The 56,511-nt window shown below is 48.2% G+C and carries 56 protein-coding genes and 1 rRNA gene; 26 read left to right on the top strand and 31 right to left on the bottom strand.

Annotation, left to right across the window (positions count from 1 at the left end; genetic code table 11):
* From rrf to ACYVFD_RS34635, 5 genes are all read left to right on the top strand, one after another.
* Positions 1–104: ribosomal RNA gene (gene rrf / locus ACYVFD_RS34615) — 5S ribosomal RNA — on the top strand; the annotation flags it as partial.
* A 123-nt stretch (positions 105–227) separates the two neighbouring features.
* Complete coding sequence (locus ACYVFD_RS34620) at positions 228–719, top strand: (2Fe-2S)-binding protein (protein ID WP_461095199.1); 492 nt, start codon at positions 228–230, stop codon at positions 717–719.
* 2 nt (positions 720–721) lie between these two features.
* A complete protein-coding gene (locus tag ACYVFD_RS34625) occupies positions 722–2,878 on the top strand; it encodes a xanthine dehydrogenase family protein molybdopterin-binding subunit (RefSeq protein ID WP_461095200.1) in 2,157 nt (718 codons plus the stop codon).
* A gap of 97 nt (positions 2,879–2,975) precedes the next feature.
* A complete protein-coding gene (locus ACYVFD_RS34630; protein WP_461095201.1) occupies positions 2,976–3,281 on the top strand; it encodes a hypothetical protein in 306 nt (101 codons plus the stop codon).
* 53 nt (positions 3,282–3,334) lie between these two features.
* Entirely contained in the window at positions 3,335–3,631 is a 297-nt protein-coding gene (locus tag ACYVFD_RS34635; RefSeq protein ID WP_461095202.1) for an antibiotic biosynthesis monooxygenase family protein, read from the top strand.
* 79 nt (positions 3,632–3,710) lie between these two features.
* Here the strand turns inward: ACYVFD_RS34635 and ACYVFD_RS34640 are convergent, their stop codons facing one another.
* The gene (locus ACYVFD_RS34640) at positions 3,711–4,085 is read right to left on the bottom strand and encodes a hypothetical protein (RefSeq protein ID WP_461095203.1); all 375 of its coding nucleotides are present in this window, start codon (positions 4,083–4,085) and stop codon (positions 3,711–3,713) included.
* Positions 4,086–4,395: 310 nt separating this feature from the next.
* Here ACYVFD_RS34640 and ACYVFD_RS34645 point away from each other — a divergent pair, with 310 nt between their 5' ends.
* Together ACYVFD_RS34645 and ACYVFD_RS34650 are read left to right on the top strand one after the other, a co-directional pair.
* Complete coding sequence (locus ACYVFD_RS34645; RefSeq protein WP_461095204.1) at positions 4,396–5,478, top strand: Gfo/Idh/MocA family protein; 1,083 nt, start codon at positions 4,396–4,398, stop codon at positions 5,476–5,478.
* Positions 5,479–5,587: 109 nt separating this feature from the next.
* Positions 5,588–6,442, top strand: a complete 855-nt coding sequence (locus ACYVFD_RS34650; RefSeq protein WP_461095205.1) for a M23 family metallopeptidase — start codon at positions 5,588–5,590, stop codon at positions 6,440–6,442.
* Positions 6,443–6,522: 80 nt separating this feature from the next.
* Here the strand turns inward: ACYVFD_RS34650 and ACYVFD_RS34655 are convergent, their stop codons facing one another.
* From ACYVFD_RS34655 to ACYVFD_RS34705, 11 genes are all read right to left on the bottom strand, one after another.
* The gene (locus ACYVFD_RS34655; RefSeq protein WP_461095206.1) at positions 6,523–8,172 is read right to left on the bottom strand and encodes a D-alanine--D-alanine ligase family protein; all 1,650 of its coding nucleotides are present in this window, start codon (positions 8,170–8,172) and stop codon (positions 6,523–6,525) included.
* Positions 8,173–8,234: 62 nt separating this feature from the next.
* Positions 8,235–8,567 (bottom strand): DUF5615 family PIN-like protein, encoded by a 333-nt coding sequence (locus ACYVFD_RS34660; RefSeq protein WP_461095207.1) that lies wholly within the window; start codon positions 8,565–8,567, stop codon positions 8,235–8,237.
* Positions 8,551–8,787, bottom strand: coding sequence for a DUF433 domain-containing protein (locus ACYVFD_RS34665; RefSeq protein WP_461095208.1), 237 nt, complete (start codon positions 8,785–8,787; stop codon positions 8,551–8,553). Before ACYVFD_RS34665 ends, ACYVFD_RS34660 begins: the two co-directional genes overlap by 17 nt.
* Before the next feature lie 12 nt (positions 8,788–8,799).
* On the bottom strand, positions 8,800–9,066 hold the full coding sequence (locus ACYVFD_RS34670) for a NifU family protein (RefSeq protein ID WP_080056888.1): 267 nt from the start codon (positions 9,064–9,066) through the stop codon (positions 8,800–8,802).
* A gap of 41 nt (positions 9,067–9,107) precedes the next feature.
* Entirely contained in the window at positions 9,108–10,211 is a 1,104-nt protein-coding gene (locus ACYVFD_RS34675; RefSeq protein WP_461095209.1) for an Mrp/NBP35 family ATP-binding protein, read from the bottom strand.
* 68 nt (positions 10,212–10,279) lie between these two features.
* Positions 10,280–11,281, bottom strand: coding sequence for a GSCFA domain-containing protein (locus ACYVFD_RS34680; protein ID WP_461095210.1), 1,002 nt, complete (start codon positions 11,279–11,281; stop codon positions 10,280–10,282).
* 73 nt (positions 11,282–11,354) lie between these two features.
* The gene (locus ACYVFD_RS34685) at positions 11,355–12,020 is read right to left on the bottom strand and encodes a Uma2 family endonuclease (protein ID WP_461095211.1); all 666 of its coding nucleotides are present in this window, start codon (positions 12,018–12,020) and stop codon (positions 11,355–11,357) included.
* Positions 12,021–12,108: 88 nt separating this feature from the next.
* Positions 12,109–12,552 carry a 50S ribosomal protein L9 gene (rplI, locus tag ACYVFD_RS34690; RefSeq protein ID WP_461095212.1) on the bottom strand — a complete coding sequence of 148 codons (444 nt, stop codon included), beginning with the start codon at positions 12,550–12,552 and terminating at the stop codon, positions 12,109–12,111.
* Between the two features lie 96 nt (positions 12,553–12,648).
* Positions 12,649–12,900: a 30S ribosomal protein S18 gene (gene rpsR, locus ACYVFD_RS34695; protein ID WP_012925715.1), complete on the bottom strand. Its 252-nt coding sequence runs from the start codon at positions 12,898–12,900 to the stop codon at positions 12,649–12,651.
* A 12-nt stretch (positions 12,901–12,912) separates the two neighbouring features.
* A complete protein-coding gene (gene rpsF, locus ACYVFD_RS34700) occupies positions 12,913–13,275 on the bottom strand; it encodes a 30S ribosomal protein S6 (protein WP_461095213.1) in 363 nt (120 codons plus the stop codon).
* Between the two features lie 119 nt (positions 13,276–13,394).
* Positions 13,395–14,336, bottom strand: coding sequence for a hypothetical protein (locus ACYVFD_RS34705; RefSeq protein ID WP_461095214.1), 942 nt, complete (start codon positions 14,334–14,336; stop codon positions 13,395–13,397).
* A 126-nt stretch (positions 14,337–14,462) separates the two neighbouring features.
* Here ACYVFD_RS34705 and ACYVFD_RS34710 point away from each other — a divergent pair, with 126 nt between their 5' ends.
* The 10 genes from ACYVFD_RS34710 to ACYVFD_RS34755 all read left to right on the top strand — a co-directional run bounded on the left by ACYVFD_RS34710 (position 14,463) and on the right by ACYVFD_RS34755 (position 21,437).
* Complete coding sequence (locus ACYVFD_RS34710; protein ID WP_461095215.1) at positions 14,463–15,122, top strand: YggS family pyridoxal phosphate-dependent enzyme; 660 nt, start codon at positions 14,463–14,465, stop codon at positions 15,120–15,122.
* A 139-nt stretch (positions 15,123–15,261) separates the two neighbouring features.
* Positions 15,262–15,639 carry a DUF423 domain-containing protein gene (locus ACYVFD_RS34715; RefSeq protein WP_461095216.1) on the top strand — a complete coding sequence of 126 codons (378 nt, stop codon included), beginning with the start codon at positions 15,262–15,264 and terminating at the stop codon, positions 15,637–15,639.
* Positions 15,640–15,747: 108 nt separating this feature from the next.
* Positions 15,748–17,343 (top strand): peptide chain release factor 3, encoded by a 1,596-nt coding sequence (locus ACYVFD_RS34720; protein WP_461095217.1) that lies wholly within the window; start codon positions 15,748–15,750, stop codon positions 17,341–17,343.
* Between the two features lie 96 nt (positions 17,344–17,439).
* A complete protein-coding gene (locus ACYVFD_RS34725; RefSeq protein WP_461095218.1) occupies positions 17,440–17,760 on the top strand; it encodes a hypothetical protein in 321 nt (106 codons plus the stop codon).
* 104 nt (positions 17,761–17,864) lie between these two features.
* Positions 17,865–18,089 (top strand): hypothetical protein, encoded by a 225-nt coding sequence (locus ACYVFD_RS34730; protein ID WP_461095219.1) that lies wholly within the window; start codon positions 17,865–17,867, stop codon positions 18,087–18,089.
* A 187-nt stretch (positions 18,090–18,276) separates the two neighbouring features.
* Complete coding sequence (locus ACYVFD_RS34735; RefSeq protein WP_461095220.1) at positions 18,277–18,513, top strand: hypothetical protein; 237 nt, start codon at positions 18,277–18,279, stop codon at positions 18,511–18,513.
* Positions 18,514–18,665: 152 nt separating this feature from the next.
* Positions 18,666–19,523, top strand: coding sequence for an ABC transporter ATP-binding protein (locus ACYVFD_RS34740; RefSeq protein ID WP_461095221.1), 858 nt, complete (start codon positions 18,666–18,668; stop codon positions 19,521–19,523).
* Positions 19,520–20,356 (top strand): hypothetical protein, encoded by an 837-nt coding sequence (locus ACYVFD_RS34745; protein WP_461095222.1) that lies wholly within the window; start codon positions 19,520–19,522, stop codon positions 20,354–20,356. The genes ACYVFD_RS34740 and ACYVFD_RS34745 overlap by 4 nt, the downstream gene beginning before the upstream one ends.
* 2 nt (positions 20,357–20,358) lie before the next feature.
* On the top strand, positions 20,359–20,736 hold the full coding sequence (locus tag ACYVFD_RS34750; RefSeq protein ID WP_461095223.1) for a GntR family transcriptional regulator: 378 nt from the start codon (positions 20,359–20,361) through the stop codon (positions 20,734–20,736).
* Positions 20,737–20,747: 11 nt separating this feature from the next.
* On the top strand, positions 20,748–21,437 hold the full coding sequence (locus ACYVFD_RS34755; RefSeq protein ID WP_461095224.1) for a hypothetical protein: 690 nt from the start codon (positions 20,748–20,750) through the stop codon (positions 21,435–21,437).
* Positions 21,438–21,476: 39 nt separating this feature from the next.
* On the opposite strand, the gene ACYVFD_RS34760 is transcribed toward ACYVFD_RS34755, so the two are convergent.
* From ACYVFD_RS34760 to ACYVFD_RS34770, 3 genes are all read right to left on the bottom strand, one after another.
* Entirely contained in the window at positions 21,477–22,892 is a 1,416-nt protein-coding gene (locus ACYVFD_RS34760) for a sensor histidine kinase (RefSeq protein ID WP_461095225.1), read from the bottom strand.
* A 101-nt stretch (positions 22,893–22,993) separates the two neighbouring features.
* Entirely contained in the window at positions 22,994–23,671 is a 678-nt protein-coding gene (locus tag ACYVFD_RS34765; RefSeq protein WP_461095252.1) for a response regulator, read from the bottom strand.
* 504 nt (positions 23,672–24,175) lie between these two features.
* On the bottom strand, positions 24,176–27,274 hold the full coding sequence (locus tag ACYVFD_RS34770; RefSeq protein ID WP_461095226.1) for an efflux RND transporter permease subunit: 3,099 nt from the start codon (positions 27,272–27,274) through the stop codon (positions 24,176–24,178).
* Between the two features lie 265 nt (positions 27,275–27,539).
* On the opposite strand from ACYVFD_RS34770, the gene ACYVFD_RS34775 reads away from it, so the two are divergent.
* Both ACYVFD_RS34775 and ACYVFD_RS34780 read left to right on the top strand, forming a co-directional pair.
* Complete coding sequence (locus ACYVFD_RS34775) at positions 27,540–27,749, top strand: heavy-metal-associated domain-containing protein (RefSeq protein WP_461095227.1); 210 nt, start codon at positions 27,540–27,542, stop codon at positions 27,747–27,749.
* A 4-nt stretch (positions 27,750–27,753) separates the two neighbouring features.
* Complete coding sequence (locus ACYVFD_RS34780) at positions 27,754–30,042, top strand: heavy metal translocating P-type ATPase (protein WP_461095228.1); 2,289 nt, start codon at positions 27,754–27,756, stop codon at positions 30,040–30,042.
* A 95-nt stretch (positions 30,043–30,137) separates the two neighbouring features.
* Here the strand turns inward: ACYVFD_RS34780 and ACYVFD_RS34785 are convergent, their stop codons facing one another.
* Together ACYVFD_RS34785 and ACYVFD_RS34790 are read right to left on the bottom strand one after the other, a co-directional pair.
* Entirely contained in the window at positions 30,138–30,701 is a 564-nt protein-coding gene (locus tag ACYVFD_RS34785) for a 50S ribosomal protein L25/general stress protein Ctc (RefSeq protein WP_461095229.1), read from the bottom strand.
* Between the two features lie 91 nt (positions 30,702–30,792).
* The gene (locus ACYVFD_RS34790) at positions 30,793–31,734 is read right to left on the bottom strand and encodes a ribose-phosphate pyrophosphokinase (RefSeq protein ID WP_461095230.1); all 942 of its coding nucleotides are present in this window, start codon (positions 31,732–31,734) and stop codon (positions 30,793–30,795) included.
* A 198-nt stretch (positions 31,735–31,932) separates the two neighbouring features.
* Between ACYVFD_RS34790 and ACYVFD_RS34795 the strand changes: the two genes are divergently transcribed.
* Positions 31,933–33,426: a glycine--tRNA ligase gene (locus ACYVFD_RS34795; protein ID WP_461095231.1), complete on the top strand. Its 1,494-nt coding sequence runs from the start codon at positions 31,933–31,935 to the stop codon at positions 33,424–33,426.
* A 138-nt stretch (positions 33,427–33,564) separates the two neighbouring features.
* Here the strand turns inward: ACYVFD_RS34795 and ACYVFD_RS34800 are convergent, their stop codons facing one another.
* From ACYVFD_RS34800 to ACYVFD_RS34845, 10 genes are all read right to left on the bottom strand, one after another.
* Positions 33,565–34,830, bottom strand: coding sequence for a sulfate adenylyltransferase subunit 1 (locus tag ACYVFD_RS34800; RefSeq protein WP_461095232.1), 1,266 nt, complete (start codon positions 34,828–34,830; stop codon positions 33,565–33,567).
* A 78-nt stretch (positions 34,831–34,908) separates the two neighbouring features.
* Entirely contained in the window at positions 34,909–35,811 is a 903-nt protein-coding gene (cysD, locus tag ACYVFD_RS34805; RefSeq protein WP_461095233.1) for a sulfate adenylyltransferase subunit CysD, read from the bottom strand.
* A 93-nt stretch (positions 35,812–35,904) separates the two neighbouring features.
* Entirely contained in the window at positions 35,905–36,639 is a 735-nt protein-coding gene (locus ACYVFD_RS34810) for a phosphoadenylyl-sulfate reductase (RefSeq protein ID WP_461095234.1), read from the bottom strand.
* 6 nt (positions 36,640–36,645) lie between these two features.
* Entirely contained in the window at positions 36,646–37,755 is a 1,110-nt protein-coding gene (locus tag ACYVFD_RS34815) for a Gfo/Idh/MocA family protein (RefSeq protein ID WP_461095235.1), read from the bottom strand.
* Between the two features lie 12 nt (positions 37,756–37,767).
* Positions 37,768–38,220, bottom strand: a complete 453-nt coding sequence (locus ACYVFD_RS34820) for a type II toxin-antitoxin system VapC family toxin (protein WP_461095236.1) — start codon at positions 38,218–38,220, stop codon at positions 37,768–37,770.
* Entirely contained in the window at positions 38,217–38,510 is a 294-nt protein-coding gene (locus tag ACYVFD_RS34825) for a hypothetical protein (protein ID WP_461095237.1), read from the bottom strand. Before ACYVFD_RS34825 ends, ACYVFD_RS34820 begins: the two co-directional genes overlap by 4 nt.
* Before the next feature lie 113 nt (positions 38,511–38,623).
* Positions 38,624–39,817 carry a trans-sulfuration enzyme family protein gene (locus ACYVFD_RS34830; RefSeq protein ID WP_461095238.1) on the bottom strand — a complete coding sequence of 398 codons (1,194 nt, stop codon included), beginning with the start codon at positions 39,815–39,817 and terminating at the stop codon, positions 38,624–38,626.
* Positions 39,818–39,892: 75 nt separating this feature from the next.
* Positions 39,893–40,960, bottom strand: coding sequence for a sulfite exporter TauE/SafE family protein (locus ACYVFD_RS34835; RefSeq protein WP_461095239.1), 1,068 nt, complete (start codon positions 40,958–40,960; stop codon positions 39,893–39,895).
* A 248-nt stretch (positions 40,961–41,208) separates the two neighbouring features.
* Positions 41,209–42,408 carry a S8 family serine peptidase gene (locus ACYVFD_RS34840; protein ID WP_461095240.1) on the bottom strand — a complete coding sequence of 400 codons (1,200 nt, stop codon included), beginning with the start codon at positions 42,406–42,408 and terminating at the stop codon, positions 41,209–41,211.
* A gap of 179 nt (positions 42,409–42,587) precedes the next feature.
* Positions 42,588–44,438 (bottom strand): hypothetical protein, encoded by a 1,851-nt coding sequence (locus ACYVFD_RS34845; protein WP_461095241.1) that lies wholly within the window; start codon positions 44,436–44,438, stop codon positions 42,588–42,590.
* 141 nt (positions 44,439–44,579) lie between these two features.
* On the opposite strand from ACYVFD_RS34845, the gene ACYVFD_RS34850 reads away from it, so the two are divergent.
* Entirely contained in the window at positions 44,580–47,591 is a 3,012-nt protein-coding gene (locus tag ACYVFD_RS34850; protein ID WP_461095242.1) for a leucine--tRNA ligase, read from the top strand.
* 51 nt (positions 47,592–47,642) lie between these two features.
* Here ACYVFD_RS34850 and ACYVFD_RS34855 read toward each other — a convergent pair whose 3' ends face one another.
* Both ACYVFD_RS34855 and ACYVFD_RS34860 read right to left on the bottom strand, forming a co-directional pair.
* The gene (locus ACYVFD_RS34855) at positions 47,643–48,185 is read right to left on the bottom strand and encodes a Uma2 family endonuclease (RefSeq protein WP_461095243.1); all 543 of its coding nucleotides are present in this window, start codon (positions 48,183–48,185) and stop codon (positions 47,643–47,645) included.
* Positions 48,186–48,216: 31 nt separating this feature from the next.
* Positions 48,217–49,236, bottom strand: coding sequence for an LLM class flavin-dependent oxidoreductase (locus tag ACYVFD_RS34860; RefSeq protein WP_461095244.1), 1,020 nt, complete (start codon positions 49,234–49,236; stop codon positions 48,217–48,219).
* Positions 49,237–49,398: 162 nt separating this feature from the next.
* Between ACYVFD_RS34860 and ACYVFD_RS34865 the strand changes: the two genes are divergently transcribed.
* From ACYVFD_RS34865 to ACYVFD_RS34875, 3 genes are all read left to right on the top strand, one after another.
* Positions 49,399–50,286: a glycerophosphodiester phosphodiesterase family protein gene (locus ACYVFD_RS34865; protein WP_461095245.1), complete on the top strand. Its 888-nt coding sequence runs from the start codon at positions 49,399–49,401 to the stop codon at positions 50,284–50,286.
* A gap of 53 nt (positions 50,287–50,339) precedes the next feature.
* Positions 50,340–51,683, top strand: coding sequence for an MFS transporter (locus ACYVFD_RS34870; RefSeq protein ID WP_461095246.1), 1,344 nt, complete (start codon positions 50,340–50,342; stop codon positions 51,681–51,683).
* 76 nt (positions 51,684–51,759) lie between these two features.
* Positions 51,760–52,794 carry a zinc-dependent alcohol dehydrogenase gene (locus tag ACYVFD_RS34875; RefSeq protein ID WP_461095247.1) on the top strand — a complete coding sequence of 345 codons (1,035 nt, stop codon included), beginning with the start codon at positions 51,760–51,762 and terminating at the stop codon, positions 52,792–52,794.
* A gap of 53 nt (positions 52,795–52,847) precedes the next feature.
* Here the strand turns inward: ACYVFD_RS34875 and ACYVFD_RS34880 are convergent, their stop codons facing one another.
* Entirely contained in the window at positions 52,848–53,492 is a 645-nt protein-coding gene (locus tag ACYVFD_RS34880) for an NAD(P)-dependent oxidoreductase (RefSeq protein ID WP_461095248.1), read from the bottom strand.
* Between the two features lie 66 nt (positions 53,493–53,558).
* Positions 53,559–53,966, bottom strand: a complete 408-nt coding sequence (locus ACYVFD_RS34885) for an Rrf2 family transcriptional regulator (RefSeq protein WP_461095249.1) — start codon at positions 53,964–53,966, stop codon at positions 53,559–53,561.
* 219 nt (positions 53,967–54,185) lie between these two features.
* Between ACYVFD_RS34885 and ACYVFD_RS34890 the strand changes: the two genes are divergently transcribed.
* Both ACYVFD_RS34890 and ACYVFD_RS34895 read left to right on the top strand, forming a co-directional pair.
* Positions 54,186–55,325, top strand: a complete 1,140-nt coding sequence (locus ACYVFD_RS34890) for a DUF819 family protein (RefSeq protein ID WP_461095250.1) — start codon at positions 54,186–54,188, stop codon at positions 55,323–55,325.
* Positions 55,326–55,439: 114 nt separating this feature from the next.
* Positions 55,440–56,258, top strand: coding sequence for a peptidoglycan-binding domain-containing protein (locus ACYVFD_RS34895; protein WP_461095251.1), 819 nt, complete (start codon positions 55,440–55,442; stop codon positions 56,256–56,258).
* Positions 56,259–56,511: the final 253 nt, after the last annotated feature.

The following is a 56,511-nucleotide window of genomic DNA, read 5'->3' on the forward strand; positions in this document are numbered from 1 at the left end:
TGTTAAGGCGGGTGAACACCTCTTTCCATCCCGAACAGAGCCGTTAAGCCCCGTACTGCCGATGGTACTGCTGTCACAAGCGGGAGAGTAGGTAGGTGCCACCTTTGAAATCAGGAGGCCTGTCCAGTCGGACAGGCCTTTTCTGTTTTAAAATCTTCTGAATAAGTAGAGATAGAAAATCAGTTCCTTTTCTTACATTCGATCTCTATTGTCAATTCAGCAAATTCATGGCTCTCTTCAAACTACTCGTAAACGGTCGCAACTATCAGGCTGATGTAGATCCTGATACACCACTTTTATGGGTGCTTCGCGATCATTTTGGATTAGTCGGTACTAAATATGGATGTGGAATTGCCCAATGCGGTGCCTGTACAGTACACCTAAACGGCGAGGCTATCCGCTCCTGTGTGTTACCAGTCTCAGCAATCGGTAAGTCAAAAGTTACGACGATTGAGGGATTATCGTCAGATGGAACCCATCCCGTTCAATTAGCCTGGGATAAAGTCGATGTACCCCAATGTGGCTATTGTCAGGCCGGCCAGATTATGACGGCCGCTGCACTTCTGAAACGCAATCCGAAACCAACCCAGTCCGAAATCGATGAAACCATGACCGGAAATCTCTGTCGGTGTGGTACATACCATCGAATTCGGGAGGCTGTCAAGGTAGCTGCTGAACACCCTGTATCTAGTGGTACTAAACCCTCCAAAACGAAATAGTCATGCAAACGATAGCGAATACCAATCGGAGAAACTTTCTGAAAATTGCATCGCTTGCAGGTGGCGGTTTAATTTTAGGCTTTAACTGGACGGGTGCCGATGCTGCTGTTCCCTTAGCTGAGACTGGAGCCGTTGCGGTACCGGGCGCTGATTTAAATAGTTATCTGTCCATCAACCCGCAGGGTATTATCACCATTTTATCGCCCAATCCAGAAGTGGGTCAGGGGATAAAAACCGCTTTCCCGATTATAGTAGCCGAAGAACTCGATGCCGATTGGACGAAAGTGATTGTTGAGCAAGCGCCACTCGATACCAAGAAATTTGAGCGACAGGTAGCCGGAGGGAGTGGTTCGATTCCACATTCCTGGAAACGCCTACGGGTGGCTGGGGCAACGGCTCGTCAAATGCTGATGGAAGCTGCTGCTAAACGCTGGAACGTACCTGTATCGGAGTGTTCTACGGCTAAAGGCCTAGTAATGCATAAAGCCAGTAGTCGACAGTTGAGCTATGGCGAATTGGCAACGGAAGCTGCTCAACTTACGGTGCCCGCTGATGTGAAACTAAAGGAAATTAAGGATTTTAAATTAATCGGTAGTACAGTCAAAAACGTTGATAACCCAAAGATCATCACGGGTAAACCGCTTTTTGGATTGGATTTCTACCGGGAAGGCATGGTCTTCGCCATGTTGCAGCGCCCAGCCTTTGGCTATAAATTGAAGTCGCTGGATGCCAGTGCGGCAAAAGCTATGTCCGGCATTATCGATGTAGTAACGTTCGATAATAACGTGGCGGTTGTAGGAAAATCGACCTGGCAGGTTAAAAAGGCTAAAGATGCGCTGAAAATTGAGTGGGAAAAAGCCGATGCCCTGGAAAGTACGGCCGACCATAACCGGCTATTCAAAGAAATGCTGGATAGTGGTGAAGCTACGGTTCGACGGAAGGATGGCGATGTGGAAACGGCGTTTAAGAATGCCGCAAAGGTGATTAAGTCGGAATACCAGTGTCCGTTCCTGCCACACAACCCGCTGGAACCAATGAACTTTTTCGCCCACGTTCGCCCAGATGGGGTAGAACTGGTAGGACCAACGCAAACACCCGAGCTAGCCCGTAACGAAACCGCTAAATTATTAGGTATATCACCCGATAAGGTGACAGTACAACTTACCCGAATGGGGGGCGGTTTTGGCCGACGTCTGAAAGCCGATTATGTACTCGAAGCGGTACAGGTATCGAAGTTGGTTAAAGCACCGGTTAAACTCATCTGGACGCGGGAAGATGACATGACGGGCGGCAGCTACCGGCCAGCCGTTCGCTATCGGTTCGAAGCGGCTTTGGATGCCCAGGGCAATATGACTGGCTATAAATTGCGGGGAGTGAGCATCAATGCCGGTAACGCTACGCGGGAAGACAACTTTCCATCGGGGGCGGTCGATAACCTCCTGATCGATAGTGTCGACCATAAATCACCAATCACCACAGGGCCATGGCGGGCGCCGATCACTAACTTCCTGGCTTTTGCCGAGCAGTCATTTTTAGATGAAGTTGCTCAGGCAGCCGGAAAAGACCCGGTTCAATTTCGACTTGAATTGTTAGACAAAGCCAAGCAAAAACCAGTTGGTGCGATCAAGTACGATATTGATCGGATGAAAGGGGTTATTGAGCTAGCAGCTGAAAAATCGGGATGGGGTAAAAAGAAAGGACCCGATGGGAAACCACTTGCCCAAGGCTTCAGTGTCTATTTTTCGCACCGGTCGTATGTAGCTCAGGTGGGCGAAGTGGTGATGCAGAAAGGTAAACCGGTTTTACAAAAAGTATATTCGGCAGCCGATTGTGGTGTGGTCATCAATCAAAGTGGTTCTCAACAGCAGGTACGTGGATGCGTAGTCGATGGTATTGGTCATGCCATGTATGGAAACATTTCCTTTAAAGATGGCATCCCACAGCAGAAAAATTTTAACGAGTATCGACTGATTCGGCTGGCTGAGATCCCTGAGGTTGAAGTACATTTTGTACAAAACGAAATTGAACCTACCGGCCTTGGTGAGCCCTCGTTGCCTCCTGCCGGAGCCGCCGTTGCCAATGCAATCTTCAAAGCCACTGGTAAACGGCTACGTAGTCAGCCCTTTATAGAACAGGACGAATTCAAAGGCGTCTCGTAACAGAGAATGGATAATGTAGAATGATTAATGAATAACGCTAATAAACCCATTATTCATTAATCATTCTACATTATCCATTCGTTAACAAGCCGAAGCCATGTACGTCGAACGGAATGTATTCTATTTGAAGTTTGGCAGTGCGAGACCTGCTGTCGATATGTGGAAAGCGTATTTACAGCGCGTCCATGAGCGAAATAATAAAATCTTTGCCCGCCTGTTAACCGATGTTTCGGGAAGTGGCTATACGATCATACTTGAATTATCCTACGAAACGTTTGCCGAAGCCGAACCCTCGCAGTGTCGGCTAACCCATGAAGCAGATTGGAAAGACTTCTATCAGCAATTTATTCCACTTTGTGAAAAGTCGGAGCGGACTTACTATAAGTTACAGCTTGCATTTTAAGCATTTTCATAATTACTCAATAAATAAATCACTCACGTTTAACTGATTAACGAATGTACGCACGCGTTATCCAATTCCCTTTTAAACCCGAAAGTATTACTGAGGCCGTTACGTATTTTGAGGAGACGGTTGCCCCAGCTTTACAAAAGCATGAAGGTTTTAAAAGTAGCCGGATGCTTAGTAATCCAGAGACGAATAAGGGCTTGATGGTCACCCTCTGGGATACCGAAGCCAATCGACAGGCGGCCGAAACAAATGGCTTTTTGCAGGGTGTTATCAAGCAAATGAGTAATTACTTCGCTGGTCCGCCAATGATCGATTATTACGAAGTAAACGTTCAGGTTTCCTAGTTAGATTAAACCTGAATCCGTTAGAAATAACAAAGCCCAGATGCAAATCTGGGCTTTGTTATAACACACTAGTTTATACTTACTGCATGGCGACAATACGTGTTATCTTTTGAACAGGTGCTGGCCCTAAGGTAATTTGTTTAACGATACTGCCTTCATCGGATTTGAATTCTAATTCATACGTACCATCGACCAGATTATCGACATTCAATTTTACGGCGTAGACGGATTCATTTTTGCTAATACTCCGACGGAACAATACTTCATTGCTTTTGTTTCGCAGCATAATCAAAACTGGTTTTTCGCTATTCTTATTTACCGCCACCCGGATTTGATTATTGGCGGTCACAAAGGCACTGGCATCAAATGAAAGCCCTTTAGGCGTAGTTGGGTTGGTTAAGGTAGAGGCACTTACCAAAATGGAAGCGACAACTTTGCTCATTAGTGTTAACATGGCTGTATTGTGTTTAGTATTTTAGAAAATGATTGTTTACTAGTCAATCACTTTGGTCCAAAGGACATGCCAATTAGTTAATATATTGATAGTCAATGGTTTGAGTTTATTGCTATAGCTTCTTGTTGTCCGTATGTGGACAAACGTCGTTCACTTACGGACGAAAGTAGAGCAGGTATTACGCGTGTGGAGATCAAACGTACGGATTGAAACGTAGCTGATGATATGCTAGCCATAAAGCGGGATAAAGTGAAAATGGTAAGCTATTTTTGTTGCTTCTGACTTGATTCAAAATTGATTTTCCTTCAGTATGTCAAATAGTACTAATCCCCTACGGGTGCTCGTTGTCGGATGTGGCAACATGGGCGCATCGCATGCCATCGCTTATAAAACCATCGGTGGATTTGAGATTTGTGGTATCGTATCTACCGGTAACAGTAAGATTGTTCTGAACGAACGTCTGGGTGGTGGATATACCCTCTTTGATGATTATAAAACCGCACTGGAGGCCACAAAACCCGATGCCGTTTGCATTTCGACCTATCCTGACACGCATGAACAATTTGCGCTGATGGCGTTCGGGCAGGGATGCCATGTATTTATGGAAAAACCTATTGCCGATACGGTTGACGGGGCAAAACGCGTGATGGAAGCCGCACAGAATGCCGATAAAAAATTAGTGGTTGGCTACATTTTACGCCATCATCCTTCCTGGGAAAAGTTTGTTGAAATTGCTCAGCAGCTAGGAAAGCCACTGGTGATGCGGATGAACCTCAATCAACAGAGCCATGGAACGATGTGGACGGTACACCGGAATTTGATGAAAAGCTTAAGTCCGATTGTCGATTGCGGGGTGCATTATATTGATGTGATGTGCCAGATGACACGGTCAAAACCGTTGCAGGTCAACGCGATAGGCGCCAGGCTTACCAACGATATTCCGACCAATAATTACAACTACGGTCAGTTACAGATTCGGTTTGAAGATGGTTCGGTTGGTTGGTACGAAGCCGGTTGGGGGCCTATGATGAGTGAAACTGCCTTTTTTGTGAAAGACGTAATCGGGCCGGACGGTTGCGTATCGATTGTGGCCAAAAATGCTGGAGCAACTGGCAAGTCGGATAATGTAGATTCCCATACGAAAACAGAATCACTACGCGTACATCGGGCTAAACTCAATTCGGAGGATCAATTTGTAGAAGCCGATACCTGGATCGACATGCAGGATGAGCCCGATCACCAGGAGTTATGCAATCGGGAGCAGCGTTATTTTCTGAGAGCTATTCAGGAAAACCTAGACCTGACCGACCATATGCAGGACGCGGTCAATAGCCTGCAAATTGCCTTCGCCTGCGATGAATCCGTACGAACCGGTCAGCCAGTTATGTTATAAAGGGCAAATATATGCAACTGAGGGAAAGCTTACAGACCGTGTTTAGCTAGTTAGTCAGCGATTTGTAAAAAAGAATGTACATTTAGCAAAATATAAATGTACATTCACTATGGAAAAGACTATTTATCAGATTGCTCTAGTAGGGTGTTTAGGTCTGTTGTCTGCATTTTCAACGGTTCCCATGGCAGTTGAGCCACAACGTGCTTCGGTGAAAGTTGAACAAGGGGGCATGGTGCGTTGGGCATCAACTTGTACGCGATGTTCCATGGGCTCAAAAAGCTGGAAAGCGCTAAATGGCAGTTGTTATTTCCCGATTGATATGGCGAAATCCATCGGTAATTACCGGGTTTATAGTTGGAATAAGCAAGGACGGCGGCAGTCGGGCACAGTTGAAGTTGTGAAACGGGAGTTTATTCACGAGGATTTTAAAGATTTTCCGAAGCTTGAATATGTCGATGTATCGCCTAAAAACATTGCCCGCGTGCGACGTGAACAAAATCAGGTGATGCCTTTATTTCGCCGAGCCGATGCAAAAGCAACCTTCGATTTGCCACTTGGCGCACCGGCCAACCCACTTCCGAAAGCGGAAAATAATTTCGGTGCTTTTCGGACATTCAATGGCAAGCCACGCAATCGCCATACGGGTGTCGATTATCCAATAGCGGCAGGGGAGCCTACGCTGAGTTTAGCGGATGGCCGGGTTGTGTTGGTTGGAGAACATTTCTTTGGTGGGAAATCTGTGTATGTTGATCACGGTAACGGCCTGATTGCCATGTATCTTCACCTCCAATCGTTCGCCGTTCATAAAGGCGAGCAGGTGAAAAAAGGTCAGAAGCTAGGCGAAGTTGGTGCGACTGGACGTGCAACGGGCCCGCACCTGCATCTGGGCGTTCGCTGGCATAATATACGTATTGATCCGTCTGTTCTCTTGACCGACCCTGCTAAACTACCTCAGATTCAATAGGAGAGAGCTTGTTGCTAAATCAGACTAGAAAACAAGGGTCCCGAAAGTTCGAGACCCTTGTTTTCTAGTCTAATTACCTACTAAATATACCGTTCTGTGATATGCCGCGTCCGTTCAGTGGTTTCAATTAACAACGGATGGCGTGGTTGACTGAGGGCAGTCTCCAGCTCGGCAATGGTTTCTTTAAAGAGTAAATTAACCGGTATTTCGTGTGCTTCCAGTTTGCTTTTGATGTACATCAACGATGGACGAACCGTACCCGAAGCGGCTAGTTCATTATACTGCTGTTTGGCTGCCACAAACTGCTCATCACTAGTGCCAAACGAAATCACCCGTTCGGGCAGTGGGTTTGCCTTTCGGCTGGCTAGCTGAGCATCCAGACTGGCCAGTAAACCCTTTAGATGGAAGGTATCTTTGCCAGTGCGAATGCGTTCGCGTAGGGATTGGCGGATGAGGTAGGTCAGCGAATCGGCCAGGTTAAGGCCAATCTCAGCCATCTGCTTAAATATCAGCGACGAAGGCGACATGCCCGGAATAGTATTGGGATCATGTAGCAGTACATCACCGGCAGGAGTCAGAAAGCCGTCAATCCGTGCATAAACATTGATACCTAGCCGGGTAAATACCTGTTCAACGTTCAGTTGTATCTTGCGGTTATTTTCTAAACTTGTCTCAACCGGAATCCGCTTTTTGGTGGTATTGAGTTTGTATTTCGACTCAAAGTCAAAACTCGTGACATTATAGATTTCGGTCGGTGGTAAGGCTATGGCAACCTGGTCATCGTCCTGTATTACGCCACAGGAAAATTCCTGCCCGGTAATAAATTCCTCAAAAAGCACTTCATCTTCAGCATTCAGCGATGCCAGACTAATCGAAGGGCCATTTTGAAGACTATCAAATTTTTGGATGAAGTCTTTGGGATGTTTAATCACGTCGCCGGTTTGTTCAACGACCACCGGGAAACTAATGCCCGAGTCCAGACTCACCATTTTCTGGGCCTGCTCCTGTTTTTCATCCGCCGATAAATTGCCCCATTCGCTTAGCTTGCTCCAACCGTCGGGCTGGATGGTCATGGTGAAAAAGCATTGCTCCACAGCTCGGCAAAACTGCTCCAGATCGGCTTCCCGTACAATGGCTACCCCGATAGAAGAGCCTTGGTGCGGAGCTTTGACTACGATGGGTAGTCCTAAATGTTCGGTGAGCGATTGAAAAAACTGCGCTTTGTCGGTCTGTTCATACGCATCGCGGCTAATGGTTGCCGTTTTCTTTTGTTGACCATTGGCGAGTGCGATCAATTCATTTTGCAGGATTTTATTGATACCCACAGCCGATCCCACTAGGCCAGGACCTGTATAGGGCATTTTGTACCATTCCAGCAACCCTTGTATAGCACCATCTTCACAGTTTGGGCCATGCATAGCCAGAAAGGCCATATCGAAATGCTCACGGAACTGTTCAGGACGGATTTCAGGTAAGGTAGCATCTAGCGCATCTGGGCTTAGTGATTCATCATACACCGAAAAGCCAGAATCATCCTGAGGCAGCGCATCCCGTAATGAAGGGGCTTGTAAAAATTCAGGCGAAACCGGCCGAAACCGTCCTTGCCCATCGACAAAAATAAGAACCGGCTCGAACAAGCCTTTATCTAAATTCGCTAACGCTGTGCGGCCACCCGCAAACGATATCTCCCGCTCCCGCGCCGGACCACCGAAAAAAATGCCTACTTTCACTGAATTGATGAGATTTTACGGTTGCAAAGAAACAAAAAAAACGCCTGTTTGGGCGTCTAAACTTAATTACGAGAAGGTTTAAGGACTGTTGCGCCTGGGGCTAACGGCTGTTGTAACAAATCAAGCAATAGTGGAACGGTCAATTTTAAAATAGGATAAGCATTCGTATAGGTATCCAATACAATTATTGGAGTTGGGTACTTAACAAGATTTTGCTGAAACCTAAGATTTTTGTCACACGTAACTAAGGCATCGAAATTGAAGTCAATTAATAGTTGAAGTACATCTTCATCTTCATTCCCGTCTCGCCTTAATTCTCGAATTGTATATACATCGTGGTCAGCTAAATCTTGCCTGAGTTTCTTGGGTACGTTCTCGTCAAGCAATAGCCTCATATATACTATTGAGGTTGTGTGCCGTTAGTAAGCGTTCCGCTATTTTCAATGTAGCAATGACCTGCTCTTTTGATACAGTTGGGAAGTCATCTAAAAAATCATCTACTGATATTCCTAGTTCTAAATGGTCGAACAAGGATTGGACAGGCACCCGTGTTCCTTTAAACACGGGTATTCCTCCCATAACTTTTGGATTTATTGAGATAACATCCGGTAACATAGCCAGACTCGTTTAAAACGCAGGGGTAATGTTGACAGCTTCGACTTTGGTGATTTCGGGTACTGCTCGTAGGATAGCTTCTTCTAAGCCGCCCTTAAAGGTCATAGCCGACATAGGACATGAGCCACATGAGCCTATCAATTCGAGCCGGACGGTTTTGTCGTCGGTAACTTCCAGTACTTTCACATTACCGCCATCAGCAGCCAGATACGGGCGCATGCTGTCGAGGGCGCGTTCTATTTTCGTAATCAGTTCGTCGTTGGTAACTACCGTTTCCATTAAAAAGTTGATTTACGGTAAATTTATACGTTCTATGCGATTTATGCAACCTGTACCCGTTCGGTACGGTCGAGGGATGCATTGCGGATGGCTACCTGTTGGGCTACCGCTTCGGCCGTTGCCCGGAAGGCTTCACTGGCAATTGGCTCGCCAACGCTGATGGCAGGACGACCTTCATCGCCAGCTTCCCGGATACTCTGCACCAGCGGAATCTGACCAAGCAGTGGAACGCTGAACTGGTTGGCCAGGTATTCGCCACCCCCTTTTCCAAAGATATAGTATTGGTGGTCAGGTAATTCGGCAGGGGTAAAGTAAGACATGTTCTCAATCACGCCCAACACCGGCACATTGATCTGTGGTTGACGGAACATGGCAAGGCCTTTGGTCGCATCGGCCAGCGCTACCTTCTGCGGGGTCGTTACGATGATGGCTCCGGTTACTGGCACCGTTTGAACCAGCGTCAGGTGAATGTCCCCCGTTCCTGGAGGCATATCGATCAGAAGATAATCTAATTCGCCCCAGTCGGCATCAGAAAAGAATTGTTGTAAAGCTCGTCCGGCCATCGTTCCGCGCCAGATAATGGCCTGGTTGGGATCAACCAGAAAGCCCATCGACAACATTTTGATGCCAAATTGCTGCACGGGCTCCATTTTCGTCTGCCCGTCTACCTGAAAAATACGCGGCTGAATGTTCTCAGCCCCAAACATCGTAGGCATCGAGGGACCGTAAATATCGGCGTCGATAATCCCAACTTTTGCCCCGGATTTATGCAGCGCAATCGCCAGGTTGGCCGTGACCGTTGATTTACCTACACCCCCCTTGCCCGATGAAACGGCGATGATGTTTTTTACACCCGGCAGGGTAGGAGCATTATTTCGGGTTGAGGTCACGTTGGACGTCATATCGACTGTTACCTGTATATCGGCTCCAATATGTGTATGAATGGCGTCTTCGCAACGTTTTCGGATCACTTCCTTCAGTGGGCAGGCAGGTGTGGTCAATACGACAGTAAAACGAACGGAGCCAATGCCAAGCGTTACATCGCGGACCATGTTAAGCGAAACAATATCGCGCTTTAAATCAGGTTCTTCAACGGTACTGAGCGCCCGCAGAACGGCTTCTTGTGATAATCGGTAATCGGACATTCCGGAAAATGTATAATGAATAATGTACAATGCATAATTCAAGAAATCAGTGGCATAAGGGCCATTGATCATTGAACATTATCCATTATACATTTTTCTAAACGCCCACGTACCTCAGCCAGTTCCGCCGAGACGTCTATTCGGTTCGATAATGTTTCTAATTGCGACAGTAATTTTGTCAGAAACTGCTGATGTGCCAGACTCGCTTCGCCGTACAGTGGGCGATGGGCCATTGATTTGCTCACCTGCGCCCATTCGGCAACAAAGCTCCGAAGCTCAGGATCAAATGTACTTTCGGCAAACTTTTCAAAAATATAATCCTGTGCCTGCGAGTTTGGGTGGATCAAATCGGCTTCATAAAACCGATAGTCCCGAAGATCGTCCATCATCAGTTCGTAGGCTGGAAAATAAAACACCCAGTTGTTCCAAATCGTAAGCTCATGCGCAATGACGCGTAGCGTAGCTTTGCTAACGCTATTAAGCGGCAGTGTATCGCGCGTATGCCGAACCGGACTTACCGTCAGAACGATTTTCAGGGACGGACTGGCTCTATGGAGCAGTTTCAGCAATCTTGCCAGATCGTCGCGGAGGTGATCAATCTGGTACAGGTATTTTTCGAAAAACTGCCCCGGCATTTTATGGCAATTGGCAACCACCTTTCCAGTCTCAATATGTCGGTACACGATTGCTGATCCAAGCGTAAGTAGCAAGAAGTTCGCCTTCCGAATGGCTTCGGCTGTGTTGGTCAGCGTGTTTATCAGCTTTGTTCGGAGTTCATCCCGACTGGTCGCCCAGAGAGATGAATGAAAATCATAATGGAACCAGATACCATCCCGTTCAACATACAAATCCGCATCAGGCTCTTTGCCATGTAAGGCCAGCGTTAGGAGTTTGGTTATTGAAACAGGGTTAAAAATAGTCCCAAACGGATTGGTCAAAACCGCCAGTTTATGATTGGCTAATCGGCTTCCTATAGCCTCTGCAAAACAGGAGCCCAGGGTTACAATTCGGCTCGACAAATTAAGCTGGCAGGGGAGGATTTCGGGCGAAAAATCAGTATGAAGTTTCATACTTTTTAAACAAATAAACGGGCCATTTAGGTCCGTTTATTATTGGAATTTTTGCTTTGCTATGCACTGATAATCAGATAGTAAGAATGGCTAGAAGCGCTTCGTTACTAGCCGATTCATCAAACACCGCACGTACAGGAATCCGGAAGTCTGGTAACACAATGCTTTCAATTTTATAGTCAATTCTGTGGGTATTGTCAAGGGCAAAAGCCTGTAAATCCGTGTCGAGACTATTCTGTTCAATGAGTTGCTTGCGCGGATCTACGATCCAGTATTCTCGAACCCCATGCGCAGCGTAATCCTCGAACTTGATGCCGCGGTCAATCTTCTCAGTACTCTTAGAAAGAACCTCAACGACCAAATCCGGCGCAGGGAACTGCATCATTTCACTATCAAAATCCTGCGAACGAGCGGCTGTCCAGAAACAGATGTCGGGTTCATAATCGTTGCGTGTCAGGGAAACCAGCGCTTTTTCTGAAGCGACACGGCCTAGCCTATGTTTAATAACATACGTACTAAGTAGTCTATATAAATTCCCAACGGCGGCCCAATGGCGCTCTTTAGCAGGCGACTGCATGATGATGGCTCCGTTAATAAACTCGGCCTTATGGTCTTCGTGAATCCAGTTGTAAAAAGCCTGCCGTTGCTGCTCCTCTTCACGTAGGGCAACTTCAGCCTGTTGCATAAGCAGCTTGAGATTAGGTGCTTCTAGTAGGTGATCTAAATCGAGCGTGGCCATTAGAACGGTGTTTTACTCAAATATAACAAAAAACCGACCCGCTTTGTCGGCTGACAGGCGGGTCGGTTAGGCTTGAAGTCGTGAGCGCTTATTCGGCCGAAACGACTTCGAATTTCACTTTGTGCTTCACATCTTTATGCAGGTCCAGTGACGCTTCATAGCTACCCAAGGTTTTTACATCGTCAACGGTAATTTTCTTCCGGTCGATGTCGAAGCCTTTTTCACGAAGGGCTTCAGCTACCTGCGTGTTGGTTACCCGACCGAAGATTTTGCCGCTTTCACCCGCTTTTGCAGGAATCGTGAGGGTGGTTTCGCCAATAGCTTCTGCTAACGCCAGTGCATCGTTCTTGATTTTCTCGGCTTTGTGAGCAGCCTGACGGATGTTTTCAGCAACAATCTTTTTGTTCGATTCAGTTGCCATCACTGCATACCCCTGAGGAATCAGGTAGTTGCGGCCGTAACCGGGCTTCACCGTAACGGTATCGTTTTTGTAGCCCAGGCCGGCAATATCAGTTTTTAAAATGATGTCCATTTTTAGAAAAAGTTGTCAAGTTGTCAAGTCATATAGTTGTATGGTTAGTGTGCGTCAGCAAACTTTATTACCAGACAACGTTATAACTCTAAAACTCTATTTTAAAGAATCGCCTACGTAAGGCAGGATGGCTAAATGACGAGCGCGTTTGACAGCCTGGGCCACTTTACGCTGGTTTTTGAGGCTTGTGCCGGTCAGCCGACGGGGCAGAATTTTACCCTGTTCGTTCAGCAGTTTCAGCAGGAAGTTACCATCCTTGTAATCGATGTATTTGATACCGGCTTTCTTGAAGCGGTCGTACTTTTTGCGGTTCTCGGTTTTCGAGACAGATTCGTTTTGTAAGCTCATGATCGGGACCTATCAGGCGTTTTCGGTTTGTTTTTTCTTACCCACTAAGCCATTGCGCTTCTTTTCGTTGTAGGCAACAGCGTGCTTGTCGAGCGAAATCGTCAGGTGACGGATCACGCGTTCATCGCGCAGATACTCGGTGTTGAGTTTCTCGATGAGGGTTCCCGGAGCCTTGAACTCGAAAAGTTGATAGTAACCCGTGTTCTTGTGCTGGATTGGGTATGCCAGTTTGCGCAGACCCATGCTGTCTTCATGAACAAGTTCCGCACCGTTGTCGGTGAGCACTTTCCGGAACTTGTCAACGGTGTCCTTCATCTGAGCATCAGATAAAACGGGAGTTAAAATGAACACCGTTTCGTAGTTATTCAGAAACATTTTTTGAATTGGTTGAAATGAGGGCGCAAAGATATGAAAAAAAATAGCAAAGGGCAAGGGGGATTGGGCATAGGGTGAAAACAATCTTTCACCCTATGCCCAATCCCCCTTGCCCTTTGCTATTTCACCGTAAACTCGCCTTCACCAATACGGAAGCCTTCGCAGTAGATTTCGATGACGTGTTTTCCTTCGTTGAAGCGTTGGGCACCCCGCCCGAAGATGAAATCTACTGTTTGGCGGCTGTTGTCGAAATTGAACCGCTGCATGGCGGTGTAGATCATGCCCTGACCACCATAGGTGAATTCGCCGGAACCAGTAGCCAGGTCCGAAATGACAGCGCCATTAGGGTCCAGAATTCGCATGTACAGTTCTTTTTCTTCCTGCTTGGCCAGTCCGTTAGGAGCCAGGCGAACCGATACTTTTATTTTATCGATTCGTTTGGCTTTGTAGGTGCCACCATCTTTCTCCTTACCACGCTTGTTGATAGCGTCTACCGAAATAGTTTCGGCTCGTAGTGCAGCCGCTATGGTCACTTTTTCAGCCAATTCCTGATTTTTGGTCGACACTGCTACGACAGAATCGCTTAGGGTTTGCCGTTCGGCTTTAAGTCCCGTGTTCTCCTCGGCAAGGGTGGCATTCTGTTGGGTCAGAACGCCATTTTCTTCCTTCAGACGAGCAATTTCCTGGTCTTTCTGGGCCAGCAATACCTGATAATTTCGTATCTTCTGGTCGTATTTTTTGCTATCGAAGGAGCCAACATTCCGTAGTTCTTTTTTATCGACTTCCAATTGGGCTTTCACTTTCATTAAGGAATCGATATTACCGCCAAGCTGTTGAATCTCTGCGATTTTAGCGTCCAACTGAGCTGAAATTGAGTCAAGCTTTGTTTTTGCGATCAGGACTTCTTCCGTTTTAGCGGCAATCGTAGCATCTTTGGTTTTATTATCCTGCCGTTCCTGATAATAGAAATACAAAAGCAGTACGTTAAGAGCCGCCAGTACGAGCAATGCGACCAGTAAGTAACTACGACTATTATTTCGTGGTTGGGGTCTGGGTTCCATGGAATATGGGTTAAATGATCAAGTTATGGTTAAAATCCTTACCAAAACTAGCCCGGAAGGTGGTTTATTGTCTTGTTTTGCACAATAATACTAAACGATTCGTAGAAGGTCATAAAATAAGCACCTATGATTGCCGAAGCCATTCATCAGATTGAGGGTTCATTGCCGGACAATGCTAAATTAATTGCCGTCACAAAAACTAAGCCAGTAGCCCTGCTGAGGGAAGCCTACGTTGCCGGTTGCCATCGATTTGGTGAAAATAAAGTGCAGGAGATGGTGGAGAAGCAACCGCAGTTGCCCGCCGATATTGAATGGCATCTGATCGGGCATTTGCAAAGCAATAAGGTTAAATACATAGCTCCGTTTGTTGCGTTGATTCACTCGATCGACAGCCTGAAACTCCTACAGGAGGTGAACAAACAGGCCACCAAACACAACCGGATTATCAACTGTCTGTTACAGATTTACATCGCTGACGAAGAAACCAAATTTGGCCTTTCGCCCGACGAAGCAGAAGCCTTACTCAAAGCCCCGGAATTGGATATGCTATCGAATATTCGCCTGATTGGCCTGATGGGACTAGCCACGAATACCGACGATGAGGCACAGATTCGTCAGGAGTTTCGGGGACTGAAACAATTGTTTGACCGATTGGCCCAGATCGAGCACCCCTTCGTACGGTTTCGCGAACTCTCGATGGGTATGAGTGGGGACTATCGGATTGCTTTGGAAGAAGGCAGCACCATGATTCGGGTTGGGAGTGCAATTTTTGGAAGTCGCGCTTGAACTGCATTAACAGCCTGGTAAGATCTAGGTAATTTTTTGATTACACTGATTTTGTTCGTCTATTCGCAGTCAGAACAAAATCAGGCTAATCAGTAAAATCATAAAAATCCTGCCGGGCCGCCGAAGCGGTTCAGACAATATGAAATTTTTCCTTCAATCAGGTGCCCTGTTAGGGTTGTTGGGCGTTGCGCTGGGTGCGTTTGGAGCACATGCTTTGCGGACAATGCTGGAAGCGTCGGGCCGGACAGCCACGTTTGAAACCGCCGTTAAATACCAATTCTATCATGCCCTAGCCTTAGTACTGGTAGGATTGCTGATGCATACATTTGGCAGCAACCCTTCGATCGTGAAACTGCTAAACTGGGCCGGATACTCCTTTTTAGGCGGGGTTATCATTTTCTCTGGGTCCTTATATGTGCTATGCTTCACTGGTATTACGTGGTTAGGTGCCATTACTCCTTTAGGCGGATTGGCCATGATAGCTGGTTGGGCACTTTTATTGTGGGCGTTTGTTTAGAATGATGAATTATGAATGATAAATGATGATTACAAGAAGTAGCAATCATCATTTATCATTCATAATTCATCATTCTCTTCGTAACTTTGCCCTCTGATTCTGAGAATAATGCAAACGAATATACAGGCTGAAACCGCTCGTCGGCGGACGTTCGCCATCATTAGTCACCCGGATGCCGGGAAAACCACACTGACCGAAAAACTGCTGCTTTTTGGGGGAGCCATTCAAACGGCTGGGGCGGTCAAATCCAACAAAATCAAAAAGACGGCTACGTCGGACTTTATGGAAATCGAGAAGCAACGCGGTATTTCCGTAGCTACTTCGGTGATGACCTTTGAGTACGATAACCTGAAAATCAATATTCTCGATACGCCTGGTCACAAAGATTTTGCGGAAGATACCTACCGGACCCTGACGGCCGTCGATAGTGTCATTCTGGTGATCGACTGCGTGAAAGGCGTAGAGGAACAAACCGAGCGGCTCATGGAAGTTTGCCGGATGCGCGACACGCCGGTGATCATTTTCATTAACAAACTAGACCGCGAAGGCCGTAATCCATTCGATCTGTTGGATGAGCTGGAAGATAAGCTGAACATCCGGGTTCGCCCCATGACCTGGCCGGTCAATATGGGATCGGATTTTAAGGGCGTGTATAGCCTGATCGAGAAAAAGTTATATTTTTTTAAAGTCAATAAAACGAAAGTTGAAGACGATGTACTGCCGATTGAGCTGGAAGATAGTCTGCTCGATATAAAAGTTGGCGAACGCGATGCCGCCCAACTTCGGGAGGATGTTGAACTGATCGAAGGGGTGTATGATCCGTTCGATCGGCAGGCGTATCTGGATGGAAAACTGGCCCCAGTATTCTTTGGATCGGCCGTTAACAATTTCGGGGTGAAGGAGTTGCTGGAAGGCTTCTGCGACATTTCGCCCGAACCGATTGCTCGCCCAACCGATAAGCGGGAAGTTCAGCCCGGCGAAAAAGCGTTTAGTGGATTTGTCTTTAAAATTCACGCCAACCTCGATCCACGTCACCGCGACCGAATCGCCTTTCTACGCATCTGTTCGGGTGTATTTGAACGGAATAAGTTCTACCATCATACCCGGCTCGATAAAAATGTGCGATTTGCCAGCCCATTCAGTTTTATGGCCGATAGCAAGAGTGTGGTCGAAGAAGGATTTCCGGGCGATGTAGTGGGCTTGTATGATACCGGTACATTTAAAATCGGCGATACACTGACTGAAGGCGAAGAGTTACAGTTTCAGGGTATTCCCAGCTTTTCGCCCGAAATCTTCAAGGAACTGGTCAATCTCGACCCAATGAAGTCGAAGCAATTGGACAAAGGTATTCAGCAGTTGACCGATGAGGGTGTTGCCCAATTGTTTACGCTGGATTTAGGTAATCGGAAAATTGTCGGTACGGTTGGTGAACTTCAGTTTGAAGTGATTCAATACCGGCTGGAGAATGAATATGGTGCCAAATGCCGCTGGGTACCGCTGAACTACACCAAGGCCTGCTGGATTACCTCCGAAAATCCGGCTAAGCTGGCTGAATTTATCCGGTTGAAAGGGAATCAGATTGCCTATGATAAAGATCGAAATGCGGTCTTCCTGGCGGAATCGGACTGGATGCTGCGAATGAACCAGCAGAATAACCCCGACATTCAATTCCACCTGACGTCAGAATTTAAGGTAGCGGTGTAGGTTTGGGATTTTATAGAGTTTCTGCCGTGCTGATAAAACTCATTAGCCAATAGCGAGTTGTTATAGGTATTACTCACGTTAAAACGAGACATACCTATGATACACACACTTGCAACCTTAGCTGTGGCTCTACTGCTAACCGGAACGGCCGTAGCTCAGCCAAAACCACCTAAACGTTGGTCGAAGAATAAACCGGCTACTACTGAGTCGGCGACGGATGCGGCTTCGACAAATTCGAAAAAAGATTCGCAGGGGACTATTGGCGGAACCGGATTGACGAACGATCAATACCAGACGCAGGCGGCCGATAATTCGACCGATAAAACTACGAAAGTGGATGCCAGTAGCAGTGTTCGAACGGGACCATCGCCGGTGAAAGCCCGGAAGAAATCACCTAAATCAGGAAACAAAGAGTGACAGCACGGCTGTTTATGAGGTCATTCTTTAATAGAAGTTTAATCAACCTTTCAGCAATCACCCGGTTCTATCGGTGTAATGAATCACTAAAACCAGATAGACGAATGAAGCAAGTACTGATGGCTGCTCTGACTGTTCTGCTGATGAGAGGTGCGGCTTATGCGCAGGATGAGGTGAAGAAAGACGCCAAAATGGAGCATAAGAAAATGAAGCATGACGCCAAGATGATGAAAAAGGATGCAAAAAAAGAAGGCGACGATGCGAAGTCGGATGTAGCAAAAGATATGAAGAAAGAAGCGAAAGCGATGAAGAAAGATGCTAAACAATAGCTCTTCGGATAGGATAACCGAAACCTCCCCAACCAGGGAGGTTTTTTTATGCCTTTAGCAATCGAAATGGCAGAAAGTAACTCTGTTAGAAACGCTTACAAGCCCGAAAGCGTTGCCGAAATAACCTTTTGACCTGTAGTGAGTTTTACAAGTTGATTATAGTAAATTCACTTAACTACAGCATGTTATGAAAACGTTGATGATTGCCACCACTGCGGTTATGATCCTGTCAGGGTCAGTTTTTGCTCAGGACAAAACGAAAAAAGAAGCAAAAATGGAAACGAAAGAGATGAAGCATGATGCTAAAATAGCCAAGAAAGAGGCCAAAATGGAAAACGACCATATGAGAGCTGATGCGGCTAAAGAAATGAAGCACGACGCTAAAATGATGAAGAAAGATGCTAAAAAGATGTCGAACCAATAAAGAGTAGACTATTTATCACTTCCGAAGCCCCTGATTTCAGGGGCTTTTTTTATAAGCAAAAAATAAACTTAGGCAACTGTTTGGTTTATAATAGAACTTACTATACTATTGCAGTGTACTATTTATCTAATACACTAGATCGCTTTCCTTTTATGATAGAACTAAAGAATGTAACGTTTGGCTATCGGCAGCGGAAACTACTGTACGACAGGCTAACTCTATCGTTGTCGCCAGGATCCATATATGGCCTGCTTGGACCGAACGGGGCTGGTAAATCCACACTGCTTCGATTGGTATCGGGATTACTTTACCCAAAATCAGGCACTATTCAGGTGGGACTCTATAACCCGGCCCATCGACAACCCGCTTTTCTGGAAGATATATTTCTGGTACCCGAAGAGTTTTATCTGCCTTCGGTTCGTATTCGGCAATTTGTGGAGACAAATGCTCCCTTTTACCCCCGCTTTGATCGGTCGGAGATGGCAGCGTATATCCGGGAATTCGGATTGACGGACGATCAGAAACTGAATGAACTATCGTATGGTCAAAAAAAGAAAATTCTGATCGGGTTTGGGCTGGCAACCAATACGTCTGTATTGCTGATGGATGAACCAACCAACGGGCTCGATATTCCATCAAAAAGTCAGTTTCGACGATTGGTTGCCGGTGCTGTTGACGAACAGCGGACAGTGATTATTTCGACACATCAGGTACGGGATCTGGAAACATTGATTGACCCGATTGTCATTTTGTCGGAGCAAGGAGTAGCGCTGAATGCTTCGGTAGACGAAATCACAGCTCGCCTTTGGTTTGGACTTGTGCCCGAACTGGACCGTAGCCGCCCAATTCTTTATTCTGAACGAGCAGTAGGCGGCTACGCTATAGTCGCTGAAAACAAGCTGGGCGAGCCAAATCGGTTGGACCTGGAGCGGCTGTTTAATGCTGTACAAGCCGAACCTGAGCGAATTCAACAACTTTTTTCAGTTCCATCCACTTACGCACAGCTATGAATCAGACGTTTTCAATAAGTCGCTTTAGTCGATTATTTCGAAAGTATTTTACGGATACTAGACGAACCTTGCTGGTAAACGTTGGCCTGCTGGCGGGTGTATTAATTAGCCTGAATGTCTTTTTCTACAGCCAATCGCCGAGGGCGGTTGACGACGCTCGGTATGTTATTTTTTTTCTGGTGGGATGGATAGGCTGGTACGTATTTACGGTGCAGCAGTTGACTCAACTGAACCAAAAAGAGCAGGCGATAGCCTACCTCATGCAACCTGCTTCCCAGTTCGAAAAAGTTCTACTCGTGTGGTTGGTGTCTGGACTAGGTTTTATTGTGGTTTACATTGCTCTATTTACGTTACTCGATGCCATTGGAATCTCTTTTATAAACCATCGTGACTGGGCTCCAGAGAATTTGGCCATGATGCGCCGTATGGGAAGTCTTTATGAACTCAGGCCATTTTTAAAAGAAAAGAGCTTCGACAATGTTCCTGAAGCCTTGTGGATTTTTACGGCACTCTTACACGCATTTACAATGGCGTTTGCGCTGATTGTCCGACGTAATACCCTGCCTTTGGTGATAGCGATTGCAGGTACGTTGATCATGTTGAGCAGCCTGATCAACAATATGTTGCTCCACACTCTGACGGGCTGGACATCGATCAACAGCAAATTCCCATTTTTGAACGCTATGGCTGAATCACCAATCGATCAGGACGTGTATCGAACGGTTAACCTACCAACCGCTTTGGGCAATCAACTACGCTATCTGGTCGGCATTGTAATCATTAGTTTACTCTACACTACAGCCTATTTCCGGCTAAAAGAACGGGAGGTATAACGATGGATTTTCGAGATAAACAAGCGATATACCTGCAAATAGCTGAGCATGTAAGTGAACAGATCCTGCTTGGTCGGTGGCCGAATGGAGAGAAAATTCTTTCGGTTCGTGACCTGGCCGCTGAACTGGAGGTGAATCCAAACACCGTGATGCGGACGTATGATTTTCTGAGCCAGAAAGGGGTCATTGCCAACAAGCGCGGTATCGGATACTTCCCGACCGATGATGCGGCAGACCGCATTCGGGCTTATCGACGTGAGCAGTTTCTGGAAAATGATTTACCTGTGTTCTTCAAAAATCTCTATTTACTGGGGATTGATTTAACCGAGATAGAAACGCGTTACGAACAATTTGTATCCACTACTTATCAGCAACCTTGACCGAATTCAGGATGAAAACAAGTTATATTCTTTTAATCGTTATTACCGTTCTGACACTCACGGGCATGGTAGCAACCGATGTCCTGCTGAAACAGCAGTATGAACAAATCGACTGGAGCAATCCCTATCAGGAGTTTGAGAAACGCCCAATACCGAATACCAGACACTGGGTTATTGAAGGAACACCAATAATGGAGATTCTCGTCGAGAAAAGTAACGATAAACCCTACGTGCTGCTTGAGCCTGAGCAGGCTAAATTTTTTCGTCAACGACAGGTAGGTGATACAACGTTTGTTGCCTTTACACCAGATTACATGGGCGGACATGGCGAACCTCGTATGGCCGCCGATTATCGATTGCATGTAGCGATGGTGCTTCGTGTGCCCAATCTGCGGCAGGTAAGCGTTCAGGATGGGCGCGTGACGATTGGCAACCTATCTGCCGATACACTAGCCATCGCCCTGACAAATAGCCGGTTACGTACGTCAAAGCTAACGATAGCCAATTCGCTGGAGCTTATGGCTGAGCAAAATAGCTTTGCTGTACTTGACCAGACAGATCGGTACAAAACCATGCGAACAACGGTGCGCGATTCGAGCGGGATTTTACTGAATAATACGCCAATTGAGACGTTCGAGCGGGACATAGCGCCCAAAGCAGAGATACAATTACGAGGGCAGGCGCTTAAATGGTTGAAGTGAGATCGTATAGGTTTACTTGACTCACTTATAAACGCAAGCTCAGGAATATGATTTCGCAGGCTTCTCTTCGGTGGGTCGTACTTCGTTAGGGCTGGGTAAGAGACCCTGTGCGCTGGGCAAGATAATACGGAAGGTAGTACCGACACCAACCGTTGATTCGACCTTAAGCTGGCCCCGGTGTAGTTCAATAATGCGTTGGGTAAGGGCCAGCCCAATCCCATGTCCTTTAACGGTCATAGTGGTTTCGGAACGGTAAAAAGGTTCGAAAATATGCGGTAAATCACGGGCTGGTATGCCATAGCCGTTGTCGGCAAAGGTAAGCTGCACCTGGCCGGGTTCGAAGGCAATCCGAACCGATACGCGTTGATCGGCCGAATATTTACAGCCATTTTCCATTAGGTTTTGAAAGGCAGTTTGCAGTAGTGATTCTTCCCCGTTAATTACTAATTCTTCTTCCTGATCGGGTAAATTGTCAAAGTCGATGTCGATTTGGTAGTCGGGTTTTTTGTTGACCAACAGACTCTGCGCCTGCCATAGTAATTCGTCGATTCGAACAGGCTGATTATTCAACGTAACGACGTCTGAACTGGCTCTGGCTAACTCAAGGAGTCCGTTGACAAGCCGGATCATACTTTTTACCTCATCGAGCAACGCATCGAACGCAACCTCATATTCATGCGTGGTACGGGCTTGTAGGCGTGTCACTTCAATCTGCCCCATCATAACCGTCAGGGGTGTTCGTAGCTCGTGTGATGCGTGCGACACAAAGCTTTTCTGAAAAACGAAGGCTTCTTCGAGTCGGGTAAGGAGGTCGTTGAACGTACGGGCCAGATCAGCCAGCTCGTCGCGTTGACGACCTACCCGCAATCGTTCATGGATGTTGGTAGCCGATATGGAATTTACCTGCGTGATCAGTTCAGCGACCGGGCGTAAGGCATCGGTAGCAAACAAATAACCAGCAATGCCTACAATAAACAAGCTTAGTAACCAGCCAAAGAACAGAATCTCGCGCAACCGATCCAGCTTACTAAACCCATAGCGATCGTTTGCCGAGGCTACGATGAATAATGATTCTCCCCTTGAATTGATATGCCGTACACCAATGGCTTCAAGGTCACCGGCACGGGCATATTGGGGATGGCGAAGGGTGATTTTAGATAAAAAATCTGGCGTAATTGGAAAGCGTGGGCGCTGGTGGTATTGATTATATAAGATGACCCCTCGCGAATTATAAACCGTAACCTGTTCATCAGCCATAATGGGCAGGTCATTCTGAGGAACTTCACCAACATCTTCCCGTAGTCGAACGGTTGTCAGTGCTTTTTCTTCGAGTCGCTGTTCAAACTCCTGCTGTCGGAACTGATCGTACAGGTAATAAACGGAGATCGTAAAGAGCAGCATAATCGAAGCGACCAGCAGCACAAAAAGCAACGTCAGACGAGTACGGATGTTCATAGTTCTTAAGGAGTGAGGAGTTCGTAGCGAGAAGTGAGAATGGCTGGCGCAATATAAAAAGCTTGCGCCAGCCATTCTCACTTCTCGCTACGAACTCCTACTTACTCTTCTTTTAACATATACCCCATTCCGATTACGGTATGGATCAGTTTTTTCGGAAAGTCCTTGTCAATCTTCTTACGAAGGAAATTTACGTATACGTCAATCACATTAGTGCCGGTATCGAAATGAATATCCCAAACTTTTTCGGCAATGTCGACACGTGATACCACCCGCCCGCGATTGCGGATCAGGTATTCGAGCAAACCGAATTCTTTGGCCGTCAATTCGATACGTTTGGCTCCCCGACGGGCTATTTTCTCATTCAGATCAAGTTCCAGATCTGCTACTTTCAGAACATTGGTTTGCATACTACCTTCGCTGTTGCGCTTGGTGAGGGCACGCAGCCGAGCCATAAGCTCACGGAATTCAAACGGCTTAACCAGGTAGTCGTCGGCACCCGCTTCAAAGCCGGTCAATTTATCATCCACAGAGCCCATTGCCGTCAGCATCAGAACGGGCGTACGATTTTTTTCCTGACGAATGGATTGAACGACATCAAACCCATTCATTTTAGGTAGGTTGATGTCCATAATAATCACATCATAGGGATTATTAAGGGCCATAGTACGGCCTAGCTGACCATCATAAGCGACATCCACTTCGCAGGATTGTTCTTCCAATCCCTTTCTGACAAAGGATGCCAGTTTAGGCTCATCTTCTACTACCAGAATTTTCATGTCGGCAACATACATAGCTCTTGTCTGATTTAAAAACGGCAGAACAAATTATTAGTTTCCAAAAAGCAATACGTACGCTGATTTTAAGAGAGAGCAGAAAGGCGAGTACGTGCCGCTTATGGGATCAAGGTCGCCTTAATGAATTAAAAGGAATTGAAAATAACATTAAAAGAGGGTTAAAGCTATTTTAATGTTCACATGATTATTGTTCTAGAAAAATCATACAAAAACAAAAAAGCCGCTCCGAAAATCGGGGCGGCTTTCCGCTTCTATCCACACCATTTCAAGATCGACGACCGGGCGGCCGCCGGATCTTGATGTTCAACCTTCCCTTTGTAAAGGATTGTTATGCGAAACTACGCAATTTCTTTAAATACAATGCAAGAATTTTTTTTAAAAGGCTTTTTAGCCGTTAAAATGTTGCACTATATACCTACGCAAATGTTAAACTATATTTCAAATAAAACGGAAAAATAGAGTGCAAAATTACCTAACGGCATAATTTTAATTCTCATCTAATTTCTGTCGATAAAATCCATAGAAAATAAGCGGAAAGATAAACAGCGTCAGCAAAGTAGCGGTAATCAATCCGCCTATCACCACAATAGCCAGCGGCCGAGCTGTTTCGGAGCCTATTCCGTGAGAAATTGCAGCGGGAATCAGTCCAATACCGGCCATCATAGCCGTCATTACAACGGGCCTGATCCGTGACACTACCCCTTCCCGAATAGCCTGGTTAAGGGGAATACCACTGCGCAGATTTTTCTTAAAGACCGAGATTAAAATAACACCGTTCTGAATACAAATCCCGAACAGGGCAATAAAGCCAATCCCCGCTGATATACTGAAATTTGTGTGGGTAACAAGCAGAGCCGCGATGCCGCCGATAATGGCGAAAGGTACATTGAAGAGTACTAACCCCGCATCTTTCACATTCCCAAATAGCACAAACAGAATGAAAAAGATCGCTAGCAAACTGATCGGTACAACCTGCGCCAGCCGGGCCGTAGCCCGTTGCTGGTTTTCAAAATCACCGGCCCACTTTACGGTATAACCGGATGGGAGCTTCACGTTTGCCTGTACTTTCTGCTGGGCTTCGGCCACGGCACCCCCCATGTCGCGCCCACGAACCGAAAACTTCACGGCACCGTATCGTTGGTTGGCTTCCCGGAAAATGAGCACTGGGCCTGTCTGTGTATAGACGTGAGCAATCTCTTTGATCGGAATCATACTACCCGTTTCGGTAGGTACCATCAACTGGCTGATCTGCTCTTCGTTGGAGCGGAAGGGGAGGTCATACCGAATTCGTAAGTCAAATTTTCGTTCACCTTCATAGATTTGGGTGGCGGCTTTACCGCCGATGGCCATTTCGATTACAGCTTCAGCATCGGATTTATTGACGCCATACAGAGCCAGTTTTCGTTCATCCAGCTCAACACGCATCTCGGGTTGTCCGGTCGTACGGATTACGCCCAGGTCTTCAATTCCTTTTACGGTTGCTAACTGCTTTTGAATCTCGATCGCTTTATTTTCCAGAATGGTTTGGTCGGGGCCGTAGATTTTTACGGCAATTGACCCTTTCACGCCCGAAACGGCTTCCTCCACATTGTCCATGATCGGTTGGGAGAAATTGAAGTTTACACCCGGAAAAACAGACAGTTTGGCTTGCATTTGATCAATGAGTTCTTCTTTAGTGATTGGCCGCTTCCAGTCTTCCTGCGGATAAATGTCGACCAGGAATTCAATGTTGTAAAAGCCCGTCGGATCAGTACCATCATTGGGGCGGCCCGTCTGCGAAATCACGCCCTTTACTTCCGGGAACTCTTCGAAGATATGCCGCATCTGTACGGTTTGCCTGACCGACTCCGGCAACGAAATCGCCATCGGCATGGTTGCTCGTACATAAATGGAGCCTTCGTTCAGTTCGGGTAAGAATTCGGTGCCGAGCAGACTGAAACCGGAGAGGCCAATTGCCACCACTATAGCCGTTACGAGGAGACTGACCCGTTTATGGGTAAAGGTGAACCCAAAGATTTGTGTGGCATATTTTGTCACGAAATTGACAAACGGATTATGCTTCTCCTTTACATTTTTATTGAGCAGCATACTGGCCAGTACCGGTACAAGGGTCAGCGTGAATAATAAGGCGCCCAGGAGCGCAAAGCCAAGGGTCCAGGCCAGTGGAGAGAACATTTTGCCCTCTACTTTCTGGAACGAGAAAATGGGGACCAGACAGGTAATGATAATAAGTTTGGAAAAGAAAATCGCCTTACCCATTTCGGTGCCGGTTTTTCGGAGTAGACCCAGTTTGGCCAGTCGGTTAAACTTTGCCATTCCTTCTTTATGGGCCAGCTCGTCGAGCGTTACGAAAATACCTTCCACCATTACCACCGCTCCGTCCACAATAATCCCAAAGTCGATGGCACCCATCGAGAGTAGGTTGGCCGACATGCCTTTGAGCCGCAGACAGATAAACGCGAACAACAACGCCAGTGGAATCACGATGGATACCGTGACGGTAGTCCGCCAGTCGGCCATGAAAATAAACACGATAACCGTTACGAAGATGATCCCCTCAATGAGGTTGTGCGTGACTGTATGGGTGGCGAAGTGAATAAGTGTTTCCCGGTTATAAAAGGTGTTGATCTGGACATCCGATGGTAAGATGTTGTTGTTCAGGTCGTTGATTTTGTCTTTTACCCGTTCGATAACTTCGCTGGGATTTTCACCTTTACGCATAACCACAATACACTCGACCACATCGTCCTGCCGGTCCCGGCCGGCCTGCCCCAGCCGGGGGAGTGCTGATTCGGATACCTGGGCCACATTTCGCACCATAATAGGCGTCCCGTTCGCATTTTTGATGATGATATTCTGAATGTCCTGCTGATTCCGCAACAGACCAATGCCCCGTACGACATAGGCTTCAGAGTTTTTCTCGATGACATCACCCCCTACGTTCACGTTCGAATTGGCAACGGCCTGGTACAATTGCAGCGGGGTAATGTTGTAATCCATCAATCGGCGTGGGTCCACCGAAATCTCATAGGTCTTGACTTCACCACCAAAACTCACTACATCCGCTACTCCGGGTACGCCCTTCAACTGACGGTCAATGACCCAATCCTGTAAGGTTTTTAGTTCACGGGCCGTACGGGTAGGCGATTGCAGCGTATAGCGGAAAATTTCGCCGGTTGGGCCATACGGTGGCTGCACGTCTGGTCGGATGCCTTCGGGTAGTTCGACCCCACTAAGCAGATTGTTCACCTGTTGGCGAGCAAAAGCATCGTCAACGCCATCATCGAACATTACTTTTACGACCGACAGTCCAAACAGAGACGTGGAGCGAATGTCGGTCCGTTTCTGAACTGAATTCAAGCCAATTTCAATCGGAATCGTGACGAATTTCTCGACTTCCTCAGCCGACCGACCAGGCCATTGGGTAATCAGCGTGATTTGGGTATTAGTAACATCTGGAAAGGCTTCGATAGGGGTATTCTGATAACTGATTATTCCCGCTACGATGGCCAGAGCCGTCAGGAAAAAGATAAAAAACTTATTCTTGAGCGAGAAGGAGAGGATGCTTTTGATGAACTTATTCATGCCTGTGGCGATGCGAGTACGGGTATTTTTACATGGGCAAAAATCCTCTCCTCGACTTAAATCGACCTTAACACCTCGTTAAAAGGGTGTTAAAAGAAAGGGGAGGTTCGATCCGTAGACTGCCAGACTCAACATTGATAATCTTATAAGCCTGGCCAACAATTGTGTAACAGAGTTGAATGGACTGCTTACGACCTTTGTTATATAAAAAGGTAGCCAAACATTTAAGAGCTGGTAAACCTTGTAGAGTTAATCGCAAAAAGCTATGAATCAGTCCATTCAATTCAAGACAAATATTAAATGCGGTGGGTGCATTGCCACGGTCACACCATTTCTGAACGATGCGGTGGGGGAGGGTCACTGGAATGTCGATACCCAAAATCCAGATAAACTACTGACGGTTGAAACCACCGATGCGGCCCTGGTGAAGCAAGCAGTTGAAAAAGCTGGTTATAAAGCCGAGCAATTGGCCTAAGACGATGTCAACGGACATACTTACAGCCACCACAAAAGCCACTCGAAAAACCAGCTCGTCGGAGATACGAAAAACATTTCCGGTACTGGAGATGAGCTGTGCTGCCTGTGCGGTGAGTGTGGAATCCATGCTAAAAAATACACCTGGTGTTAGCGAGGCTGGGGTGAATTATGCCAATCAAACAGCCTCAGTTACCTTCAATCCGAAACAGGTATCGGAAGCTGGTCTACAACAGGCCGTTCGGTCCATCGGATATGATCTGGTTGTAGAAGCCGAAGATCCTCAGCAGGTGCAGGCCGAAGCTCAGCAAAAGCACTATCAGCAATTGAAACGACGGACGCTCTGGGCATCAGGACTTTCATTGCCGGTGGTGGTGATCGGTATGTTCCTGATGGGTTTGCCCTACGGCAACTACATCTCGATGGCGTTGTCTGCGGTGATTGTTTTCGGATTAGGGCAACCGTTTTTTGTCAATGCCTGGAAACAGGCCCGGCATGGCAAAGCTAATATGGATACGCTGGTGGCGCTCAGTACGGGTATTGCCTTTTTGTTCAGTGCATTCAACACACTTTACCCTGAATTCTGGCATCAGCGCGGACTCCACCCTCATGTTTATTTCGAAGCGGCTTCGGTGGTCGTTACCTTTATTTTACTGGGTAAGCTACTGGAAGAGCGGGCTAAATCGAATACCTCGTCGGCTATTAAAAAACTGATGGGGCTGCAACCCAAAACGGTTCGGCTTATCGATGGAACTACTGAACGAGAGATTCCCATTGCCGCTGTTCAGGTAGGGCACTTGCTCCTGGTGCGACCGGGTGAACGGATTCCGGTGGATGGGAAAGTGGAGTCGGGCCACTCGTATGTGGACGAAAGCATGATCAGCGGTGAACCTGTACCTGTTGAGAAACAGACGGGTACGACCGTCTTTGCCGGTACGATCAATCAGAAAGGTAGTTTTCAGTTCCGTGCCGAAAAAGTAGGGGCCGATACGTTGCTGGCCCAGATTATTCGCATGGTACAGGAAGCGCAGGGAAGTAAAGCGCCTGTACAGCAATTAGTTGATCGGATCGCCGGGATCTTTGTGCCGGTTGTACTGGGTCTTGCCTTGCTGACGTTTGCGGTTTGGCTGGCGTTCGGTCAGTATCTGGTGCCGGGTGCTGATCCCTTCACTACTGCATTATTGACATCAGTAACAGTGCTGGTCATCGCTTGCCCCTGTGCGTTAGGACTGGCTACACCTACCGCCATTATGGTTGGGGTGGGTAGAGGAGCCGAAAACAATATCCTGATTAAAGACGCTGAAAGTCTTGAACTGGCCCATCGCATCAATGCTGTTGTGCTCGACAAAACCGGAACCATAACCGAAGGAAAACCGATAGTGACAGACTGGTATTGGACTGTGCCTGAGAACGACCAGGCGAAGCTTCAGGCTATTCTATATGCGATGGAATCGCGTTCAGAGCACCCCCTGGCTGAGGCCATAACCACGAATATCCTTGATAAGCAGTCAGTTGAGCTCGATTCGTTTAAGAGTGTTACCGGGCAGGGAGTTATGGCCAGTTACCAGGATATGCACTATCTGGTTGGAAACCGGAGCTTACTGTCCGAGCATCAGATCGACTTGCCCGAAAACCTTGCTCAGCAGGCTACTGAGCTTCAGCAACAGGCTAAAACCGTTACGTTTTTTGCCCAGTTAAAAGATGATCAGCGAAACGTGCTGGCTATTATCGCCATTGCCGACCCGGTGAAGTCTAGTTCAAAACGGGCTATTGAGACCTTACAAAACAGAGGTATTGCCGTATATATGCTCACAGGCGACAATACGGAAACGGCCAGTGCCGTAGCAAAGCAAGTGGGTGTAGATCAGTTTAAAGCCGAGGTAATGCCTGCCGACAAAGCCGATTTTGTAAAGAAACTGCAGGCGCAGGGTAAACTGGTGGCTATGGTCGGCGATGGTATCAATGACTCTCAGGCACTAGCGCAGGCCGATGTTAGTATTGCGATGGGGAAAGGTTCGGATATTGCCATGGACGTTGCCCGGATGACACTCATCACCGCCGACTTGAATAGCATACCCAAAGCGCTTCAGTTGTCAAGCCAAACGGTACGCGTTATCCGCCAGAATTTATTCTGGGCGTTCATTTATAACCTGATTGGTATTCCCATTGCAGCAGGTGTATTGTACCCCGCCTTTGGCTTTTTGCTCAATCCGATGATAGCCGGGGCGGCTATGGCACTGAGTTCGGTCTCCGTGGTTAGTAACAGTTTGCGCTTACGGCAAATGAAGCTTTGATAACGCTTGAAGAAGCTACATAAAAAAAGCCCTCCAAAATTTTGGAGGGCTTTTTTGTAAATCTATTAGTAGTAAAATTGACCGATTGGTCAAGCTTATTTGAGTTGTCCCCGCAGTGCCCGTGGAATTTCGATGCTGGCTACTGGGTTCGATGCTTGCTCAAGCATCTCAATGTTTTTCACTGGAATCTGGCCTACGCGAACCGACTTGCCCAGGTCAAGACCCGACACGTCAACATCGATAAAATCAGGGATGTTGTTAACGGTACCTTTTACGCGCAGTTTCCGTACGCGGGTTACCAGTTTACCCCCTTTCTGTACGCCCGGAGCCGAACCCGTCAGTCGAACAGGAACAGCCATTTTCACAGGCTTATCGTCGGTAACCAGCAGGAAGTCAGCGTGCAGCAGCGCGTCGCTAACAGGGTGAAACTGAGTTTCCTGAAGAATAGCCCGGTATTCATCGCCCTCAATGTTGAGTGCAACCTCAAAAATATTAGGCGTGTAAATTAAATCACGGAACAAAATAACAGGTGCATAGAAATGAACCTGCTCGGTACCACCATACAATACACAGGGAACATTGCCCTCGGCCCGAATCGCCTGTGATTCTGTGCGGCCGAGATTCGCTCTTTTATACCCTACAATCTCGATTTTTTTCATGACAAATAAATTTAAAGAGTGAAAGAGCGAATGAGCGAACGAGTGAAAAACGCTATAGCAACGCTCTTTCACTCGTTCACTCGTTCGCTCGTTAATTTTTTATAAACAGTGAACTAATAGATTCATGGTCTCGAATGCGGCCGATCGCTTTGGCAAATAACTCAGCCACCGACAGCACGCGTATTTTTTCATTCGATTGTTTGAGTGGAAGTGTATCGGCAACCACCAGCTCTTCTAGTACCGAATTGGAAATATTTTCGTGTGCCTTACCGGACATAATCGGGTGAGTACACACAGCCCGCACCGACTTCGCCCCCTTATCCATAATGATCTGGGCTGCTTTCGCCATGGTACCGCCCGTATCGATCAGGTCATCGACCAGTACGACGTTAGCGCCCTCTACATCCCCAATGACCTGCATCGAAGCAATTTCATTGGCCCGTTTGCGGTGCTTGTCGCACAGGACAATATCGGCGTTGAAATGCTTGGCAAAGACACGGGCCCGGTTAGCACCACCAACGTCTGGCGAGGCAATCACCAGATTGTCCAGATTCAGGCTACGGATATACGGTACAAAAACCGACGTACCTTCCAGATGGTCGACCGGGAAGTCGAAAAAACCCTGGATCTGGCCCGCATGCAGGTCAATCGTCATCAGCCGGTCGGCTCCCGAAGCAGCCAGCATATTGGCAACTAACTTGGCGGCAATCGATACACGGGGTTTGTCTTTCCGGTCCTGACGGGCATACCCGAAATAAGGTATCACGACGGTAACGTAGTGGGCAGACGCCCGACGAGCCGCATCGACCATCAGGAGCAACTCCAGCAGGTTATCGGCAGGCGGAGGGGTCGATTGAATCAGAAATACATCGCATCCCCGAATCGATTCCTCAAAGCTGGGCGACATCTCCCCATCGCTGAATCGGCGACACGTATACCCGCCTAAGTCTTTTCCGTAGTAATGGGCAATTTTCTCGGCGAGGTAGGTAGATTGAGTCCCCGAAAAAATCTTAACCGGATTAAACGATGCCATAGGTGCCTCCCAAATTTTGCGCAAAGGTACGGAAAAAATGAGCAATCTGCTGGAATCGCGTAAAGTTTCTTTGTGGCAAAAAAGACTATCTAAAGTTAATCATAAAAAGTTATGCTACTTTATTGACTAATACTCCTGAATTAGCCGACTGAGTGTCTTGGAGGTACATTAAGAACTTTTGTACTTTTGCGCCCACGTATGAATACTACACAGGCGCCAGCTACATCGCTGCAAGATATTATCGCACACGCCAAAGAATATGGCTTTGTTTTCCCATCGTCCGAAATCTACGACGGCCTGCAGGCTGTGTATGATTATGGGCAGAATGGCGTTGAACTGAAAAATAACCTTAAAACGCTGTGGTGGAAGGCCATGACTCAACTCCACGATAACGTGGTGGGAATCGATGCGTCCATTTTTATGCACCCGCTTACCTGGAAAGCTTCAGGGCACGTTGATTCCTTCAACGACCCTATGATCGATAACCGCGACTCCAAAAAACGCTATCGCGCCGACCAACTGATCGAGCTTAAAGCCGAAGAGTATGAAAAGGCTGGTGATCAGGGTCGGGGGCAGGCCTTGCGCAACGAGCTTGGCCGTTTGCAGAGTGCCGACGATATGGAAGGGTTGCGCAATCTGATCATAGCCGAGGGGATCAAAGACCCGGTTTCGGGAACGGCCAACTGGACCGAAGTGCGTCAGTTCAATCTGATGTTCTCGACGCAGGTGGGCTCAGTAGCCGAAGATGCGAGCCTGATCTATCTCCGCCCCGAAACCGCTCAAGGTATCTTTGTTAACTTCCTGAACGTACAGAAAACCGGCCGGATGAAAATCCCGTTTGGTATTGCCCAGATCGGTAAGGCGTTCCGCAATGAAATTGTAGCCCGGCAGTTTACCTTCCGTATGCGTGAGTTTGAGCAGATGGAAATGCAATTTTTTGTGCGTCCCGGTACCGAAATGAACTGGTACGAGCGCTGGCGCGATACCCGGATGAAATTTCATCAGGCCTTGGGTTTACCAGCCGAAAAGCTGAAATTCCACATCCACGAAAAACTGGCACACTATGCCAATGCGGCCGTAGACATTGAGTACGAATTCCCGTTTGGTTTCCGCGAAATGGAGGGTATTCACTCCCGTACCGACTTCGACCTGAAGTCGCATCAGGAGCTGAGTAAGAAGAAGCAGCAGTATTTCGATAACGACATCGACGAAGCGACAGGCAAACCGTACGGAAACTATATCCCATACGTAGTCGAAACGTCTGTCGGGGCCGACCGGCTTTTCCTGGCTACGTTCTGCAATGCGTTTACGAAAGAGACCGTAGGTGAAGGCGATCAGCAGAAAGAGCGGACGTACCTGAAACTGCATCCGGCACTGGCACCTATAAAAGCCGCCGTGTTCCCGCTGGTTCGGAAAGATGGGCTGCCCGAAAAGGCGGAAGCCATTGTAAAAAGTCTGCGGTCGGAATTCAGAGTGGTTTATGAAGAACGTGATGCTATCGGCAAGCGATACACCCGTCAGGATCTGATTGGTACACCATTCTGCATTGCCGTCGATTATCAAACGCTGGAAGACGATACTGTTACGATCCGTTACCGCGATACAACCGAACAAATCCGTATCCCCATCAGCGAGCTGAAAGCACGCATCGGCCAGGAGGTGTCGATGGAGCGGATTCTGGAACAGCTATAAAAGCGACTCCGTCAACTTCCCAAAAACATTGAGCTGCTCCGGTGGCCCGGTTTCGGGAAGTTATAAAATGAAAATCCCCAACCTGCGCAGGTTGGGGATTTTCATTTTGCTGTAAAACTGGCAGCAACCCACTTTACATTACGCTTCGCCAACGAGCATGAGTGCCCCGACGGTTACGTTCGATGTTTCGTCGATTAGAATGGCTCCACCAGTAGCGCGGTTTTTCTGATACGGATCGAAACTAATGGGTTGGGCCGTCCGTAGAACAACCTTTGCCAGATCATTCAGTTTCAGGCTTTCGACATCTTCCGTCTCTTCGTAGGTATTGACGTTCAGTTGGTAAGCGATCTCGCGTACCGAGCAGCGCGTGCGGAACGTGCCGACCTGAAGGAGGTATTTGTTGCCAACCTTAAACTCTTTCGAATCCATCCAGCAGAGCATGGCTTCCACCGTTTGACTGACGATGGGCTGACGGTCTGTGCGGACAATCAGATCGCCCCGGCTAATATCAACGTCGGTTGCCAGATGCAAAACGACCGACATGGGCGTAGCGGCTTCGTCAAAATGCTTTTCGGCAATTTCGATGGCATCAATCGTTGAGGTTTCGCCGGAAGGAAGTACCGTAATGGCATCACCTTTCCGGAACATACCGCTGGTAATTTTACCGGCATAGCCGCGATAATCGTGCAGATCAGCCGTTTGTGGGCGAATGACGAATTGAACCGGAAAACGGGCCGGGTGATGATCTTCTGTTTCGCCAGTTGCGTCATCATCAATAGCCACTGTCTCCAGATGTTCCAGCAAGGTAGCGCCTTCGTACCAGGGCATAGCCGACGATTTATCCACGACATTGTCGCCATTGAGGGCACTCATCGGAATATACGTCACCTGATGAACATTCAGCTTTTTGGCCAGTTCGGCATACTGGATGCAGATGTCAGAAAATACATCCTGTGAGTAATCGACCAGGTCCATTTTGTTGACCGCTACCACAATGTGTGGAATACCCAGCAGCGAGGCAATGAGCGAGTGCCGACGAGTTTGTTCCACTACACCATGCCGGGCATCGACAAGTACAATAGCCAGTTGACAGTTCGACGCACCCGTAACCATGTTCCGCGTGTACTGAGTATGTCCCGGCGCATCGACAATGATAAACTTGCGTTGGGGCGTCTGAAAATAGCGGTAAGCAACATCAATCGTGATACCCTGCTCACGTTCCGAACGTAGCCCGTCGGTCAGAAGAGCCAGATCGATTTCACCATCGTCGCGGCTTTTGCTAGCGCGCTCTATGGCTTCGAGCTGGTCAGCCAGAATGGATTTGGAATCGTAAAGAAGCCGCCCGATGAGCGTGCTTTTGCCGTCGTCAACCGATCCGGCGGTTATAAAACGTAAAAGATCCATTATTAAAGAGTGAAAGAGCGAAAGAGCGAAAGAGTGATTAGCTACCAGCGCTCTTTCACTCTTTCACTCTTTCGCTCATTAAAAATACCCGCCTTTCTTGCGGTCTTCCATGGCGGCTTCGGAGAGCTGGTCGTCCATGCGGGTTTCGCCCCGTTCGGAGATGCGCGTAGCCTGAATTTCGTTGATAACGGCATCGAGCGTATCGGCTTCCGACTCGGAGGCCGCTGTGCAGGATATGTCGCCGACTGTACGGAAACGAACCCGACGGGTTACAAGCTGGTCGTCTGGTTCGGGTTTGATCACCCCGCCCGCCGTAGCCATCAGTTTGCCATCCCGAATAAGCAGTTCGCGTTCATGTGCAAAGTAAATGCTCGGCAGTTCTATTTTTTCCCGGCGGATATAATTCCAGACATCCAGTTCGGTCCAGTTGGAAATCGGGAATATCCGAACGTTTTCGCCTTTGTGGATACGACCATTGTAGAGATTCCAGAGTTCAGGGCGTTGCCGTTTGGGGTCCCACGAGCCAAATTCGTCACGTACCGAAAAGACCCGTTCTTTAGCGCGTGCTTTCTCTTCGTCCCGACGAGCGCCACCAATGCAGGCATCGAACTCAAATTCTTCGATGGCATCGAGCAGCGTGAAGGTTTGCAGGCCGTTGCGCGTCGCATTGCGGCCAGTCGGCTCTTTTAGTTTCTTTTCGCGGATGGTGTCTTCTACGTAGCGGACAATCAGTTTCTCGCCAATCCGTTCGGCCAGATTATCGCGGAAATCGAGTGCTTCCTGGAAGTTGTGACCCGTGTCGACGTGAAGCAGTGGAAATGGGAATTTGCCCGGTCGGAACGCTTTTAAGGCCAGATGCACCAGCGTTATGGAATCTTTGCCACCCGAAAAAAGGAGTGCCGGCCGTTCAAACTGTCCCGCAACCTCCCGCATAATGTGGATGGCTTCTGATTCGAGCTGATCTAAATAATCGAGTTTCATTTGAAGATTGAATTGCTGAATGATTGAATGATTGAATGATTGAATTGACGCGAGTCAACAATTCAACAATTCAATCATTCAATCATTCAATCATTAAGCTTTAAACACTTCCTCATGCGTATGCAGACCGCATTCTTTCTTGGAATTATCTTCCCACCACCAGCGGCCAGCGCGGAAATCTTCGCCCTCCTGAATAGCCCGCGTGCAGGGCTGGCAACCGATACTGACAAAACCCCGGTCGTGAAGGGGATTATAGGGTACATTATGGTCTTTCACATATTGTTTTACCTCATCAAATGTCCAGTCCATCAGGGGGTGGAATTTGAAAAGCTGGTGAGCCTCATCCCATTCCAGTTGCGTCATGCCCTGACGGTTGGCTGACTGCTCGGCGCGTATACCCGTGACCCAGATTTTCTGACCTTTCAACGCCCGGTTTAGTGGCTCAACTTTACGGATACCACAACACTCTTTCCGATTTTCGACCGACTCGTACATACTATAGGGACCTTTGCCGGTCATGAGCTTTTCAACAGCATCGGCCTGTGGGTAGTACGTTTCGATGTTGATACCGTAGCGGTCGTTGGTTTTTTTCCAGACCGAATAGGTCTCTGAAAACATCCGGCCCGTATCGAGCGTAAAAATGCGGACGGGAATATCGTTTGTGGCAATCAGGTCGGTAATGACCTGATCTTCGTACCCGAGGCTGGTCGAAAAGACGATCTGGCCCGGAAATAGTTCGGCCAGTGTCTGCATGGCTTCCACATTGCTCAGGCCGCGCAGTTGCTCGCTAAGACTTTCGAGCGTATGTGAGGTAGGTTCGGCAATCATAATTAACTATTTTTTCAAGGTCACTGCCTTGCCAGTTTTAGCCGATTGGCGGGCAGCGTCCAGGATTTCCATGACGATTATATTATTTTCTAATGACGTTAATGCGTCGGGTTTAGTTTCCCCGTGAATCAGTTTTGCCAGGTAGGCAAACGGATCGCCGGAAGGCGCGTCGGCTTGCGTGGCCTCGGTCGTTTGATCGCTTTTGTCGTCCTTCATCCGAACGCGCATCCGCGTGCCATCAAGTGTAAAAACGTAGCCCGTCTGGCCATACACTTCCATGTCTTTCCGACCAAACGGCCAGTTCCACGATCCCTGAATGATCGTCTGCGTTTTCGGATAGGTCAGAATAATGGTGGCTTCGTCGTCAACTTTCGGATGGATGTCGGGCTTGATTTGCTGGGTTACGGCCAGAACCGACAACGGTCGTTGGTTATGCATGAACCAGGTAGACAGGTTGGCTCCATAACAGCCGAAATCGAACAAGGCACCGGCCCCGTTTGTAACCGGATCGGTCAGCCATTCGAAAAACTCTTTACTCACGCCAATTTCTTTCGGCCCCTGATGTCCGTCGTGGACGACGATCTTACGCACATCGCCGATGGATTTATCGGTATTGGCAATGGCATAGGCTTTATGGTTGCTACCATACCAGGTGGTTTCGTAATTGGTTAGTAACTGGATGTTGTGCTTCCGGGCCAGGGCTTCCATCTGTTTGGCATCGGCAAAACTGGTGGCTAATGGCTTCTCAACCATGACATGAATGCCTCGTGGTGCACAGAGGTCTACCGTTTTCTTATGGTCAACGATCCTGCTAAAATCTGTAACGGCTTCGGGTTTGGTTTTGTCGAGCATCTCGGCAACGGTCGGGTAAACCAGCGCCAGACTAAAACCAAACCGTTTGGCTAGTTTCTCAGCCAGTTCACGGTTGGGTTCTGCTATACCGACAATCTCAATATCGGTTTGCGCCTTTTGTTTAAACGCCTTATTCATGATCCCATTTACATGGTCATGCACCAGCCCCACGACACCCACCCGAAGTGGTTTCTTAGCGGGTTGAGCGATGGCTAACTGAGTTAGTAGGAGTACAGATACGAGTGTTTGCCAGTTGAGAGCCATTGGTCAGTTGACTTATTTGTAAAAATCTGGATTAACCCAGACTGCCTCAATAAATTCACCATGTAAGTGATCGAAGTCTTTATCGGTTGTAATCAGAGTCGCTCCGGCTAATGAAGCTGAAGCCGCTATCCAAAGATCGTTTTTACCCATGTTACGGGCAGAAACGCCCAACGGACGGTCAGTTAATTTATTCTGACTAAATGCATCAATATCGGCGTAACGCTGGATAAGCTCGTCAGTATTAATATCGGCTCGTTGGTATTCGGCCAGAAGCCTTAGTAAACTATCTCGTCGGGCAACTCCCCAGTTACTTTGTCTGGCTATAGACCAAAGTTCACCTGCTGATACGACCGAAACAAAAATTTCATTATCGTCAGTTAATCGAAGAATCTCGCTTACCGCCTGTGCAACGGCACTTCGACGGACAAACCCAAGTACAATATTAGTCTCTAAGAAGTACCTCATTTACCAACCATAGCAACAAGGTCTTCCCATGACTCCTGTATATCCATTTCCTTCGCAATTTCCTCAATGCGTTTAATATCTAACCCCTTACGAATTGGCCCATCGGTTTTTGGAGGAACACCCGTCAATATGCCGTTAAGACGCATCTTAAAATACGTAGGAGCCAACTCGGCTAATGAAGCTGCTTGTTCGAGCGTTAGGCTACCTTTTTCATACAAAGCCTGAGCAATCTCCCAGCGAGCCTGCGCGGGGTCGAGCGAATCCGGTATGTCTATGGTCAGCGTTTTCAAGGTAAGTATGCGATTTTATTACAATAAAACTTTTTCCTGTAAATCAGTTCAGTACGCCAATACTACGTCAAACAGAGCCGTTAGACTTTCTATTTGAAAAGCCAGACCATCAATCAGGCTACTTTCTCTTTGAGAACCTCAGCCGATTTTGTGGCAGCCTGCGTAAAGTCTTCGATCAGATCGTCAATAGCTTCCAGACCAACCGAAATCCGAATCAGACCGGGTGTAATGCCTAAAGCCGCTTTCTCATCGGGTTTCAGTTTCGCGTGGGTGGTTGTGTTTGGGTTGGTCACAATCGTGCGCGAATCACCCAGGTTGGAGGAAAGCGTTGGAATCGTCAGCGCATCGTAAAATGCTTTTACCCGCTCGAAACCGCCTTCCAGTTCAATCGTAACGATAGCACCGCCCGCGCTCATCTGTTTCTTGGCCAACTCATATTGCGGATGTGATGGCAAAAATGGGTAGAGCACACGCTCTATATCAGGATGCGCTTCTAAGGCTTCGGCCAGTTGCTGAGCATTCCGGCAATGCCGCTCCATACGTAAATCCAGCGTTTCCAGACTTTTCGATAGCACCCATGCATTGAACGGTGAGAGCGATGGGCCTGTATGACGGGCAAAGAAGCGAATTGGCTGGATCAGATCGGCCCGACCTACAACAATACCGCCCAATACCCGACCCTGTCCGTCCATATATTTGGTAGCCGAATGTACCGACAGATCAGCGCCATAATCGATTGGGGTTTGCAGAATGGGTGTAGCGAAGCAATTATCCACGTTCAGAATGAAGCCGTACTTTGCTTTCAGGCGAGCCAGCATTTCCAGATCAACCAGTTCCAGGCCAGGATTCGACGGCGTTTCGAGGTACACCATCTTCGTGTTTGGCTGTATGGCTGCTTCCCAGTCGGCTTCGGTGGCGGTGGCATCCACGTAGGTATGCGTAATGCCCCATTTACTCAAAATCTGCGTGATGATCTGGTGGGCGGAACCGAACAACGCCCGGCAGGCTACTATATGATCGCCCGATTTTAACAGACCAGCCATACTGGCAAATACCGCAGCCATTCCTGTTCCTGTGGCAATACCGTCTTCGGCATTCTCCAGCATACACACCTTCTCGACAAACTCCGAAACGTTCGGGTTCGAGAATCGCGAGTAAATATTCCCTGCTTCGGTTTCGTCGAACAGCGCTTTTCCCTGTTCAGCACTGTCAAAAGCAAAACTCGATGTAAGGTATAATGGCACGGAGTGCTCGCGATTCTGCGATTTATCCGTTTGAATACGAATGGCTTTGGTTTGTTTTTTCATAGACTTGTTTTGACAGGATTAACAGGATGTACAGGATTTTTCGGTAGTTGAATCCTGTACATCCTGTTAATCCTGTCAGAAAAACTTGATAATTTTTCGCAAACTTACGATGATGATGACAATACCAACCAATATCATCATGGTTTTAACGGGTAGTTTCTGCGCCAGACGGGCGGCAATGGGAGCGGCAATCATACCGCCCAGGATTAGGCCAATGATTACCAGCCCATAGTTATCGAGACCAGCGTATAAGGCAAAGACAACCGAAGATGCGAAGGAAACGAAGAACTCAGCCAGATTAACTGAACCAATCGTATAACGCGGATGCCGTCCGGCAGCGATAAGCGTAGAGTTGACGATAGGGCCCCAGCCGCCACCACCAATCGCATCGACAAATCCACCGAACCAGGCCAGCAAACCAATCTGGCGGACAGGTTTTTTCTTCTGGTGTTTTGCCAGGGCCTTTTTCAGAATCAAGATACCAAGAATGGCCGTGTAGACGGAAATGGCCGGACTTAAGTAATTGGCAACCAGCTCCATATCGGCCAGTTTCGTAATCAGAAACGCACCTAAAGCAGCACCAATAACCCCCGGAATCAGGACAATTTTGAACAGACGACTATTTACATTCCCAAACTTCAGGTGCATATAGCCCGAAACTCCACTGGTAAAAATCTCTGAACTGTGCACACTGGCCGTAGCAAATACCGGACTGATACCCACACTCGTCAGAAACGTTGTGGCCGTTACGCCGTAAGCCATTCCTAACGCACCATCAATCATCTGGGCCACAAAACCAGCCATAATGAAATAGAAAATGTCGGGTGTGACATGAATGGTATCCGCAATAAGTGTCAGTCGGTCCAGCGTAAAGTAACTGAAGAGCAGATGGCCGACAATCATCAGGGCAAGTGCTGCAAAAACGTAAATCGCAATCTCGGTACGATTACGACGGCGAAGTAGCGGTTGCAAGCTACCCATTTCGATAGTAGCTTTTGGAAAGGCGGCCTGTAGAATCTCAGCCTGTTTGGCAGCATTGTCTCCTTTTAGGCTGATAGTGAGTCCATTCAGGTCGATCTCAGGCTTAGTCAGCGGTATCGAATTGACTTCTGAATTGGGAGGGGGAGCAAATAGTTGACTCATACAGTATAAAGCCTATCGAATAAATGGGGTAATGTATTTATGAAAAACGGCACATCGATGTGCCGCAAGTGCTGAAGTGTTTTCCCGTTCGTAACGTTGAGGTCGAACTGAAAGTGCCACAAAGATACAATACGAATAAAGAAAGTTGCAAGAAAACAATTGAGTACATTAACAATGAGACCCAATTGTTTTCTATTTATCCCAATGATACCCGGCAGAACCAAGCGATAGAGAGAGGCTGGTCGGGTCTAATTGCCTTCGCCGGCCATCGGGTCAGCTTTTCCGTCAGGGTCCCCCGTGACCGTACCGTGGGTAGGCAGGTTCGCTCCCCGAATATAGAGTAAGCCGGCCACGTGGGGAGCCGCCATAGAGGTGCCGCTTAGGGTAGCGTAAGCGCCATTTTTATAGGTAGTGGTGATGCGTACCCCATAAGCGCATACGTCGACACTGCTGCCAAAATTCGAGAAAGAGGCAAACTGATTCTGGCTGTTCATGGCCGAAACGGTGAATACGTTGGCATGATTGACCCGCGATGGTGAGTAGCTGTCGGCATTCTTGCCGTCATTTCCGGCTGCAATGGCGAACAGAATCCCCAGATTGGCCGCTCGGGTTATGGCCGCATCGAGGGTCGAGGAGGTACTTTCTCCACCTAAACTCAGGTTGACCACATCGCCCGACTTCCCATTTTGGGCTACGTAATTGATGGCCTGAATAATGCCGGAAAGGCGGCCTTCGCCTTCATCGTCCAATACGCGGAGCGAAACCAGGGTAGCGCCGGATGCAATGCCTGTTACACCAATGCTGTTGTTTTTGGCACCGATGATGCCTGCAACGTGCGTACCGTGGCCATTTTCGTCATCGGCCGAGGTATTGCCGCTAACGAAGGATTTACTTCGACTGACATCTACATTCAGATCGGGATGGTCGAGATCGATGCCTGTATCGATAATCCAGGCGGTTTTGCCGGTTTGTAAATCGCCCCGCCCGTAGCCGGTCTGCTTAATATTCCAGGACAAGGTTGACGTGGTGGCTACATCGACACAACTACAGATCGACATGATCCGGTCGGGTTCTACCATTACCACATTGGGGTCATGGCGTAATTGCTCGGATTCGCTCTCGGTTAGGTGGGCCAGAAAGCTGGTTTGTTCATCCGAGGCTAATACATCGGCCTGCGTATCGGCAATCTGATAATCAGCCAGAAGCTGTTCGAAACGGGCTTCGGTTGCTGCCACTCTAGCCCCTGCCACTCCTGACAGTGTTTGAGTCGGCTGATACGTAACAATGTAAGAACCGGCAATGGCAACACCGCTGTTGGATGAAGCTTTGACCAGACAATCAGCCGAAATACTGGTTGGTTCTACACTACTATCGGCCTGACAACCAAACAAACCAATGCCAGTTACAGCGACGTTGAAAAGTGTCGCGAATGGGAGAAAACGTCGCATAACGTACGTACGAAAATGGATAAGTAAAAAGCAGATTCGTAGAACGTTAGGTCATATAGACGGGCGATTGTTTAGCAGATTGTGTTGGAGCAGGAAGAAGGGTTCTGGCACGTAAAAGCCACTTTATCACCTATACGTATAAAACGAAATCGCCGTTGCAACTCGTGCTGATTGGCAGACTATTTTTTTGCCTGAATGGGCAGGAAAACAACCCGTCCGGCAGCGGGGAAAGTCGTTTGGGCGATGGGCTGACCATACCGTTGGTAAAATTGAGCAACCTGGTCGGGTGTCAATAAATCTGGATATACGTTTATTCCAGCGAAGTGATTCTTTTTAAGGAAGTTATCAAGAAACTGCCAGTCCTGTTCAGTAAATCGTCGGCCAGGGGTTAGAAGCCGGGGCCAGCCATCCCGTAAAAAAGGCTGAATCTGATCGGGGTGTAGTCGGCCAAAATATTGTCCTGCGCCACTTTTGTCGTAGAACCGTCGGAACGTAAACACTGCATTTTGCTGGTCATAATAGGGACATAGCCCTTCCGGCCCACCCGGCCCATTGGCTCCAATGGCGCAGAAAGGCCAGTCGAGTACGGCTACACCGGGCTGCTGGCGGACTACGGAGCAGTAATCCAGTACATTATTGGAAACGACGTGACTTGGATACCGGTAGCGTGGATAGTAGCCCGTTCGCCATTCGATCAGCATCAATCCAACCAACAGAAAAAGCAGTAGTTGGTTGGTCAACTGATGTGGCCATCGGATGGGAAGAGCCAGGAGACAAAACAAAACGGGATAGATCAGGCTAGCCCTTCCCCCATGCCGGTTGAAGCTAAACCAGGGAAAAACTTTTAGCGTAGGTACAAGCACCGGATGGTAGAGCAGGCATAAAACCAGCATAACGGCAATTGGTAGCCAGAGCGTAGCACGATGTCGAATTTGCCAGAAACCGATGCTTCCTGCTAAAATCAGGTAAAGGCCTGGACTGCCTTGCCCGTAGCTTTCGAAAGCATCCTTAAACCATTGGTGGTAGGGTAGAGCATAGGTATGCAAACCCGGCAAATGAGGGATCAGTAGGCGAAGCGGATGCGACCAGGCCCGGATTTCGGGAACAGCACCGAAGTCGAATTCCCAGGCTGTAAAAGCGATCTGTAAGGTAAGCGGTAAGTACAAATAAAGGCTGATGCCGATAAGTGCCAACCAGGCTATAATACCTACTTTATGGTGATACCATTGCCCTGATAGATAGGCCATTGGTAAGGTAAGCCAGCTTGCCGATTTGTTCTGTCGTGAGACTTCGTTCGATAGACTTCGGTATAACGTAAACACGATAAACGGACTTGCAAGTGTCGTGAACGTAAGGGCAAAACCGGCTACGTAACCGAGTTCCTGCCCCAGTACTTGTATATGCAGCCATACCCAGACCAGCACAAACGATAAGGAAATGGGTTTCTGTTCAACCGCATCATATAGCAGCCGGTAAGTAGCTACCATACAAAGCGTTGTCCAGTGCCCCACCCCAACATTCATGTGAACGGGGAATTTGTAGATTGCATAAAAATTAAATACCGATACGATCAGGCCAGCCAGAAAGGCTTTGAATCGACCAAAGCGGGATTGTAGCAGCAGAAATGTACCGATAGATGCCACCAGAAGGGTATATAAATAGTAGGATTGGAGATAAGGTCCAGGCCCATTCAAAAGAAGATAACAGGCTCGGTACCAGTAATCCCGCTCGAATCCCCAGTCCAGAAAAACCTGATTCGTGCCATACGGATAAAACGTTTGAGTATTGACCAGATTCAGATGCGGGAACGGAGTAAAGTACAGGTTCTTCGTGAAAAAATAACCCACATATTCAAACTGGTCCGTATCGTTCCCATCGGAGAGGGGATGGCTAAAATCGCCAATAATTCCGCAGCCCAGCCCAGTCGTCAGTAATCCTAAACCGATCAGCCAGACCCAATTTGATGGATCTGAGAAGGTGGCTGATGAGTTGGTTAGAGCAGGAGAAACAGACGGACGGACGCGATTCATCAGGAAGTTTATGCAATCACCGGCACAAGTGATAGACAAAAGTGCTTGCAAACGGCTATTTTTGCAAGAAAACAAGTAATGCGGCTGGAAAGCCGACGAATCTTTTGCTACCGTTTGCGGCTAAAAAGCCGCACTACCATTATGGCCGACTATAACCACCGCGAAACCGAACAAAAATGGCAACGGTTTTGGGACGAACACCAAACCTACCAGCCCGAAGCCAACACCGACAAACCTAAGTACTATGTGCTCGACATGTTTCCGTACCCATCAGGAGCCGGACTACACGTTGGTCACCCGCTCGGGTATATTGCGTCGGATATTGTGTCACGGTACAAGCGACTGAAAGGATATAACGTCCTGCATCCGATGGGCTTCGATTCGTTTGGGCTTCCGGCCGAACAGTATGCTATTCAGACCGGACAGCATCCGGCCATTACGACTGAACAAAATCGGGTCCGGTATATTGAGCAATTGAAAAATATCGGGTTTAGTTTTGACTGGAGCCGCGAGGTACGTACGTCCGATCCAGTCTACTACAAATGGACGCAGTGGATTTTCATGGAATTGTTCCGCTCGTGGTACAACCGCGATACTGACCGGGCCGAACCCATCGAAACGCTGCTGGAAAAATTCGCGACCAACGGCACCACGGATGTCAACGCTGTTTGTGATGACGACCGCGACGGCGGACCGGCAACAACGTTTACAGCCGCCGAGTGGAATGCCATGTCGGCCGAAGAATCGTATAAGATTACCCTGAAATACCGATTGACGTATCTGGCCGATGCGGTCGTGAACTGGTGCCCGGCATTGGGTACCGTACTGGCAAATGACGAGGTGAAAGATGGTGTGTCGGAGCGGGGTGGCTACCCAGTCGAGCAGAAACTGATGCGTCAGTGGATGATGCGTATTACCGCCTATGCTGACCGCTTACTGACTGGTCTGGACACCATCGACTGGACCGAATCGCTGAAAGAACAGCAACGCAACTGGATCGGTAAGAGTGTAGGCGCAAGTGTAAAATTTGCAGTAGCTCCTTACTCCTCACTCCTCACTTCTAACGACTATATTGAAGTGTTTACCACTCGTGTGGATACCATTTACGGGGTTACGTTTATGGTGTTGGCTCCTGAGCACGAACTGGTGGCCCAATTGACAACGCCCGAACAGCGCGAGGCTGTAGAAGCCTATGTCAATGCGGCCAAAATGCGTTCCGAGCGCGACCGTATGGCCGACACCAAGGCCGTGTCGGGCGTATTTACGGGGAGCTACTGTATCAATCCGTTCAACAACGAGAAGGTGCCTATTTTCCTGGCCGATTATGTGCTGGCCGGATACGGCACGGGTGCCGTGATGGCGGTCCCTTCGGGCGATCAGCGCGACTGGAACTTCGCCACGCATTTCGGCTTGCCCATCATCCCAATTCTGGATGCGCAGAAAGACATCGATAAACAGGCTGATAATACCAAAGAAGGCCGCTACATCAACTCGGGAATTATTGACGGCATGACCTATCAGCAGGCTACTCCCGCCCTAATTGCCTGGCTGGAAGAACGTGGACTGGGGCGTGGTAAGGTCAATTATCGGATGCGGGATGCCGTATTCAGTCGCCAACGCTACTGGGGCGAACCAGTGCCCGTGTATTTCAAAGGTGGGTTGCCCTATCTGATCGATGAAAGTGATCTGCCGCTGGAATTGCCTGCTATTGACAAATACCTGCCGACCGAAACGGGCGAGCCACCCCTGGGCCGTGCAGAGGGATGGAAATATAAAGCAGAGTATGAGTATGAATTGAGCACTATGCCGGGTTGGGCCGGTTCATCCTGGTACTGGTATCGCTACATGGACCCAAATAACGACACGGCCTTTGCCAGCAAAGACGCCATCAACTACTGGCAGAATGTGGACCTCTACATCGGCGGTACCGAACATGCGACCGGGCACCTGCTGTATAGCCGTTTCTGGAATAAATTCCTGAAAGACCGGGGCTATGTACCGCAGGAGGAGCCCTTCAAAAAGCTGATTAACCAGGGCATGATCCAGGGAATGAGTATGATGGCAAGGGTGTTGATCTATCACAAAAAAACTGATATTGAGTTCTTGCTAGGGGGTAAAGAAATTGACGAGAGCGAAACGGAATATTATCTAATACCTCATAAAGAAAATATAGATAACTTGCTTGAAGGCGCAAACCTTACTGTTATTAATACTCATATTCCTGTAGATTTTGTTGAATTTATAGATGGAAAAAATGTGTTAACTGTCAAAGGGCTTGAGAGATTGCTTGAAGATCAACCTAGGTTTAAAGGGTACATGATTGCTACTCTTGATACAATAACGCAGCCTTTTAGGACAGGTATTGATGACAATGCCATTATTCTCAATTTTGGACCAAAGGCAGAACATTTTTTTCTGGATAGTATGGTTGAGCTAGAGCCAGTTGTCGAAAAAATGTCGAAGTCGAAGTTCAACGTTGTCAACCCCGACATGATTGTTGAGAAATACGGCGCTGACGTTCTTCGGCTGTACGAAATGTTCCTGGGACCGCTGGAACAGGCAAAACCCTGGAATACGAACGGCATAGACGGGGTGTATCGATTTATTCGGAAGTTCTGGCGGTTGTTTTATAAGGACAATGCCGCCGATGGGAGCAGCACCTGGCTGGTAACCGATGAGCAACCAACGCCTGCCGAGTTGAAGATTCTGCACAAGACGATTCAGAAGGCTGAAGGCGACATTGAACTGTACTCATTCAATACATCGGTCAGTGCGTTTATGGTCTGCGTAAATGAGCTAACAGCGTTAAATTGCCACAAACGAGCTGTTTTGCAGGATTTAGTTCTGATTCTGTCGCCTTATGCGCCACACATTACCGAAGAGCTTTGGGCTGCGTTGGGTAATGAACCGGGAACCCTTTCTAAGGCGAAATTCCCAACATTCAACCCGGCTTATCTGGTCGAAGACGCCTTCGAATATCCGATTCAGATCAATGGGAAAGTGCGCACCACCATCAGTTTCTCGCTGGACCGCGCACCTACCGAGATCGAAAAGGAAGTACTGGCCGATGAAATCGTACAGAAATGGCTGGATGGAAAGTCGCCCAAAAAAGTGGTCGTCGTTCCAAAACGCATAGTAAACGTCGTGATATAATTAAAAAGGGCGGTTCAGTGAACCGCCTTTTTTAATTTATAAATCGTCAGGTTAGGCGAATAACGTATTTACACGAATCATGAAGTCAGGCAAAACAGGGGCTGCTGAGCAAATATCGTCGTCCAGGCAAATGGTTACCTGTTTGCGGGAAGTATAAACGTACACCACTTCCTGTTCTGGAAGTATGTTCCAGATGACCTGTACCCCCGCTTTAAAATACTCAGCAATTTTTTCTTCAATGCGATACGCATGATCCGTTTCAGATAATACTTCGATCACAAAAGCCGGTATAACATCCTCGCCGTTTCGACCTCGCTGGATTTGATCTTTAGTAAAATAGGCAATGTCAGGTCGTCGCATTTGAAAGGCAGTTAACATCACATCCGGCTCAGCAATGAAGGTTCCGGTTTTATAATACCCTTTTTCAATAAATAGCGCGTTCAGTACATCGTAGATGTAATATTGCTTCTTCTTCATGCCTGAAGACTGGATAATTTCCCCATTGTTCCATTCATACTTGAAGCCATCACCGGGCTCCCAATCTAAAAAGGCTTCGAGCGTTTGGGGACGTGTTGGGTTCGACGCTTGTATCATGGCGTTTGGCTTTAAGCAAATATACAAAAACTTACGAAACGGGCATATACTTGGTCGGCTGAGTGGCAAGAGCGTCGCGTACCTGTGCGGTCAGAGTAAGCGAATATTTCCGGGCTTCGTGGTCGAAGATAGGGGCGGAGAGAATCAATTCATCAGCCTGTGTCTGCTCCAGAAAAGTCTCTAACTGCCGCTGTACGGTTTTGGGTGAGCCAACGACCGCATATTTGAATACAGACTCGATGCCTGCCAGTTCGTAGTCTGGCCATTGAGTGGTCAGATCATCGACGGGCGGTTGCATTTGGCGGGCTTTTCCTCGTCGGATGTACAAAAATTGCTGTTGAACCGAGGAGAACAATCGCTCCGCTTCCCGGTCGGTATCGGCCACAATCACATTGGCGGCCACCATTGCATACGGCTTATCCAATTGGGCTGATGGAGTAAAGTGAGTGCGATACACATGCAGGGCATGCATCAGATCTTTCGGGGCGAAGTGCGAAGCAAACGCATAGGGTAAGCCAAGCATAGCCGCCAGTTGCGCACCAAATAAGCTGGAACCGAGTATCCAGATCGGAACATTGAGCCCATTTCCCGGCACGGCCTGCACAAACTGATTAGAGTCGTCGGGCTGAAAATACCGCATCAGTTCAACTACATCCTGCGGGAACGTATCTGGACCAGTCGCATCCCGACGTAAAGCACGAGCGGTGGCCTGATCGGCACCCGGAGCGCGGCCCAGTCCCAAATCGATCCGGCCCGGATAGAGCGACTCCAGCGTACCGAACTGTTCGGCAATCACCAGGGGCGAGTGGTTGGGCAGCATGATACCACCCGAACCCACGCGAATGGTTTTGGTACCGCCTGCTACATAACCAATCACGACCGACGTAGCCGCACTGGCCACACCCGGCATATTGTGGTGTTCGGCCAGCCAGTACCGATGATAGCCCAGCGATTCGGCATGTTGCGCCAGATTGAGTGTATTGTGTAACGCCTGTGCTGGGGTATTGCCAGCAACGATGGGCGATAAATCCAGAATTGAAAAGGGAATCATAACAGGATAAGCTTGTGATGTGTGCGGAACGACGCCGTTCCCAATGCTGAATCCGGCCGGATTCAGCGTACATTTGTGTTTTTATAAACAATACATCTTATTCGATCGGTTCCTTCGGAAAGCTTGTAGTATCCTGAAGGAAACCGGCCGTTTTCTGGTAAAATGCGTTCATCTCAGTTTTTTCTTGCCGGGGTCATCGTTTGGATAACTGCCTGTTCCCCCCGAACCTCAACAAATCTGTTGAAAAGTGGTGCTGAGGACTTTTTTCAGTACAAGCCGAATCGTGCTCCACTCATTTCCGTACACCGGGGAGGTGGCGATTTGAAAGGCTATCCTGAAAACTGCATCGAATCGTTTGCGTATGTAGCCCAGCAGATTGGTTCGCCAGCGCATCCGGCCATTATCGAATGCGACATCGACCTGACCAAAGACAGTGTGATGGTGATGATGCACGATGCTACGCTCGACCGAACAACCAATGGTACAGGCAAACTGATCGATAAAACCTATGCCGAACTGGGCCAGTATCGTTTGGAGGACAACATGGGCAACGTAACACCCTACAAAATTCCCACGCTGGAAGAAGTGCTTCGCTGGGGGAAAAATAAAGTTCGGTTTACGCTCGATGTGAAACGGAACGTGTCGTTTGCCAAAGTGGTCGATATGATTCACAAGACGGGTACAAGCGATATTGCCTGCGTGATTACGTACAATGCGCAGGATGCGGCCAAAATTCACCAGCTCGATCCGAACCTGATGCTTTCGGTCACGATTCGAAACCAGGCCGAATACGACCGACTGCGTGAAGTGGGCGTTCCCGATAACCGGATGGTTGCCTTTGTGGGCGTGAAAGAGCCGGATGTGGAACTGTATCAGTTTCTGCATCAGAAAGGCATTGCAACAATCCTCGGCACGCTCGGTAACCTTGATAAACAGGCGGCAGCCAAAGGTGATCAGGTATACAATACATTCGTTCAGCACGGAGCCGATATTATGTCAACCGACCGTCCTCTGGAAATGGCGCGAGTATTGTATTCAACCAGTAAGTAAAGCAGGATAGCGGCTTACCTACAACACTGACAACCCTAAACTAATCCGTTCTATTGTTCTCTACAAATTACCGGTGGCGGGTTATTGCGCTGCTCTTTCTGGCGACAACCATCAATTACGTTGACCGGCAGGTGCTTTCGTTCGTGATGACGGACGAAGGCTTTAAGAAAACCTTGTTGGGGCTGGCACCAGATGTCTTGCTGACCGACGAACACCTGAAGCAGTTCAGGATTCAGATGGGCCTGATCGATTCGGCGTTTAAAGCTACGTACGCCATTGGCTTCCTGCTGATTGGCTGGCTCATTGACCGGGTGGGAACGAAGAAAGGCTTTTCGATTGGCATGGCCGTCTGGAGTCTGGCTAGCATTGTTTCGGGGTTTGTGTCTTCGGCCGGGCAATTTGCTTTGGTGAGGGCCGTTCTGGGGCTTGGCGAAGCGGCTAATTTTCCGTCGGCGATGAAAGCCATTGCCGAGTGGTTTCCTAAACGTGAACGGTCAACGGCGACGGGTATCCTGAATGCTGGTTCCAATATGGGGGTGATTACCACTGCCTTGCTGGTTCCTTTTCTGATGCAGCAGTTTGGCTGGCGGGGTGCTTTTCTGATTTCGGCGGTGCTGGGCGTGCTGATGCTCGTGATCTGGTGGGTGAGTTATGCGAAACCAGAAGATACGTCGAAACTTTCCGAGTCGGAGTATCAGTATATTCTGGAAGAGCGGGAGCCATCCCGAAAACCAGCCTCGACCAGCCGCTACTCGTGGGGGAAATTGCTGAGCCATCGACAAACCTGGGCGTTTTGTTTCGGTAAGATCTTCGCCGATCCGGTTTGGTTCTTTTACCTGACCTGGCTGCCCGATTTCCTGCTCACCAACAACCAGCTCGACCAAAAACTCGATTTGAAAAACTTCGGCATCCCGTTTCTGATCATTTACGTGGTATCTGACATCGGTAGTGTATTCTTCGGCTGGCTGGCAACCTATTGGATGAAAAACGGCTGGTCCGAAAACAAGGCCCGCAAGTTGGCCATGCTCCTTTGCGCCCTGTCGGTTACACCCATCTACCTGATTCCGTCGGTACATAGCTTTGCCGGTGTAGTCGCTATGTTAGCGCTGGCAACGGCTGCGCATCAGGGGTGGTCAACCAATGTATATGCCTTATCGACAACTTTATTTCCGGGCAATTCAGTGGCTACCGCGACGGGTATTGGTGGCTTTATGGGTGGTATGGTTAGCATGGGGGTGGCAGCAGCTACCGGATTCATTGTGGCTACGTTTGGGTATAAACCCATGTTTGTATTTGCCAGTTGCTCGTATTTGATCGGCTTGGTTGTTATTCATCTGGTCCTGCCTATTCTTCGTCCTATCGAAACACAGCCCGAACGACTCGAAGCTACCGTTTAATACGACTCTTCATTCAGGTTGTCAATACAATGAAGACTCGGAATGACCACAAATGACGATCAATGACAATGCTTAAATGAACGACGAAAAAACGCTTATGCTGGCTGGGGTGCTAACGGCTCCCCGGTCGATTGACCTACAGCAGCGGCCAATTCCTGAGCCCGGCCCTGGTGAAGTCAGGATCAAGATGAAAGCGGTGGGCATCTGTGGCTCCGACGTATCGCTCTTTCAGGGACACCGGCCCGATCTGGCTTTTCCGCTGGTACTGGGTCACGAAGGGATTGGCTATATCGATAAACTTGGCGAAGGGGTAAATTCGCATCAACACGGTGATCGTGTAGTCATTGAGCCCAATTATCCCTGTGGGCAATGCGATTACTGCTGGCAGGGGCGCGGGAATATCTGTCCAAACAAGCGGATCATTGGTGTACTGGAAGCCGGTTGTTTTGCCGAGTATGCGGTTGTCCCGGCCCAGTTTGCCTGGCAAGTGCCTGAACAAATCAGCGACGACGATGCGGTGGTAATTGAGCCGACTGCCGTAGCGCTGCATACACTATTTTCGTCGCCCGCCCGGTCCGGTGATACAATTGCCGTTGTGGGGTTAGGGGCTATCGGGCTGCTGGTTACGCATCTGGCTCAACAAATGGGCTACACCGTTCTGGCCTACGACCGGGTGCCTGAGAAAGTGGCATTAGCGGTTACATTTGGCGCAATCGGGATACCGCCGGAGTCGGCTACTGATCAGATCGCCAGCATTTGGAAAGAAGCAAAGGTTCACACCGTTTTTGAATGTGCCGGAGCCGCTCCAGCGTTTACAATGGCTGTTGAGGCTGCTCCACGTGGGGCGAATGTGGTGGTAGCTGGCTTGTCGGATAAACCCAGTGCGCTAACCGAGTTTAGCATCACCCGTCAGGGCATCAATATAATTACCTCCATCATTTACCAACACCCCGTTGATTTCCGACGGACGATTCAACTGATCGCAAGTGGATTTCTGCAGCCCAGTCGTATTATTTCAGCGAAAGAGTCTTTTGACAAGCTGGCTACGGCAATTGAAACTGCTTGCCTCGGCGACCAAACCAAACTGATTCTGACCTTGCCGGAAATTTAGTTAGCACTGCACTTCCTGAAGCGTCTTGCTATCGGGAAGTGCAGTGCTAGCTATCAATATCCTACTGTAAATCGCTTCTGGATGAACTGCGGCTGCTCGATTTCGTTCACAATGGCCACGGCCAGGTCAGCGACGGTAATTTTGCTTTCACCTTTTTCGTCGAAAACGGGCTGATCCGTACCCGTGCGAAACGTGCCGGTGCGTTCGCCAGGGGTCAGGTTGATGGCTGGGCTTAGGAAGGTCCAGTCGAGGGTGGTATTCTGGCGAAGACGGGTCAGGTAATCCCGTGCCGAGAGGGCTCCGGGCTTCCATTCGGCCGGAAACTGGGGAGTGTCGACCAGTTGCACACCGGGAGCCACTTCTAAACTACCCGCGCCACCCACGAACAAATACCGCTTCACACCCGCTTGCTTCGTGCCCTGTTCGATGGTCTCGGCTCCTTTCAAAAAGTCGTCGTACAGGTTTGGGTTGGTCCAGCCCGCGTTGAAGGCGCTTATTACCGCATCATGCCCCGCAACGAGGTCAGCTAGTGCGGTTGCATCCTGTGCATTTCCTTGCTTGACGGTTAAGTTTGGGTCAACAGTCGTGACTTTTTCGGGATGAGGGACGATAGCCGTTACGTTATGTCCCCGCTGAAGTGCTTCGGCTAAAACGGCTGAGCCTACAAACCCAGATGCACCAATAATTGCCAGTTTCATAGTGATACTTAGTTGATTGAAAATTGATTATTGTAATAAAAATTGTTACAGTTTTGAGTAAAAAAATTAATCGAAACGGTGAGCAAAATCGTCCAGTGTACTGACTCCCAGGTTGCGTATCAGTGCTTCTTCGGCTTCCTGATACAGATTGTCCAGATGGCGATTGATCTGCTTACCGACTGGGCAATCGGGATTGGGCGAATTCCGGGCGCTGCCTAACACCATCCCTTGTCGGGTAGCCAGAAACACATCCGATACCCGAATCTGACTGGCCGGTTTAGCCAGTATGGTGCCGCCATTTTTCCCTTCCCGGCTAATCACTAATCCTTTTTTTCGCAGATTGATAATTTCCTTACGAACCAGAACCGGATTGATATTAATACTACCTGCCAGAAAGTCAGACGTTATCCATTCTCCGTTAGCTTTGGCCAGCAGGGTTAAAATATGCATCGATATGGCAAACCGTCCATTCATTACTGTAATATTTATAGTTACAGATTTAACTTGATAATAATTCCCGATCGTGTAAAAAAAGTGTGAAAGATTGACTTTTCATAAACCAGAATCTAGGTCATTTTTACCCCAATAGAACGCGAATTAGTATGATTCTTCTATTTCAAGATCAGTATTGCCGACTAATCTTCGCTCTGTTGGCTATTATTGACTAGTTTAGAGACATAACCTGTCTCTTCCGTGTCTGACTCGATTTTTATCCTCTTCATTCTGTGTCTGAACGTAATTATCTGTGAATGGCTTGACAAAAAACCAGGCTTTCGCCATATCGGAACGGCTTTACTGGTGATTATTGTGACGGCTATCGAAGCCAATCTGGGACTGATCCCGACAACCGAAACGCCGGTTTACGAAAGCATTTTTAGTTACCTCGCTCCATTTTCACTTTTTCTGCTACTGCTAAGTGTAAACCTCAAAGATCTGCGTAAGGCTGGTGTGCCCATGCTAACAATGTTTTTGATCGGGTCGTTGGGGACGATCATCGGCGTTTTTCTGAGTGTTTGGGTGTTTTCGGCACCGCAAACAGTGGGTACGCTATTTTATGCACTGGCGGGCATGTTTACCGGTACGTATATTGGTGGCAGCATTAACTTTCATGCAGTTGCACTTCATTACGGTGTGTCGAAGGCGGGTAATTTGTTCATTGCCGCTACAGCCGCCGACAACATCATTACCGCCCTCTGGATGATCGCGACAATACTCCTTCCCAATTGGTTACAGCGTCGGTTTCCGCAGGAAAAGTCAAGTAAAGCATCAAATCCTGAAATGACATCCGCCGGTGATCCGTTCTCAGATTCTGAAACGATGACGCCGAATGATCTGGCCATTTTGCTGACACTCGGATTTGGCTCTATTTTTCTTGCCAAACAATTGGCGGCCTGGTTTCCCGCAATCCCATTCGTCCTGATTCTGACGACGATGGCCTTAGGACTGGCGCAGTTTCGGGTAATCAACAGACTGCAGGGAAGCCGACTGCTTGGTTTGTTTGGTGTCTATGTCTTCCTGGCTGTTATAGGGGCTTACTGCGACATTGCAGCCTTAATTCATGATGGGCAACTGGCTTTTGTATTGTTCGGGATGATTTTGCTGCTGGTACTTGTCCATGCCCTCATCGTGTTTGGAATCGGCGCATTGTTAAGGCAGGATTGGGATCTTCTTGGTATTGCTTCTCAGGCAAATATCGGGGGAGCTACCTCAGCATTGGCGTTAGCCCGCAGCCTGAATCGCTCTGATTTGCAATTGCCGGCTGTATTGGTCGGTACATTGGGCAATGCGATCGGCACTTATTTGGGCATTCTGATTGCTGAGATTCTTCGATAAATAAAGGGTTAGGCCTTTCACTCAAAAAATAGAATACGGCAAGGGTAGAGACTGTATTATGCTGACCATAATCTGTACTTACGACTTTCAGGACACCATTAATGGGTCACCGACATGCAGAAGATAGCTTTTCAGAATGAACTGACGATCAGCGCTGTTCATCAGCGCAACGGAGCGAACAATACTAAAAAAGACGTTCGGAAAATTCAATCCTGGCTTACGTTATTCGCAATGACTAACGCTGGAGCGACGACAGCAACGAGCATCGACGGTGATTTTGGCAAAGCGACTGAACAGGCGGTCAAAAATTTTCAGAAGGCAAAAGGAGTGGCTCAAAACGGTGTTGTCGATCAGCCCACGTTCGATTTACTAACGGCTCCCATGCGGGCAGCTTTCTTAGGAAATGTAGTCGGAACTGAACTGCGTGGGTTAATGGTCAATGCGGCCCGAAATCATTTACTAAACCGTCCATTTGAACTGGTCATCAATCAGCAATCGAACTCGGGGCCCTGGGTGAGGGCGTATATGGACGGCAATGAAGGGGCTGAGTGGCTTTGGTGCATGGGCTTTGTGCAGACCATTCTAGATCAGGCGGCCTCACTACTTGGGAAAAATTTCAAACAGCTCATGCCGCTGACCTATAGTTGCGATGTCGTTGGTACAACGGGTTTGCAAACGGGCGCCCTTTCGCGATATACCCAGATTCGGGCCAATCCAGCGCTGATGAAACCCGGCGACATTTTTCTTTTGCAAAAAACACCAAACGACTGGATTCATGCGGGCCTGATAACCCACATTGGCGACGATATTATCGAAACCATTGAAGGTAATACCAACGACGGCGGGTCAAACAATGGAAACGCCGTCCTGAGCCGTGTCCGAAATTTCAGAAAATCGAAACTGGATGTGTTTTCTATAGAAGCACTGGTGTGAAGGAAAAGGGTCAGGAGTGGTCAAGGGTAGTCAACTGTTGTCAGGAATAGTCAGGTGTTGTTCCATTACCATGCTTGGCTATACCTGACTACACTTGAACACTCCTGACAACAGTTGACCACTCTTTGAGGTGGTCCGATTTAGCGGCACACTGAATTTGTCAGATTTGTATAATACTCCTGTTCAAATTGTTCAGGGCTTCGGTAGCCCAGCGACGAATGCTTTCTCTCCCTATTATAATAGACTTCAAGGT

Source organism: Spirosoma gilvum (assembly GCF_054776815.1).

Bases quoted from the DNA above. Each gene is read 5' to 3' on its own strand.
- ACYVFD_RS34620 (WP_461095199.1), top strand. From the start codon at position 228: ATGGCTCTCTTCAAACTACTCGTAAACGGTCGCAACTATCAGGCTGAT.
- ACYVFD_RS34625 (WP_461095200.1), top strand. From the start codon at position 722: ATGCAAACGATAGCGAATACCAATCGGAGAAACTTTCTGAAAATTGCA.
- ACYVFD_RS34630 (WP_461095201.1), top strand. From the start codon at position 2,976: ATGTACGTCGAACGGAATGTATTCTATTTGAAGTTTGGCAGTGCGAGA.
- ACYVFD_RS34635 (WP_461095202.1), top strand. From the start codon at position 3,335: ATGTACGCACGCGTTATCCAATTCCCTTTTAAACCCGAAAGTATTACT.
- ACYVFD_RS34640 (WP_461095203.1), bottom strand. From the start codon at position 4,085: ATGTTAACACTAATGAGCAAAGTTGTCGCTTCCATTTTGGTAAGTGCC.
- ACYVFD_RS34645 (WP_461095204.1), top strand. From the start codon at position 4,396: ATGTCAAATAGTACTAATCCCCTACGGGTGCTCGTTGTCGGATGTGGC.
- ACYVFD_RS34650 (WP_461095205.1), top strand. From the start codon at position 5,588: ATGGAAAAGACTATTTATCAGATTGCTCTAGTAGGGTGTTTAGGTCTG.
- ACYVFD_RS34660 (WP_461095207.1), bottom strand. From the start codon at position 8,567: ATGAGGCTATTGCTTGACGAGAACGTACCCAAGAAACTCAGGCAAGAT.
- ACYVFD_RS34665 (WP_461095208.1), bottom strand. From the start codon at position 8,787: ATGTTACCGGATGTTATCTCAATAAATCCAAAAGTTATGGGAGGAATA.
- ACYVFD_RS34670 (WP_080056888.1), bottom strand. From the start codon at position 9,066: ATGGAAACGGTAGTTACCAACGACGAACTGATTACGAAAATAGAACGC.
- ACYVFD_RS34675 (WP_461095209.1), bottom strand. From the start codon at position 10,211: ATGTCCGATTACCGATTATCACAAGAAGCCGTTCTGCGGGCGCTCAGT.
- ACYVFD_RS34680 (WP_461095210.1), bottom strand. From the start codon at position 11,281: ATGAAACTTCATACTGATTTTTCGCCCGAAATCCTCCCCTGCCAGCTT.
- ACYVFD_RS34685 (WP_461095211.1), bottom strand. From the start codon at position 12,020: ATGGCCACGCTCGATTTAGATCACCTACTAGAAGCACCTAATCTCAAG.
- rplI (WP_461095212.1), bottom strand. From the start codon at position 12,552: ATGGACATCATTTTAAAAACTGATATTGCCGGCCTGGGCTACAAAAAC.
- rpsR (WP_012925715.1), bottom strand. From the start codon at position 12,900: ATGAGCTTACAAAACGAATCTGTCTCGAAAACCGAGAACCGCAAAAAG.
- rpsF (WP_461095213.1), bottom strand. From the start codon at position 13,275: ATGTTTCTGAATAACTACGAAACGGTGTTCATTTTAACTCCCGTTTTA.
- ACYVFD_RS34705 (WP_461095214.1), bottom strand. From the start codon at position 14,336: ATGGAACCCAGACCCCAACCACGAAATAATAGTCGTAGTTACTTACTG.
- ACYVFD_RS34710 (WP_461095215.1), top strand. From the start codon at position 14,463: ATGATTGCCGAAGCCATTCATCAGATTGAGGGTTCATTGCCGGACAAT.
- ACYVFD_RS34715 (WP_461095216.1), top strand. From the start codon at position 15,262: ATGAAATTTTTCCTTCAATCAGGTGCCCTGTTAGGGTTGTTGGGCGTT.
- ACYVFD_RS34720 (WP_461095217.1), top strand. From the start codon at position 15,748: ATGCAAACGAATATACAGGCTGAAACCGCTCGTCGGCGGACGTTCGCC.
- ACYVFD_RS34725 (WP_461095218.1), top strand. From the start codon at position 17,440: ATGATACACACACTTGCAACCTTAGCTGTGGCTCTACTGCTAACCGGA.
- ACYVFD_RS34730 (WP_461095219.1), top strand. From the start codon at position 17,865: ATGAAGCAAGTACTGATGGCTGCTCTGACTGTTCTGCTGATGAGAGGT.
- ACYVFD_RS34735 (WP_461095220.1), top strand. From the start codon at position 18,277: ATGAAAACGTTGATGATTGCCACCACTGCGGTTATGATCCTGTCAGGG.
- ACYVFD_RS34740 (WP_461095221.1), top strand. From the start codon at position 18,666: ATGATAGAACTAAAGAATGTAACGTTTGGCTATCGGCAGCGGAAACTA.
- ACYVFD_RS34745 (WP_461095222.1), top strand. From the start codon at position 19,520: ATGAATCAGACGTTTTCAATAAGTCGCTTTAGTCGATTATTTCGAAAG.
- ACYVFD_RS34750 (WP_461095223.1), top strand. From the start codon at position 20,359: ATGGATTTTCGAGATAAACAAGCGATATACCTGCAAATAGCTGAGCAT.
- ACYVFD_RS34755 (WP_461095224.1), top strand. From the start codon at position 20,748: ATGAAAACAAGTTATATTCTTTTAATCGTTATTACCGTTCTGACACTC.
- ACYVFD_RS34760 (WP_461095225.1), bottom strand. From the start codon at position 22,892: ATGAACATCCGTACTCGTCTGACGTTGCTTTTTGTGCTGCTGGTCGCT.
- ACYVFD_RS34765 (WP_461095252.1), bottom strand. From the start codon at position 23,671: ATGAAAATTCTGGTAGTAGAAGATGAGCCTAAACTGGCATCCTTTGTC.
- ACYVFD_RS34770 (WP_461095226.1), bottom strand. From the start codon at position 27,274: ATGAATAAGTTCATCAAAAGCATCCTCTCCTTCTCGCTCAAGAATAAG.
- ACYVFD_RS34775 (WP_461095227.1), top strand. From the start codon at position 27,540: ATGAATCAGTCCATTCAATTCAAGACAAATATTAAATGCGGTGGGTGC.
- ACYVFD_RS34780 (WP_461095228.1), top strand. From the start codon at position 27,754: ATGTCAACGGACATACTTACAGCCACCACAAAAGCCACTCGAAAAACC.
- ACYVFD_RS34785 (WP_461095229.1), bottom strand. From the start codon at position 30,701: ATGAAAAAAATCGAGATTGTAGGGTATAAAAGAGCGAATCTCGGCCGC.
- ACYVFD_RS34790 (WP_461095230.1), bottom strand. From the start codon at position 31,734: ATGGCATCGTTTAATCCGGTTAAGATTTTTTCGGGGACTCAATCTACC.
- ACYVFD_RS34795 (WP_461095231.1), top strand. From the start codon at position 31,933: ATGAATACTACACAGGCGCCAGCTACATCGCTGCAAGATATTATCGCA.
- ACYVFD_RS34800 (WP_461095232.1), bottom strand. From the start codon at position 34,830: ATGGATCTTTTACGTTTTATAACCGCCGGATCGGTTGACGACGGCAAA.
- cysD (WP_461095233.1), bottom strand. From the start codon at position 35,811: ATGAAACTCGATTATTTAGATCAGCTCGAATCAGAAGCCATCCACATT.
- ACYVFD_RS34810 (WP_461095234.1), bottom strand. From the start codon at position 36,639: ATGATTGCCGAACCTACCTCACATACGCTCGAAAGTCTTAGCGAGCAA.
- ACYVFD_RS34815 (WP_461095235.1), bottom strand. From the start codon at position 37,755: ATGGCTCTCAACTGGCAAACACTCGTATCTGTACTCCTACTAACTCAG.
- ACYVFD_RS34820 (WP_461095236.1), bottom strand. From the start codon at position 38,220: ATGAGGTACTTCTTAGAGACTAATATTGTACTTGGGTTTGTCCGTCGA.
- ACYVFD_RS34830 (WP_461095238.1), bottom strand. From the start codon at position 39,817: ATGAAAAAACAAACCAAAGCCATTCGTATTCAAACGGATAAATCGCAG.
- ACYVFD_RS34835 (WP_461095239.1), bottom strand. From the start codon at position 40,960: ATGAGTCAACTATTTGCTCCCCCTCCCAATTCAGAAGTCAATTCGATA.
- ACYVFD_RS34840 (WP_461095240.1), bottom strand. From the start codon at position 42,408: ATGCGACGTTTTCTCCCATTCGCGACACTTTTCAACGTCGCTGTAACT.
- ACYVFD_RS34845 (WP_461095241.1), bottom strand. From the start codon at position 44,438: ATGAATCGCGTCCGTCCGTCTGTTTCTCCTGCTCTAACCAACTCATCA.
- ACYVFD_RS34850 (WP_461095242.1), top strand. From the start codon at position 44,580: ATGGCCGACTATAACCACCGCGAAACCGAACAAAAATGGCAACGGTTT.
- ACYVFD_RS34855 (WP_461095243.1), bottom strand. From the start codon at position 48,185: ATGATACAAGCGTCGAACCCAACACGTCCCCAAACGCTCGAAGCCTTT.
- ACYVFD_RS34860 (WP_461095244.1), bottom strand. From the start codon at position 49,236: ATGATTCCCTTTTCAATTCTGGATTTATCGCCCATCGTTGCTGGCAAT.
- ACYVFD_RS34865 (WP_461095245.1), top strand. From the start codon at position 49,399: ATGCGTTCATCTCAGTTTTTTCTTGCCGGGGTCATCGTTTGGATAACT.
- ACYVFD_RS34875 (WP_461095247.1), top strand. From the start codon at position 51,760: ATGAACGACGAAAAAACGCTTATGCTGGCTGGGGTGCTAACGGCTCCC.
- ACYVFD_RS34880 (WP_461095248.1), bottom strand. From the start codon at position 53,492: ATGAAACTGGCAATTATTGGTGCATCTGGGTTTGTAGGCTCAGCCGTT.
- ACYVFD_RS34885 (WP_461095249.1), bottom strand. From the start codon at position 53,966: ATGAATGGACGGTTTGCCATATCGATGCATATTTTAACCCTGCTGGCC.
- ACYVFD_RS34895 (WP_461095251.1), top strand. From the start codon at position 55,440: ATGCAGAAGATAGCTTTTCAGAATGAACTGACGATCAGCGCTGTTCAT.